Source organism: Erwinia sp. INIA01 (genome assembly GCF_025947915.1).
Taxonomy (GTDB): domain Bacteria; phylum Pseudomonadota; class Gammaproteobacteria; order Enterobacterales; family Enterobacteriaceae; genus Erwinia; species Erwinia coffeiphila.
In genome coordinates this window covers 362,156-419,826 of the sequence record NZ_JAPDNC010000003.1, presented here as the reverse complement: position 1 = coordinate 419,826, position 57,671 = coordinate 362,156, and the positions used below count along the sequence as shown (strand labels likewise).

Genomic DNA, 57,671 nt, shown 5'->3' with positions numbered 1-57,671 from the left:
TCAATAAACAATTCAATCGCGCCGCTCAGGATTCTGGCTCGTAGTTCTTCCGCAGTTTCTTTCATCTGTTATTCCGTGTGACCTCTGTATTTACTTAACGCAGTGAACCGGCCGCAAAACCCGCCGCAGAACCAGCGAAGTCAGCACCAGCAGCGCAGCGGCGCTGCCCAGCACGGCAAGGAAGGCGCGATCGAAAGCACCGTAGGCCAGGCCCGTCAGCTGAGCTGCACGCTCCGCCCCCATTCCGGCGGCAATGCGTAACGCTTCGTCAATGCTATCATAAGCCGCCTCCCCGCTGACCAGCCCTTCCGGCAGAACCAGCCCGTAACTGTAAACCGCCGTCATCATTCCCCCCAGCAGCGTCACGCCCAGCACGCCACCCAGTTCCCAGGAAACATCTTCAATCGCCGCCACCATCCCGGCTTTTTCTTCCGGGGTGTTGAGCATGATGGAGGTAGATGCAGCGGTAAACATCGCCCCCAGGCCGCATCCGGTTACAAACAGGGCCAGCATCTGCCATATCAACGCGCTGCTAAATAATCCCAGCAGGCAGATGATCCCCAGCGCGCTGAGCGTAAAGCTGAACATAATCACCGCCCGCTCACCGTAGCGCGGCAGCAGCACACCTGCCAACGGAGCCGCCAGTACCGACGCCACCGGCAGCGGCAACAGCATCAACGCGGACATCAGCGGCGACAGCCCCAGAACCAGTTGAAGGCGCTGGGTCAGTACCAGTTCCACGCCGGTCAGTGCAATCCCGGAAACGATAGCAATCATCACCCCACCGGAAAAGCCGCCATTACGAAACAGCGAAAAATCGATCATCGGCTGCGCAGCACGCTGCTGGCGACGAACGAACAGAGTCAGGAACAGTGCGCCGACGGCAGCAGAGGCCACAACAGAAAACAGCGATGCATTGATATTGCTCAGTTCTTTCAGAGCAAACACCGCACCAACCAGACCGAACATAATTTGTAGCGATCCCACCAGATCGAAAGGCCGCTGGCGATTGCCGCCGCTGTGTGGGATTAACCAACAGGCGAAAGGCAGCACCACCATGACCACCGGCACGTTGATCAAAAAGACCGATCCCCACCAGAAGTATTCCAGCAGCAGCCCGCCCAGAACCGGCCCCAGCGCCGCCGCACCGGACGCCACCGCGGCCCAAATGCCAATGGCCAGCGCCCGCTCGCGTTCATCGACAAATACATGGCGCACAATCGCCAGCGTGGCGGGCATCATCATGGCCGCGCCCACGGCCAGGAACACGCGGGAAGCAATCAGCAGCCCGGCGGTGGGTGAAAACGCCGCACACCAGGAAGCGAGGGCAAACAGCGGCAGGCCGGTGATAAACAGCCGTTTGTGGCCCAGGCGATCGCTGAGCATCCCTGCCCCCGGCAGCAGACCGGCCACCACCAGCGGATAGGCGTTGATAATCCATAATTTTTCCGCCGCCGTGCCGTTCAGCTCCTGCATGATGCGCGGCAGCGCGGTGTACAGCACCGTCATATCAATGACGATCAAAAATAGCGTACTGGTGACGATCGCCAGCACCAGCCAGCGGTTATTAACGTGCATTGGAAACCCTCTCTGAGCGGCGTTGGTCGTCAGTCCGCACGCCGCATTGCAATTTTGAGCGGTTGCTCAAGAGCGGGAAATTACTTGAGCAACCGCTCAAAATCAAGAGGAGTTTTTACGCCAGCGGCTAATGAGCCGGCTTTCAGACCGGATTCAGAATTGCCGTCACCTGGTCGGGGGTTAGCGATATGCCGAAGAAGTCATGATAAAAATCAAACACTTCCTTATTCATATCAACATCGGTAAAACGTGCAGGATAGAGCGTTTTCGCCAGCCACAGAATTTGCAGCGCGGCTTCGCTGGTTTCCCGGCACCACCAGAACATGCCCTGCGGGTTGGTATACACCCGATGCTGCTGCACCGCCGCCACGCCCTGCCAGGCCGGGGAGTGCATGATCTCTTCCGCATCGCGGTGATTCATCGCCACAATCACCTGCGGATTCGCGGCAACCACCTGCTCCAGCGACACTTCACCGTTGCTGTTTTTGCGCTGCCCGAACCACTGTTCCGCCACGTTGCGCGCCCCGGCCAAATCCATCCAGTCCTGATTAAGCGAAGGCCGACCGCTGCTGGTCAGCGGGCTGCCCATGCTGTGATACAGCGAGACACGTTCGCTCGGCGGCAAATCCTTCAGGCCTTCACGGATCAGCGCCACGTTGCGGTCGAAATACGTCTGGTAGCGCACATCCACCGCCACCGCATCCGGCCCCAGCGCCTGCGCGGTGCGGGTGACCCGTTCGCGCAGCGCAGTAATTGAGTTCGACTTAAGCATCAGCGTGTTAATGCCCGCCGCCGTCAGCGCTTCCGGCTGGGCCAGCCGCATGCTTTCAGGCACGATCAGCAGCTGGGCATCGAGCGCAATGATCTGTTCAGCGCTGATTTCGTGGCCGTTGTTGGCGCTGATAATCGGCACCTTTGCCAGTCCCGGATAGCTTTGCAGCAGCAGCGGGATACGCTTCGCGACCACCGAAGTGCCCACCAGATTCTGGCTGTAGCCGAGCATGGCAATCGTTGCCGTTTGCGCGGGCCAGGGCGTGGCTACGCGGATCGTGGTGTGCCCGGCTGGCTCCGCCGCAGCGACGGCGGCAGGCAGCAGTATGATGGCCAGCAGCCTGAGCGCCCGCCGTTGAAGTCGTGAAATCATCATTATCTGGCGCACCCGCAGGTGCGCCCCTCGGTTATCAGAAGTCAAACGTCACCGACGCGCGAACCTCGCGGGCGGTACCGGCAAAGGCGCTGGCGGAGCTGCCGCTGCCGTCGGTATCGCCAGGGAAGATGGAGGCCCAGTAGCGCTCATTAGTGACGTTATTCACCATCAGGCGCAGCGTAGCAGGAACATTGCCGATGCGGGTGCTGTAGCGCGTGCCCAGATCCAGCGTGGTATAGCTCCCGGCCCAGGTGCTGTTGGTGTTATTGGCGGCGCGCTTGCCGGTGTAGTGCAGATTCGCGCTGTAAACCAGTTCCGGCATGGAAGGCAGGTTGTACTCCACCAGCAGGTTAGATTGCACCTTCGGCACGCCCACCACCCGCTTGTTGCTGGTATCTTCAGAAACGGTATTTTTCAGTTTCGGATCGAGGAAGGTCACGCCGCTGTAAACGTTCAGCCCCTGCCACAGATTGCCGCTGGCGGTCAGCTCCAGCCCTTTATTCAGCTGGTCGCCCTGCTCTTTGTAAACCATATCGTCGGGGTCAACGTAGGCAAACGGACGCTTCAGGCGGAACAGCGCCGCCCCCAGGTTCATGCCGTTCACGTCGGCCTTCAGACCGATTTCATACTGCTCGCTGCGGTACGGATCGAGGGTAGTGCCTTCGTTTTTCACCCCCTGGCCGGTCGGTGCGGTGCCGCCCTGCTCCAGCGAGTCGGCGTAACTGATATAAGCCATCACCGACGGGGTGATTTTATACATCAGCGCCAGATTCGGGCTGAGTCCGTCTTCATTCACCTGGTCGGTTTTCGCCGCCTGGTTATTGTAGCTGCGGGTTTCCAGCCAGCTCTGGCTCAGGTAGGCCATCGCCGACCAGCGCGGGTTAAAGGTCAGCGTATCGCCGATAGTCACGCTCTGCTGGCTGGTCACGCTGGTGCGATAGCGCGCGCCGCTGTTGATGATCCGCCCGTCGCCCGGTTCCTGCATTGCCGACGGATCGTAGTAGTTGCTGGTGCCCAGGCTGTAGCGCTGGCTGCTGCCCTTCGCCGAGTAGATCGACCAGACGTAGCCGCTGGTGGCAAAGGCAAGATCGTGGCCGATGCTGCCGGTATCGACGTGACCGTTCAGCATCAACATATTGCTCAGCACGCGGAAGCGGCCTGCGGCGGCGGAGTCGGTCACCGAGCGGCTGATGGTTCCACTGTTGCTGGTTAAGGTGTTCGACACGGTACGCATCGCGCGGTCGGCCTGCTGATAGCCCACACCGGCGGTCATCGACCAGCTGTTATCGAAGTAGTGGATCAGATGACTGCTGATAGTATCGGTGGTCAGATCGTTACCGGTGGTCGGCAGCGTGTAATTCTTGTTATTCGGGTTCGGGGCTTTTGGCAGGTCGATGCCGGTGCCGTAGCTGAAGCCGCTGACGTAGCCTTTTTGCAGGAATTCATAGTGGCTGGCGTCCAGCTGTAATTGCGTACCCGGGCTGATATTCCAGTCCAGCGCCAGCGACACCAGCTTGCGCCGCAGAGTACTGTCATCGACGTTGCCTTCCCCCTCTTCATCCAGCAGATTCAGGCGATAGCCGAACTTATTCTCATCGTCAAAATGGCCGCCAAGGTCGATATGTCCGCTCCAGGCGTTGCGGCTCTGATAGCCCAGGGTCACGCGGCGCAGGGTCTGCTCCGTCGGGCGTTTGGCGACAAAGTTAAACTGCCCGGCCGGGCTGGCGGGGCCGTAAAGCGCACCGGTCAGGCTGTTCAGCACATCCAGCCGCTCCAGCATTTCCACCGGGAACGCGGTGGTGGAAACAATATTCAGGCCATCAAGACGGCTGTTGGACACCACGCTGCCCTGCATACCGCGGCTTTGCGGGCGGCCGACGTCCATCCCACCGCGCGCCTGCATCTGGGTGCTGGGTGAATACTTCAGCAGCTCGCTGACGCTTTTCGCCTGCTGGTTATCAATCATTTCATGAGTGACGGTGGTGGTGGAATATGGCGTTTCCAGCCGGTCTTTACTGCCCAGCGGACCCAGATCGGTCTCGGCGGTGGTGAAACCGGCTCCGGCCTTACTTTCATCGGTCAAATCGCGGGGGGCGCTGGCGGTGACGAGGATTTGCTGTTCTTTGCTGGGCTTTTCAGTACTGGCAGAGGACGCGGTTGATACCGAATTTTGGGCGGCGAAGCCCGGCAGCGCGACAAAAATCGCGCCGAGAAATATGTTTTTCATTAAGGAGTTAGCTGTCGTTATATAAAATACTATATTACGATCGATAGGGTGGTCATTTAGTGATCGCGATCACATTTTGATGCCCCGTCGTCTCAGAGATAAAGCGGATAAAAAAATGCCGCACGGGAGTGCGGCATCGAATGGCTCATTCAGTACCGCTTACTTTTGGCTGTCAGGCAGTGCGAAGGCAATCAGATAATCGCCCAGTTCCGCCGCGTGCGCAGCGCCACCCGCGGAAATCACCACGTACTGTTTGCCGGTCTGCGGCGACTTGTACACCAGCGGAGACGCAGTCGCGCCAACCGGCAGACGGTATTTCCAAATCTCCTCGCCGGTTTTGCTGTTGAAGGCGCGCATATAGTTATCCTGGGTGCCTGCAAAGAACACGACGCCACCGGCCGTAGCGGTCGGCCCGCCCAGCGTCGGCATGCCGATTGGCATCGGCAGATGGGTTTTCATCCCCAGCGGACCGGTGTCCTCAACGGTGCCGACCGGAACCTGCCACACCAGTTTCTTGGTATTCAGGTCAATCGCGCTCAGTGTACCGAACGGCGGGTTCTGGCAGGGAACGCCCAGCGACGACATAAAGAAGTCCGATTTCAGCCCGACATAAGGTTTGGCCAGCATTGAACGGATCGGCGAGCCTTTATAGGTTTTCGCCTGCTCTTCCGTCTTCAGCGCCATCACTTTGCCCATGCGGATGTCGTTAACGTACATCATACCGTTACGTTCATCGATGGAGATGCCGCCCCAGTTCATTCCGCCCAGCGTACCGGGGAACTGGATATAGTCGGATTCTGCCGACGGGGTATAGATGCCGTTATAGCGTGCGGACTTGAAGGTGATACGGCACTCAAGCTGGTCAAATGGCGTAATCCCCCACATTTCGCTTTCTTTCAGCGTCGACAGGCCCAGGCTTGGCATATTTGTCGAGAACGGCTGGGTCGGCGACATATGATCATCCTGCCCGGTCGGTGTGGTGGTTACCGGCAGTTCTTCCACTTTACTGGCCGGTTTGCCTGTCCGGCGGTCCAGCACGAAGATCTGGCCCATTTTGGTGGTCTGAATCAGTACGGGAACGCGTTCGCCTTCCTCATTCTTCATCTCGTACATCACCGGCTGCGACGGAACGTCATAATCCCAAACGTCGTGGTGGACGGTCTGGAAGATCCATTTCGTCTTACCGGTGGTGGCATCAACGGCGACCACGGCGGAAGAGAACTTCTCGGCCGACGGCGTGCGCTTACCGCCCCAATAGTCAGGCGGCCCCATACCGGTCGGCAGGTAAACCGTATTCAGGTCACGATCGTAGGTCGCAGGCGCCCAGACGTTTGGCGTGCCGCCGGTGTGATTCACCGCATCAGGTGCATCTTCCTCGGCATTCCACGACCAGACCAGCGCGCCGTTACGCACGTCATACGCACGCACGACACCCGAGGCGTCGTTATCCGAGTGATCGTGTATCCAGGTGCCAAACACGGTCAGGTGGCCCATGATCACCGGCGTACCGCTTGGGTGATAAGCCTGGCCGTTCTCGGTTGGGGTCATGCCTGCGCGCAGATCGACGGTGCCCGCATTGCCGAAGCCTGTGCACGCCTGGCCGGTTTGTGCATCCAGCGCCAGCATACGTGCATCAATGGTGGTGGCGATGATGCGACGGCGGCACTCGGCCGGTGCCTGCGCTTTCTCTTCGCTGGACAGCGACGTATCTTTGTCGAGATCGTAATAACCCACGCTGCGGCAGGTAACGTGCGAGGTGGCCGCGGCTTTGGGATCGACCTTCCAGATCGGCTTACCGGTATCGGCATCCACGGCGGCGACGACGTTCTGCGGCGTACAGGTATAGAGCACGTTGCCGATCTGCAGTGGGGTATTTTCGTCAACTCCGGCCACTTTACCTTCGAGAATACGGCCGGTGCGGTACGTCCATGCCACCTGCAGCTTATTCACATTTTCCGGGGTGATCTGATCGACGGCCGCAAAGCGGGTGCCGCTGGCATTGCGGGAAAGATGATCCCAGTCCTGATCTGCCTGCGCTTTATAGTCCCCTTCCAGCGGAGCGGGCTGGGTGGCAACCGCAGCGGGATTGTAGATCTTACCGTGTGGCACAAAGGCACCGGCCAGCACGCCGAGCAGGCAGACGAATACGCCCCAGCCGCTCAGGTGCGCCGCGCGTTTGCGCGAGCTGATTTCCTTCGCCAGCGCGGGGAATACCCACAGGCTGAGCATCAGGATAATTGCCGGAACCACCAGACGGGCCATCAGCGGCCAGTAAGCCACGCCGCCGACCTCAATTAAGGCCCAGATTGCCGTCGCCACGAAAATAACAATCGACAGCGTCAGTCCGGGGCGCTTTTTCAGCACCAATAAAACCAGCAGAAGCAGATAGGCAATACCGGCGATGATATAGTACAGAGACCCACCCAGCGCGGCGAGTTTCCATCCACCAATGAGAAAATAAATCCCGGTGACGGCGGTAAGCAATCCAAATACCAGAACCAGTATTGGGAAAAACTTATTCACGCGCCCCCCTGAATCACCTGTAGATGACATTAGAAGAATCCCTTTTTAATTATTAAAATAATAGAACCACTCTGACCGACACGAATGTGCCGGTCCGCAAGTGAAAGCCATAGATATGGTAAATAATCACCATAATTTCAAAGATACATTTCAAACCAGTGAGATGCACGAAAATATAGCCCTTACTAAATGCAGGAGAATATTTTACTGGATATATTTCACAGATAAAAATAAAGATAGCCATAGAGAAATACAGAGAGTAAATAACGTCCTGTTAGCAACACTCTCCGTTATTACTTCGCAAAAACCCGGTGAAACAGTAAATTAAAAATGAAATACCGAAACAGCACAGTTTGATCGAATATAAAACTGATAGTTTCTTTAAATAATTATCTGCCGTTATAGAAAACTTATGGAATTATATTAAACACCCTCAGAACGTCCGTATTACTCTCTGCATAATGTCGATTGGATTATTGGGATGCGTGGGGGATGCTGGTTTGTGTCTTCTGGTGGCTGCGCGGACGGGGGCGGCTGCTTTATATCGTCTGGTGCCTGGGTGGCTGCGCGGACGGGGGGTACTGCTTTGTATCGTTTGGTGCCTGAGTGGCTGCGCGGACGGGAGGCGCCCCGGCTGGCGGTCCTCGCGCCGCTTCGCGGTGCCTTCACTTTGTTCGTCAGCCGGTCGGACCGGCTCAGACGGCACATCCGTGTGCCGACCGAGCCTTGCGCCCGCGTCCTGCGGGCACATCCTGGCTTCCTCTCTCCGTTCAGCGCTGCGGATTGCCCGTCGTGGCCGCCCCCCGTCCGCGCCGTGACTTTTGAGCTGCCTTCAGATCAGAAAGCGTCTGTTTTGTGAAATCGTGTCTTCAGACCGAAATTGGTGTTGTACAGGCTGTGGAGCCATCCTGATGCCCTTTCTTCAGTCATCGTTATAAATTGCCCGTCGGAGCAACAACCCGTCCGCGCTGTGACTCATGAGCTGTCTTCAGATCGGACAACATCTGTGCCAGTCATCAAATGGAAATTGGCGTTGTGCAAGCGGCGGAGCCACGCTGATGCCCTTTCTTCATTCAGCGTTGTAGATTGCACGCCGTGGCGGCGGTTCGTCCGGGCTATAACTATTGAAACGTATTTAGAGCAGAACATATCCGCTAAATTCTCGTACTGAACCTCGTAACCCGAACTGTTTTCGAAGCAGCGATAACAATGGCCTGAGAGTGCACAGCCTATGTGGGAGATTTTGTACAATCCTTAGTTCCGGGGTGGGGTCAGCTGGTTTGTATCTTCTGGAGCCTTAGTGACTGCACGGACGGTTGAGACGCTTTTATAGAAGAACACCTCCGCCGAATTCCCTTATTGGACGCCATAGCCTGAACTTTTCGCTAAGCAGCGACAACAATACCATGAAGGTACACAGCCTCTGCCGGGGATACCGGGCAATCCGCAGCGCTGAGGTGGAAGCAGCTGGCCAGGAGACACCGACAGGACGTCGGTGTCAGGCGAAGTCGGGTCAGGGACGACACGTCTTCGGCGGTCCGACCGGCCGGGTGCTGTAACCGAAGGCATCACGCTTCGCGTGACGCGAGGACCGACCGGAAGCCCCGGCAGAGGCTGGGAACCGTGCACGATCTTACCGCAACTCCGGCAGAGGCTGGGAACATGGCACCGTTTTATCAGCGACTAGATTTATCGGGCCACCGACGCCTCCCCGACATCACATACCCGGCACAGGTGCAGGCCGTGACCCTTGAGTTGTCTGTGAGAGAAGAACATTTCTGTCGAATTCCCGTGCTGGACGCCATAGCCTGAACTTTTTGCTAAGCAGCGACAACAATGCCATGAAGGTGCACAGCCTCTGCCGGGGATACCGGGCAATCCGCAGCGCTGAGGTGGAAGCAGCTGGCCAGGAGACACCGACAGGACGTCGGTGTCAGGCGAAGTCGGGTCAGGGACGACACGTCTTCGGCGGTCCGACCGGCCGGGTGCTGTAACCGAAGGCATCACGCTTCGCGTGACGCGAGGACCGACCGGAAGCCCCGGCAGAGGCTGGGAACCCGGCGCGGTTTTATCAGCAACATCTGCAAAAATTGAGTACCCGGCGCAGTGTTATCCGCGCCCCGGCTGCACCCTCAAAAACGATCAAACCGATACGGCGCAGGATCGATCAGCGGCGCATCCCCACACACCAGATCCGCCGCCAGCTGCCCTGCCGCCGGTGAAGTGCCAAAACCGTGCCCGGAAAAACCAGTCGCCAGCGTCAGACCGGGCAGCTTCGCCACCGGGCCAATAACCGGATTGGAATCCGGCGTCACGTCGATGGTTCCGGCCCAGGCTTCGGCAATTTCAGCCTGCGAAAACACCGGCCACGCCGCCCTGAGATTGGTTAGCGCCTCCTGATTCAGCCCCGCATTCACCGGCGGGTCCATCGTCCGCACCTGCTCGAACGGCGTGCGCCTGCTGGACCGCCAGCGCCGCGCCAGCATCAGGTCGCGGACAAACGGCGTGCCGATTTTAATCCGCAGAAAATCCCGCTGCGCGCGAAGCTGCTGCAGATAGCGCGTTCCCAACAGAAAATGATCCAGCGTCAGCGAAGCGTCCAGCGCACCGCGCTGAGTAACAATAAAACCACCGTCGATATGCTTACGGAAGGAGAAATCCGGTGCACCCACGGCAATATCCGTCGGCCCATCCATCGGCTTCGTACGCAGTACCGAACACACCAGCGGCAGCACCGATAGCGAAATACCCAGATTGCCCAGCAAACGCCTTGACCAGATACCGCCAGCCAGCAGCACCTGCTCGCAGCGGATCTCACCTCGTTCGGTCACCACGCCGCTGACCCTGCCCGCTGTCGTACTCAGCGTACGCACCGCGCAGTGCTCAACAATAACCGCCCCTTTGGCCATCGCCGCGCGGGCAATAGCGCTGGAGGCCAGCGTCGGCTCCGCCCGCCCGTCGGAGGGGGTGAAAATCCCTCCGGTCCACTGGCTGCTGCCGCCAGGCACCCGGGCGGCGATCTGCTGCGCGCTCAGCAGATGGGAATCCAGATGCAGAGAACTGACCGATTTCAACCAGCCTTCGTACATCGCCATCTGTGCCTCCGTGCGGGCAGCAAACATAATGCCTGCCTGACGATAGCCGACATCACTGCCGACCCGCGCAGGCATCTCCGCCCACAGCCGATCGGCGGCCTGCGCCAGCGGAATATCCTCGGCCAGACGGCTGGTTTTCCGCACCCAGCCGAGGTTACGGGAAGACTGCTCGCCAGCTATGCGGCCTTTTTCCAGTACCACCACCGGAATATTTCGTTCCGCCAACGTCAGCGCCGCCGTCAGGCCAACTATGCCACCGCCAATAATTACCACCGTGGTTTGCGGCGGGAAGTTCGCGGACGTTTGTACCGGCGTTATCGCAGGAGCCATCGCCATCACCTTCTTATGCTGAGTGAATTACTGAGAAACGTTAAGCTTTTCAACGCTGGCCGTAGAGGCTCCACGGTAAGCAGTAACCTCCAGCTCCACTTTGTACACCGTGGAACCCAGCGGCGGGCAGGTAGCCGTTAAGGCAGGGTCGATGCCTCGGAATTTCTCGCCGACGATGGCCATCACCGTATGGATATCGGCAGGGTCCTGAATAAAGAGGCGTGAACAAATCACGTCGGCCAGCGTGGCATCTACCGCCGCCAGCGCCTGCTCAACATTGGCAAACACCTGCTGCGTCTGTTCGGCAATGTCCTCGGGGATCTCTTTGGTCTGCGGGTTGCGCCCGGCGGTATTGGAAACGTAGATCCAGTTATCGACCGCCACCACGCGCGAGTAGCTGGCTTTTTCTTCGAAGATCGATCCGGTTTTTACTTTGATGATTCTGGTCATGTTGTTCTTCCATTCAGGTAAACGTATCAGGGGGAGAAGCGTGCAAACAGGTTCAGCTCAGCGCCGGGCTGTCCCACAGGTTCAGCTTGACGCCGATGTTGTTGGCCAGCGCATTGCGGTAAACCACCGTGCCCCAGGCCACGTCTTCAACCGGCATACCGCCGACCGACATAATGATAATTTCGTCATCGTTCAGGCGGCCCGGCGCGTCCCCGGCGATGATTTTGCCGATGTCTTCCAGCTGTTCCGGGGCCAGCTGTCCGGCGGCCAGCATGTCCATAAAGCGCACGCCGATAACGGGAATGGTGTGGTGGGCTGGTTTGGGCACTTCCTCGAACCAGGCGTGATACAGGCCGGTGTTATCCAGCACCTTGCGCACGTCGGCCCGCTCCATCCCTTCGTCGATATTGCACAGTGCGGGCATCGCCAGGAACGCGCCGGGCTTCACCCACTCGCGCTTCACGATCGGATAGGTCGCCGGATCGCCCACCTCGCCGGAGCTACAGTAGGTAACGATATCGGAACCGCGCACGACCTCTTCGAGGGTATCGACCACCTGCACGGTGGCGATCTGCGGCCAGGTGGCGGTGACCCAGGAGATGAAATTGTCCAGGCTACGCTGCCCGCGGCCTTTCACCTTGATGGTGTCGATCTGCGGGCAGACGGCAAGAAACGCGGCAACGGCGGTTTTGCCCATCACGCCCGGCCCCAGCAGGCCAATCACTCGGGAATCTTTACGCGCCAGATGGCGAGCACCGACCCCCGGCACCGCACCGGTGCGGTAGGCGGACAGCAGATTGGCGGACATATGCGCCAGCGGTGCACCGGTGTCGGCATCGTTAAGGGTGAACATCAGGATCGAGCGCGGTAATCCCTTCTGCCGATTGGCGATATTCGAGCCGTACCACTTCACCCCAGCGGTGCAAAAGCTGCCGCCGAGGTAGGCGGGCATCGCCATCAGACGGCGGTCAGCCGTCGGCTTCGGCATGGTGGGAAACGGCGAGTTTTCAGGGAAGGTGACCATCGCACCGTGGGAGTCGTTATTGGCACCGGCCATACGATAGTCGCCCTGATACAGCAGGCCAAACATCTCCTCCATCGTATCCACACAGCTGGCCATATCGGTCACTCCGGCACGGATCATGTCCTGCTCGGAAAGGTAGAGAAAATCAATTCTGGTGTTGTCGGTCATCTCGGTCGCCTCTGGAAAACGGGTGATAGCGCAGGAATTGCGTTTATCAATATCGTGCGGTTGCCTGGGCTGTATTGAATATTTGCGACACGCGCCGAAACGCGCCAAAACGGAAGTGGCACCCTGATTGCATTGACTGAGCATCATCATTGCTATGCAGGAACCGCCTATGTCACACGATCTTGCCTGCGGCCAGAGTGCCGTCATCCAGCCGGAACAGCCGTGGTTTGTGCTTAGCGCGGCGCATCAGTACTCGCTGATGGCCTCCCGCCATCCGGCGATTGCTCACTTCTACAGTTTTGACGTGGCGCACTCCGCCAGCCTGACGCTGGCCATCCCGGACGGCTGCGTGGATATCGTTTTTGACTGTGATGCGGTAAAGCCGGTAGCGCGGGTGTGCGGCACCACGTTGGAAGCGCGCAGCGCGGAGCTGATCCGCGATCATCGCTACTTCGGCGTACGCTTTGCGCCGGGGGTGGTGCCGGACTTTCTGGACCTGGTGGCGGAGGAGTTAACCGATCGCGAGTTTAACTTTTTGGATGTGGTGCCGGATGCCCGGCTGGCCTGCGAGCAGATCCTGCGCCATTCGCAGTTCTCGCGGCAGATAGAGTTGTTTAATCAGCACTTTACCTCGCGACTGGTGCGCAAAACGTCTGCTGTGACCGGGCTGAGTATTCAGACCATCCTGAGGCAGAAAGGCAATATTCGCATTGAGCAGCTGGAGTCACTAACCGGCTACACCTGCCGGACGATTCAGCGCCAGTTCAGGCAGGATACCGGGATGTCGCCGAAAACCTTCGGCCGCATTATGCGCTGCCAGGCGGCGTTGAACAGCCTGCATCAGCAGGGCGCGGTGTCATTTTCCGACCTCGCGCTGGACCTTGGATTTAGCGATCAATCGCACTTCCTGCGCGAGTTCAAAAAGCTGGTCAGCACCACGCCGCTGGACTATCAGCGCCGCACGCTGCACGAGTCCTACAACGGTCGTATTCGCCATCACTGAACCCCGGTCGTTAGCGCAAGGTTAGCGACCCGTTAGCAGAAAGTAGCACTGAAATGGTGCAGCTGTTGCACCGCCGTGCTGTCCGATTTTTTCTATCGCCGCCCTCACCGCTGAGAAATGATGCATATCAGTTTCCTGCTCAGAAAGCTCACTTCTCTGGGTTCGATTTCACTCTGCAATAAGGCGCTGGCGATGAGTAACTCAAGCGGTTTACGAAAAAATACCCTCGGACTTTCTTCCCTGGTGTTCTTTGTTGTGGCGGCGGCCTCCCCCCTTACCGGGGTAGTCGGCGGGCTGCCGGTGGCGATTTTCACCGGAAACGGCGGCGGTATTCCGGTGGTTTATATTATCGCCTGTCTGATCCTGATGCTGTTTTCCGTCGGCTACCTGACCATGAGCCGCTACGTCACCGATGCCGGAGCGTTCTACACCTATATCTCAAAGGGGCTGGGTGAAAGCTGGGGCGCATCGGCTTCCATGCTCGCACTGCTGGCCTATTTCTCGGTGCAGACGGCAATTATGGCGATGCTCGGTTTCTTCAGCAGCCTGTTTCTGGAACAGCATCTGGCGGCTCATATTCCCTGGTGGGCGCTGAGCATGCTGTTTGCGGTCATCGCCTGGGTGCTGGGCATTAAGCGGGTTGAGGTCGGCGGCAAGTTGCTGGGCGTGCTGATGCTGGCCGAGGTGGCGATTGTGCTGCTGACCGACGTGATGATTCTGTTGAAAAAGAGCGGCCCGCTGAATTTCAGTTCATTTGAGCCATCGGTGTTTATGCACGGTAATCTCGGCATCGCCTTTGTGTTTTCCATCGCTGCGTTTATCGGTTTTGAGTCCACGGCAATCTATGCCGAGGAGTGCCGGGAGCCGAAGAAAACCATTCCGCGCGCCACCATTTGTGCGCTGGTGATTATTACCGCCTTCTTCTGTTTCACCAGCTGGTCATTTGTGCAGGTTTACGGCTTTGAGCAGATTGCGGCGATCGCCAGTAAAGATCCCGGCAACTTCGTGTTTGATATCACCCGGCAGTACGTCGGCCAGTGGGCGGTTGAAACCATGTCGGTGCTGCTGATTACCAGTCTGTTTGCCGCCACGCTGGCCTTCCACAACAATATTTCGCGCTATATCTACAGCATCAGCCGCGACGGGTTGATCTGGAAGGAGCTGTCGGAGACGCATCCGACCAACGGGACGCCGCACAAGGCCAGTCATATGCACAGCGTGATTTTACTGCTGCTGCTGGCGGGGATGGGCAGTACCAATATGGACCCGATGGTGCATATTTTTGCCTTCGGTTCGGCCATTGCCACGCTGGCGATTCTGATGTTGCAGGTGGGGGTTTCGGCGGCGGTTATCGTGTTTTTCCGTTATCGCGTTGAGCATGATAACAGTGCCTGGCAGGTGTTTTGGGCTCCGCTGCTGGCGATTATTTTTATGCTGATAACGATTGTGTTGGTGATTGATAATCTGCAGTTGATTAGCGGCAGTGATTCGGCGCTGATTAAGTTTATTCCGTGGTTTATTGCGGCCTGTGCCTGCGCCGGTTATGTGATGTCGGGGAGACGTCGGGCGGTGCGGGTGGAATGAGTGTTCAGGCTGGGGTCGCGGGTAAGTACGGTGCCGGGTTCCCAGCTTCTGCCGGGATTGCGGCAAGATCGTGCACGGTTCCCAGCCTCTGCCGGGGTTCCCGGTCGGTCCTCGCGTCACGCGCTGCGTGATGCCTTCGGTTACAGCATCCGGCCGGGCGGACCGCCGAAGACGGGTCTTCCCTGACCCGACTTCGCCTGACACCGACGTCCTGTCGGTGTCTCCTGGCCAGCTGCTTCCACCTCAGCGCTGCGGATTGCCCGGTATCCCCGGCAGAGGCTGTGCACCTTCATGGCATTGTTGTCTCTGCTTAATGATCAGTTCAGTCGAAAGTACTCAATATGAATATTGAGCCGGAATGTAGTGAAAGGCAGCAGCAGGCTTTGTTATGCAAATTTATGTACAGGCTCGTTTTGCTCTGAAAGCAACTCAGCAGTCACGGCGTGGACGGGTCGCGGCTACGACGGGTAATCCGCAGCGCTGAACGAAGAGAGAAAGCCAGGATAAGCCCGCAGGACGCGGGCGCAAGGCTCGGTCGGCACACGGATGTGCCGTCTGAGCCGGTCCGACAGGCTGACGAACGCAGTGAGGGCACCACGCCACGCGTGGCGCGAGGACCCGCCAGTCGTGGCAGCCCCCCGTCAGCGCAGTCATCAGGTCACCAAGTCACCAAGAATGATCTCACCCCTCATTCACCGGCGACTGAATCCCAAACCGCTGCATCCGGCGATAAAGCGTCATACGACTGATCCCCATCTGCCGCGCCACCGCACTATGATTCCAGCGCGCCGCACGCAAATACTGCACCAGCAGCTGCGCTTCAGGCGGCAAAGCCGCATCGGCAAAAGCGGCCTGCGTCGGCGCTAATGGCACAACGGCAGAATGCGACAAAGATTCAATATCGATATCATCAGAAGATTGAGGCAACCCCGCCGCCACCTGTAATGATGCAGCAGCAGTTGTCAGCCCCTCCGGCAAATCCCCGGCCTCAATACGACCGCCGTCGCACACCGCCGCGGCATAATCCAGCGCATTATTCAGCTCGCGTAAATTGCCGGGCCAGCTATGCGAATGCAAACGCCGACGTGCAGCTGCGCTCATCTCTACCCTGCCCGCCAGCAGCTTATCGATTAACCAGTCGAGATCGCTACGCTGGCGCAGCGGCGGCAGAGTGATGCGCGCCCCCTGTAAACGGTAAAACAGATCGGTACGGAAACGCCCTTCGGCCACCAGCCGATCCAGCGCGTGATGCGAAGCCGAAATCACCCGCACATCCACCGGCACCGGCCGGGTTGCACCCACCGGCAGCACCTCCTGCTCGGCCAGCACCCGCAGCAGGCGGGTCTGCATCTCCAGCGGCATGTCACCGATTTCATCCAGGAACAGCGTACCGCCGTCGGCCTCCTGAATCAGACCGCGCCGCCCCTTGCTGCCCGCGCCGGAGAAACTGCCAGGCAGATGACCAAACAGTTCGCTTTCAATCAGCGTCGGCGGAATAGCCGCACAGTTCACCGCCACAAACGGCCGCTCGCGACGGTCGCTGGCCTGATGAAACGCGCGGGCGAAGTACTCTTTGCCGCTGCCGGTTTCCCCGTGGATCACCAGATGCAACGAGGCTTGTAGCAGCCGCGAGGCGCGCTGTAACTGCTGTTGCAGCACGGCATCACCGCCGTTGAGAGCCGCCAGCGGAGCGGGTATCGCATCCGGGTTGCTCGGGCGGCGCGGCGGGCGGCGGGTGGGCTGCACGGCGGTGACAAACAGCTTTTCTCCGCTGCGCGCACGCTCCAGCGTGCCCTGCCGCCCGTTGGCGCTGGCCAGCCAGTCCGGCAGGCTGTCAATCGAGGTATTAAACAGCTGCTCGATCGGCATCCCCAGCAGTGCGCTTTTGCTGTGCGGCGGCGGAGCTTCAATACCCAGCTCTTTTTCCAGCATGCGCTGGGCGCGATGGTTATGCCCCACCACGTTTCCACCAGCATCGAACGCAATCAGGAAATCCGGGCTGACCTCGACAAACGGCGACGCCGGGCTGAGCTTCAGCACCCAGTCGTTGCGGTGGCGATGTTCAAACCAGGCATTCTCGATCTGATGGGCGTAAAGCTTGGCGATTTGCAGTGCCAGCTGCTGGCTGGATTTAGGCTGCGGCGAACTGAGCGCCGAAATATCGAGGATCGCGTTCAACTGCCCCTGCGGATCGAACAGCGGTACGGCAGTGCAGGTCAGCGGAATATGGGTGGCATCAAAATGGTCAGCCTGATGCACGGTCAGCGCCTTGCCGGTCGCCAGCGCGGTGCCGACGGCGCAGGTTCCGGCGCAGGCTTCGGTCCACTGCGCACCGAGGAACAACCCCGCCCGCCGCAGGCTGATCTCCGCATCGGCATCGCCCAGATAATCGACGGTAACGCCGCGCGCGTCGGTCAGCAGCAGCACGTATCCCGCAGCGGCAATCTGCTTATACAGCACCGTCAGACCGTGGTGGGCAATATGGCGAAACTCTTCCATCTCCTGACGGTACTCCCGCAGCTCGTGCCACGGAAGAATACGGGCCTCCTGCATACGGCTGGGATCGAGCCCGTGATGTTCCACGCAGCGCTGCCAGGAGTCGCGGATCGCCCTGTCGTGCGGCCTGAAAGGCAACGACGTTGCGCTGTTGCTGATACTGGCCATCACCGTGGCAATATGTTCGCGCTGGCTCTGATTCACGGATGTTTCTCCTGTAGCGGCACAGACGGCCGGGGATAACCGCTGCTGAAGCGACCGATATCATACACTGAATTGCGACGGCGAGGCAGGCCCGGGGGCGGGCCAACCGTCACGGATAAGCAGTGATTTTTTATCAGATTAATGCCCGGGGAGAGTTTTTCACCGCATCAGGCGGCAATCTGTGATCGGCCGCAAAACGCGGCCGATTTATTTGCTCAAAAAGAGAGCTGATACGGGTTCTGTGCTGACTTCAGGGCTGCTGACCTGAGAGACATGCGTACTGGCGATCGTCGGTAAACAGCGTCCAGTTAACCTGACTTGCGCCGATAACGAAAATCGCCGTCGCCAGGGTGTTTTCTTCATCCGGATCGGCCGGGTCCAGCCGAAGAATCGGCAGGTCAGCGTGCTGGTTGTCATTGAGGATGGTCAGGGCCTGGGCCGGATTTAACGGCTGCTCTTCGCTTTCTGTCAGCCACTGCTGGAGGCGCTGCTGTCGGCTGGCGGAGCTGCCGGTGATGGTTTGCGCCACCGCTGACATTTCCGGGTGGATCAGATGGTTCGCATGGCCGTAGCGACGAGGGTTAATCTGCACATGCTGCGCCGTGCCGGTGGCTTCTACGCTGACAATGCGCGCATCGCCGCACTGCGCCAGACTGTGATGGAACGCTCCACCGCGCGGCTGCGAAGTGAGGATTGCGACCGCTTCATCGATCGTGGCCGCATCCAGCGCCGCACGCGCCAGAATCTGCCGTGGCAACCCCAGCGGGCGTTCGGATGCGCGAATATTGTTTACCGTATTCACCAGCCCGCGCTCGTTAACCGCCACGGTATGCCCGCAGATTGAGCCGGGATAGAAGAAGCTGGTAAACGCCAGCCCCTGCTGGGGCCGAACGGTGACGATACCGCAGTGTTCCCGCAGCTGCGGGAAACCGTCTTCGTTGTGCGCAATCAGCGCTTCGCCCGCGTCGGTAAAACCGGTTACGGTGGTGCAGCCGTCGGAGGTTGACGGCAGCAGGTCACCGCGACAGTTCCAGGCAAACACCTCATCAAACGGTGCCTGCAAGCCGTCCGCCAGGCCACGAAGTTCCTGCCACAGCAGAGGAAAACGCTGCTGCACCAGTTGCTGCATGGCCTGCAATCGATCGCTGTTTTTCAACGCGCTGGTGTGGCTCCACAGCGCCGTTGCGCGCACTTCGCGCAGGTAAGCATCGCTGCCCAGTTCGCCAAGCTGATAGCCAATCTGATAGTTGTCGCCGCTAAGGGTGATATGTTTCATGCCGTTTTCTTTTATTGAGTGATGCATCAATCTACTGAATTCGGCTGAGCTTACCAACCGCACTCGCAATAAAAAAGCCGCTGTCTGCAACACAGACAGCGGCCCGAGCGTGCCGTAAAGCGCCCCTTATGCTTCAGGGCAGCGGCTTACCAGCGGTAATCAACCGAGGCGATAATCGTACGACCCACGCCGTAGAAGCAGGCATCTTCGCCGCTGCATGAGGAAACGTATTTCTTATCGCTGAGGTTCTGCACGTTCAGCTGCAGGGTAGTACCGCGCAGGGATGACGTTGCCTGACCGAGGTCATATTTCATCATCGCATCGTACAGCGTGTAGTGCGGAACAGAGTATTCACCGGTCGCATCACCCGGCGCGGTGCCGATGTAGCGCACGCCGGTGCCCACGGTAAAGCCATTCAGCACGCCCTGCTGGAAGCTGTAGGTGCCCCAGGCAGATGCAGCATGGCGCGGGATCGCCGCCGGGCTGTGGCCGATTTCAGCGGCGGTTGGCGAGTCTTTGGTTTCCACATCGGTGTAGGAGTACGCCGCCGTCAGCGCAATTTCCGGGGTTGGCTGCGCGTGAACTTCCGCTTCCACACCCTGAGACTTCACTTTACCGATCTGATCGTAGAAGTAAGTGGTGCGGTTAAACGAGGCCACATTCTTCTGGGTGATATCGAACCAGGAAAGCGTCAGCAGGGTATTACTGTCCGGGATCTGATACTTCACGCCGACTTCGGTCTGTTTGCCGGTAGTTGGCTTCATCGCCGGGCTGCCCGGTTCACCCTGATACAGCGTCGGTTCAAATGAGGTGCTGTAGCTGACGTACGGGGAAATACCGTTGTCGAAGGCGTACAGCAGGCCCGCGCGCCCGGTGAACTGATTGTCGTTGTAGCTGACTTCAGAGCCGCCGGAGGTGTTGTCGCGCGTATTGACCTGCGACCAGTCGTGGCGGCCGGAAAGCAGCAGGTTCCAGTCGTTCCACTCCAGCTGGTCCTGTACGTAAACGCCCACCTGGTTCAGGGTTTTCTGATCGCTGGAGACAATCGACAGCTTGCTGGTATCAATATCGGTATGGCTCGGGTTCGCCCAGTCGATCGGATAGTCGCTGTTGCGGTCGCGATACATCTTCGAATTGATATGGCTGTAGCGGTAGTCCAGCCCGCCCAGTACGGTATGTTTCACCGCGCCGGTATCGAACACGCCTTTCAGCTGGTTATCCACGCCGAATTCGTTAGTCAGCTGCGATTCGTGCTGCGCCATGCGGGTCAGAGTATGGTCGTTCGCCGGGGCAACGACGTTGTACACCAGATACTTGTAATCTTCATCACGGTGGGTGAAGCGCAGATTCTGGGTGAACGACACCGCATCGTTGAAGTTATGGTCGAGGTTATAGCCGATGGAGGCCTGTTCGCGCTTCGACTTATCGTAGTTTGATTCGCTGACGTTGAAGTCGTAAGGCACGTAGCCGACGCTGGTGGAGTACAGCGTACCCGCGCGCGGCAGGAAGTTACGCGAACCGGCTTTCGGATCGTTCTGGTAGCTGGTTAACAGCGTGAAGCTGGTGTCTTCGTTCGGCAGCCAGGTCAGCGCCGGGGCAATGGCCACGCGCTCCTGCTTGTTGTCCTTGACGAATTCGTGTTTGGTGCTGCCGATGCCGTTCAGACGATAGAACAGCGTGTTGTCGTCGTTCAGCTTGCCGCCGAAGTCAAACGCCGCTTCCGCCAGGTGACGATTACCGGTGCTCAGCTTAACTTCGCGGATCTCCTGCGCGGTTGGGCGCTTGCTGGTCATCACCACCACGCCGCCGGGGCTGACCTGGCCGTACAGCACGCCTGCCGGTCCGTGAACCATCTCCACGCGCTCCAGCAGCCAGGGATCAAACTGCCCCGCTCCGCCGTTCTGGCTGGAAAGCCCGAAGTGTAGACCGTCCAGCAGCTTCGGCGCGTAGCGGAAGCCACGGCTGATCACTTCATCATTACGGTTAGAGTTACCGCGATAATCGGTGACCACGCCGCTGGTGTAGGACAGTGCTTCAGCAACCGAGGCCGGTTCCTGCTGATCCATCTGATCGCGGGTGGCAACTGAGATTGACTGCGGAGTTTTGCGCAGCGGGGTATCGGTTTTGGTCCCGGCGGTGCTCTCTTTTGCCACCACGCCTTTTAATGGCGCCGTTACGCTCTCCTGAGTCTGGGCCGTCACGGTCAGCGTATTTTCCGCGGCGGTCGCGGAGTGGGCCATCGGCACCACCAGCAGGCTGGAGGCGAGTAAAAGACGCATTGTGTGTTTATCGGAACGTACTGCAAAGCCTGGTCTTGCTTGTTTTTTTACGGTACTGAACATATCTCTTCATCCATTCAGGAACTGCTTGCCAAAAAAACACCAGTCCGGCCGGGAACTTATCGTTAAAAAAAACATCCCGACCGCTATCACAGATCTCATCAGCCTTGTTCGGCTGTGGTTCTTGTTATGGCGATGGCATGAAAACCCTTACTGCATATCGAGTTAGCGATTTCCATGCAAAAGCTGCGGTGCATATTATTGCAAATGGAAATAATTCTCAATGCCATTATCATTTGCAGCAATTATGGCCAAATCGCGCAGGAAACGATCAAAAATGAATCCAGCAGTAAAAAAAATGCCACCCGAATGGGTGGCAAAGGGATGATTAAAGCGTGCTCTAACGCAGGCTCAGCAGGTCAGCCCGCCCGCCAGAAATTTACCGGACATTTCGCGGAAAACTGGCCGGAAACGTTGACGGAAATGTGTCCGGCACATTAGCGGAGCGACTGCCTGGCGTGCTTACCAGCGGTAGTTCACCGAGGCCACCACAGTACGGTCTGTACCGTAGAAGCAGGCTTCGGTATTGCTGCACGAGGCAACATAGCGTTCGTCGGTCAGGTTCTGCACGTTCAGCTGTACGGTGGTGCCTTCCAGCGAAGAGACGGCGTGGCCCAGCTCGTACTTCACCATCGCATCGTACAGGGTGTAGTGCGGTACTTCGTCGGTGCCGGTCGAGTCCGCAGGCGCATCACCCACGTAACGCACACCCGCGCCGACGGTGAAGCCGCTCAGCGGACCGTTCAGGAAGCTGTAGCTGCCCCAGGCCGATGCCGCGTGGCGCGGAATGCTGGCCGGCGTATGGCCCAGCTGCGAAGCGGTATAGGTTTCTTTAGTCACCGCATCGGTGTAGGTGTAGGCGGCAATCAGCTTCACTTCCGGGATCGGCTGCGCGTGAATTTCCGTTTCCACACCCTGCGAATTCACCTTACCGATCTGCTCGTTGTAGCCGGTGGTGCTGTTATAGGAGGTGATGTTCTTCTGATTGATGTCGAACCAGGAAACGGTCATCACCGTATCGCTGCCGACCGGCTGGAACTTCAGCCCGACTTCCGTCTGTTCGCCGGTGGTGGGCTTAAACGGATCGGTACCCGGCGCGCCGGTGCTCAGGTTCGGTTCAAACGAGGTGCTGTAGCTGATATACGGCGACAGGCCGTTATCAAAGGCGTACAGCAGGCCCGCGCGACCGGTCAGCTTGCTGTCGTTCTGGGTGACGTCCGATCCGCTGATGCGGTTGATGGTGCGGGTCTGCGACCAGTCGTTACGGCCGGACAGCACCAGGTTCCAGTTATCCCACTCCAGCTGATCCTGCAAATACAGCCCAACCTGATGCAGCTGCTTAACGCTGCTGGTGGTCAGCGCAATATCGGCGTTGTTCACCTCAACGCTGGTCGGATTAGCCCAGTCGAGCTGGTACTTATCAGAGGTATGGCGCGACAGCGTGCTGGCCACGCGGCTCCAGCGGTAATCCAGGCCGCCGAGCACGGTATGGCTGACTTCGCCGGTATCGAACACGCCCTTCAGGTGGTTATCCACGCCGAACTCGTTGGTCATCGCCGTTTCCTGCTGCGGACGACGATTGATGGTGTGGTCGTTCACGCTGGAACTGGTGGTGTAGACCATATATTTATAGTCTTCATCACGGTGGGTGTAGCGCAGGTTCTGCTGGAAGGAGAGCGCTTCGTTGAAGTTGTGATCCAGCTCGTAACCAATGGAGGCCTGCTCACGCTTGTTGCCGTAGAAGCTCTGGTCGTTGATGTTGAAATCATACGGCAGGTAGCCCACGCTGGTATTTTTCAGCGTGCCCGCCATCGGCAGGAAGTTGCGCGACCCGGCTTTCGGATCGTTCTGGTAGCTGGTCAGCAGGGTGAAGCTGGTATCGGCATTCGGCAACCAGGTGATCGCCGGCGCAATCGCCCAGCGCTGCTGTTTATTGTGCTTCACCGTTTCATTTTTGGTGCTGGCGATGCCGTTGAGGCGGTAGAACAGCGTGTTGTCATCGTTCAGCTTACCGCCGAAATCAAAGGCCGCTTCGCCCAAGTGATGGTTACCGGTGCTGAGCTTCACTTCGTGAATGCTTTCCGCCGTCGGGCGCTTGCTGGTCATCATCAGCAGGCCGCCGGGGCTGACCTGGCCGTACAGCACGCCCGCCGGGCCGTGAACCATCTCAACGCGCTCTAACAGCCACGGGTCGATCTGCCCTGCTCCACCGCTGGAGCTGGAAAGACCGGAGTGCAGGCCGTCCAGCAGCTTCGGCGCATAACGGAAGCCGCGGCTGATCACTTCGTCGTTGCGGTTAGAGTTACCGCGATAGTTGGTCACCACGCCGCTGGTGTAGCTCAGCGCATCGGCCACCGACTCAAACGCCTGGTCGTCCATCTGCTCGCGGGTAACCACCGAAATCGATTGCGGCGTTTTACGCAAAGGCGTGCCGGTCTTGGTCCCGGCGGCGCTCTCTTTCGCCACTACGCCTTTCAGGGGGGATGTGACGCTTTCACGGTTCTCTGCGGTCACCGTAATGGTGTCCTCTGCGGCGGCATGGGCCAGCGGCAGCATTAACAGAGAAGAAGCCAGTAAAATACGCATGGAAGGTTTTTCAGAGTGTATTGCCAGGCCTGGTCCTGCCTGTTTTATAATCTTTTTGAACATGTTCAGTTCTCTCGTCCGGAACAACTTTTCAGGGGAATCCCCATAAAGCCGCGGCTGTCAGCAAAATTGATAAGCGCGACGAAGAAAGAAAGCCCGTTTGCCACTGCGACTGACGGTACTTTTCCACACTCCTTCCAGGAGAAAACCGTTATCTCTACGTAACTTACCGTCATCCCCTGGAAAGTTGGGCGGCATCTTATTGCAAATGCAAATTGTTCTCAATAATATTTGCATTAGCGTTGTTTAATCTAAGCGTACTTAGAAAGATTAATTTTAAGTAACATAATGTAACCAAAGGAAAACATCCGTGACGAAAAAGATGTGGCCACGCCCCTCACGCCAGCCGTACGGAAGTGCAGCAGCATTGCTAGCAATGGAAAACGTTGGCGAAGAGGCCTGGTGGCAGGAGCTGGCGCATATCGGCACGCCGCTGGTGGAAGCGTATTCCGCTGAGCGGGTCAAAATGAGCTACTTCTGGCGCGATCCCGCCGGTGATGAATCGCAGTCCCCGGTGCGCCAGGTGTATGCCGATATTAACTGCGTCACCGACCACCACAGCCCGCAGCCGCAGAGCCTGCACCGCGTGCCGGGCACCGATGTCTGGCACTGGTCAACCGAGATCGATCCGCAGTGGCGGGGCAGTTACAGCCTGATCCCGGTGGGTGCCGCGCAGCTGCCTCCCGCGTTCAGTAGCGATGTGGAAACCCGCGCCCGCCAGCAGCGCGAGTGGTGGATATCGCTGTTCCCGTTTGCCATTTCCGATCCGCTGAACCACAGCGCACCGCACTTTAACAGCCGCCATCATCCCCTCTCCGCCGCCCATATGCCGGGCGCGCCGGATCAGTCTTCATGGCATCTGCTGGACTCCGGCCATACGCCGCTGGCGGACGCCGGTCGCCTGCAACAGTTCACCTGGCAAAGCGATCTGCTGGGCAATGAACGCCGCATCTGGCTTTACACCACCGGGCAGACCGCCACGCCGGAAACCCGCCCGCTGGTGATCGTCCTCGACGGCCAGAACTGGGCGGAAGGCAGCCCGCTGTTCAGCGCGCTGGACAGCGAAACCGAGAGCAATCATTTCCCGGCGGCGGCCTGGCTGTTTATTGACGTCATTAATATGGAATGGCGCGAGAAAGAGCTGCCGTGCAACCCCGCCTTCTGGCAGGCAGTAGAAGAAGAACTGCTGCCGCTGGCGCGCGGCCGCACGCCGTTCAGCGAGGAGGCCGATCGCACCGTGGTCACCGGCCAGAGCTACGGCGGGCTGGCGGCGACCTATGCCGGGCTGCACCGCCCGCACCGCTTTGGCCGCGTGCTCAGCCAGTCCGGATCGTTCTGGTGGCCGAATATGCAGCTGATCCGCAACTTTGGCGAGCTGAAGCAGCGTGAAATGGGCTGGCTGACCGCGCAGCTGATTCAGCGCGATCTTCCCGCCAGTCGACTGACCATCTTTATGGAAGCCGGCAACCGCGAAGGCGATATGGCCCCGCTCAGCGAGCAGATGCACGAAGCGCTGGTCGCCGCCGGGCACAAAACCTTTTTCCGCATTTTCTCCGGCGGCCACGATTCGCTGTGCTGGCGCGGCGGGCTGATTGACGGCCTGCGCTGGCTGCTGGCCGATTTCGCCGATCCTCAACACCCTGCCGAAACAGGAACCCACCATGACTGAACAACAGAACCCGTTTGACGATGAAAGCCTGAGTTTTCTGGTGCTGCTGAATGCACAGCAGCAGTACAGCCTGTGGCCCGCCTTTGCCGACGTGCCGCCCGGCTGGCAGACCGTGGCCGGGCCGGACAGCCGCGCCGACTGCATCAGCTATATCGAAGCGCACTGGCAGGATATGCGCCCGGCGGCGCTGAAACAGGCAGGCTGATCGGGCCTGCACGCCGCGTTCCACCCTTTTTTTTGTTTTGCTGACAGGAATCGTCACCGTGTCCGAGACTCATATTGCCCCCGAAGTACTGGCAGACTTTGCCGATTATCCGCTGGTCGCCGCGCAGCCGGGGATCTGGATTGCCGACCAGATCGCCCATCGCAGCAACACCTTTACCGTCGCGCACTACAGTGAACTGCATGGCGAGATCGATCGCCACGCGCTGGATCGCGCCATCCGCCAGACGATGGCGGAGGCCGATACCGTGCAGGCCCGTTTTGGCCTGGCGGCGGACGGCACGCCGGTGCAAACCCTGCCGCTGCGCAGTACGCCACAGCAGGTGCAGCCGGTTGAGTGGATTGACTTCAGCCAGCACGCCGACCCGCGCCAGGCGGCGCAGGCGCTTATGCAGGACGATCTGGCCGCTGACCTCGCCGCCGACGGCGAGCGTCCGCTGTACCGGCAGGTGATGATGCGCATCGGTGACGGCGGCTGGATGTGGTATCAGCGCTATCACCATCTGCTGGTGGACGGATTCAGCTTTGAGGCGCTGACGCGGCGCGTGGCCGAGATTTACCGCGCCCTACGGGCGCAGGAAACTCCTGCAGCCTCGCCGTTTATTCCCTTCGGCGAGGTGGTAGCCGAATACCTCGACTATCCGCAATCTCCGGCTTATGAGCGCTCGGCGCTGTTCTGGCAGCAGCACTGCGCCGATTTCCCGGCGGCGATAACCCTGTCAAACGAGTCGTTCAGCGCTGCCGACGCTTCCGGCCCGCTGAAACAGCCGGTCACCCTGCCCGCCGACCTGTTTACCGTCTTCAGTCAGCAACCGCAGACCGCCAGCCTGACGCCCGCCGAGCTGACCAGTGCGCTGTTGGTCAGCTGGCTGGCGCGCATCAGCGGGGAATATCACCTCAGCGTTGGCTTCCCGTTTATGCGCCGTATGGGCTCTGCCGCCCTTGCAGCCACTGGGCCGGTGGTCAACGTGCTGCCGCTGCTGCTGAATCTGCGGCCGGAGATGACGCTGGCGGATGTCAGCCTCGTTATGCAGGGGGAAATTAAGCAGGTTCGCCGCCACCAGCGCTATGAAGCCGAGCAGCTGCGCCGCGATCTGGGCCTGGTGGGCAGCAGCAAGCCGCTGTACGGCCCGGTGATCAACCTGAAGGTGTACCACGATTCGCTGAGCTTCGACGGTATTGCGGCCGTCAGCCACACGCTGGCAATGGGGCCGGTGGACGACATCGAATTTGAAGTCGGCTTCCAGCAGGGCGAACTCCAGCTGACGCTGGTCGCCAGCGCGGAGAAATATGACCGCCAGATGCTGCAATGGCATGCCGAGCGTATCGCCCACGCTGCCCGCCAGTTGGCTGAAAACCCTCAACAGCCGCTGGCCGCGCTGTCGCTTATCGGTGAGCGCGAGCAACAGCAGATTGACGGCTGGTCACGCGGCATCCGCGTTGCGCCGCAGCCCGGCGAAGTGTCGATCCTCGCGATGCTGCAAAAACGCGTGGCGCAGCAGCCCGATGCCGTTGCCGTCACCTGCGGCGCGGTCAGCCTGACCTACGGTGAACTCTCCGCCCGTGCCATGCAGCTGGCGCGCGAGCTGATTGCCCGTGGTCTGGGGGCAGAAGACGTGGTGGCGATCGGCATTCCTCGCTCCGTTGACTCGCTGGTGGCGATCTTCGGCGTGCTGGCCAGCGGCGCGGCCTATATGCCGCTGGACCTCGACTATCCGCGCGACCGCCTGACGCTGATGTGCGACGACGCCCAGCCGAAGCTGCTGTTAACCCACACCGGCACCCTGGCGCAGATGCCGCCGCTGCCCCACCTTTGCATCGACGATGCCGCCGTACTGACGGCCTGTGCAGCGCAACCTGGCGAGGCGGTGCGCGACGACGAGCGCCGTGAAGCCCAGCGCGGCGAGCATCTGGCCTATATGATTTACACCTCAGGCTCCACCGGGCGGCCAAAAGGCGTGATGAGCACCCATCAGGGGCTGCTCAACCTGTTCCTGTCTCACCAGAGCAACCTGTTTGGCCCGGCGATCGACAAGTTCCACCGCACGCAGCCGCGCCGCATGCGCGCCGGGCACACCGCTTCGCTCTCGTTTGACTCCTCGTGGGAGCCGGTTTTCTGCATGATCATGGGCTGCGAGCTGGCGATCTTCGACGAAGAGCTGCGCCGCGATGCCTGGGCGCTGCTGGAAAAAATGAAGCAGGTGCCGGTGGATCTGCTGGATATCACCCCGTCCTTCTTCAGCCAGATGATCGACAGCGGGCTGTTTGAGCCGGAAAGCCATCGCCCGGCGTTTGTGATGATCGGCGGTGAGGCGGCTACCCCAACGCTGTGGAAGCTGATGCAGCAGCACCCGGAAGTCGAGATCCACAACTACTACGGCCCCTCCGAATACACCATTGATACGCTGGGTGCCAGCGTGATGGCCTCCGGCCAGCCGGTGATTGGCCGCCCGGTAGGCAATACCCGCGTCTGGCTGCTGGACAACCAGCTGCGCCAGGTGCCGGTCGGCAGCGTGGGCGAGCTGTACATTTCCGGCACCGGCATCGCCCGCGGCTACCTGCGCCGCCCGGATCTGACCGCCGCTCGCTTCGTGGCTAACCCGTTCCTCGACGGCGAGGTGATGTACCGCAGCGGCGATCTGATGCGCTGGCGCAGCGACGGCCAGCTGGCGTTTATTGGCCGCGTCGATCACCAGATCAAGGTGCGCGGCTTCCGCGTGGAGCTGGGCGAAGTGGAAAACGCGCTGGTGGCGCTGGCCGAAGTCAGCACCGCCGTGGTGATCGCCCAGCCTATCGGGGCCACCCATCGCCTGATCGGCTACTGCTCGGTACAGGACGACAGTCTGCGCGCCGATGAAAATCTCTCCGCGCACCTGCTGGCACAGCTGGCGGTAACGCTGCCGGACTATATGGTCCCGGCGGTGCTGGTGGTGATGGCCGACCTGCCGCTCAACGTTAACGGGAAGATTGACCGCCAGGCGCTGCCTGCCCCGCAGCAGGCGGTGTTTAAGCCTGGTCGTGAGCCACAGACCGAACAGGAAACGCTGATCTGCCAGGCCGTGGCTGAACTGCTGGGCATGGAGCGCACCGGGGCCGATGACGACTTCTTCTCGCTCGGCGGCGACAGTATTTCCGCGATGGGGCTGAGTACCGCCGCGCGCCGCGCCGGATATCTGCTGCGCCCGCGCGATATCTTCGCCCAGCGCACCGCCGCCCGCATGGCACACAGCATGGAGCCGCTGTCGACCGTGGTGAAAGCGCAGCGCGTGGCGCAGCAGGGCGTGATTGACGGCCTGCCGATCCTGCACGCCTTTGCCGCGCACGGCGGCATCACTCAGCGCTTTGCCCACGGCGTGTGGCTACAGGTGCCTGCGGAGCTTCAGCCGCAGCAGCTGGAACAGGCGCTGCGTGCGCTGGCAGGGGCGCATCCCGCGCTTGCTGCCTTTACCCGCGACGAAAAGCTGGTGGTCGGTGAACCGCAGCCTGCCGGTTTCAGCGGCTGGGTGCAGACCGCGCCGATCTATCAGGCGGTGGAGGCCTGCGCGGAAGATGCCTACACCGATGCCGTTCAGCGCCTCGATCCGGCCAGCGGCGTGATGATGCAGGCCACGCTGCTACAGCATCAGCAGCAGACCTTCGGGCTGGTACTGGTTATCCACCATCTGGTGGTTGATGGCGTGTCGTGGCGTGTACTGCTCGACGAGCTGCGCCAGGCCGCCGAGGCGGTAATGGCCGGTCAGCAACCGCAGCTGATAGCGGAAGAGACCTCGCTGCACGACTGGTCCGCCGTCCTGAAGAACACCACACCGGCGCGCGCCACCGAGCTGCCGTTCTGGCAAAGTATGCTGCGATCGCCGGTGCCGCTGCTCGGCCAGCGCGCGCTGACTGGCCGCGATCGCCACGGCGAGCTGAAGGAGAAACGCACCCTGCTCAGCGCCAGCCAGACGCGGGCGCTGCTGACCACGCTGCCGCAGCAGTATCGCGCCAGCACCGAAGAGATGCTGCTCTCCGCGCTGTCACTGGCGCTAATTGCATGCTTTGAGGCCAGCGAGCTGCGCTACACCCTGGAATCGCACGGCCGCGCGGAGCTGGAAGGCGACAGCGATCTGGCCCGCACCGTCGGCTGGCTGACCGCCGAATATCCGCTGCTGATCTCGCTGAACGAGGGCGACACCGGTAATCTGCGCGATGCCGTCCGCTCGGTGAAAAGCGTGATGCGTGCGGTGAGGGATCGCGGTATCGGCTTCGGGCAGCTGTGCTGGCTGAGCGATGAACACGGCCCGCAGCTGCGTGAACTGGCGCAGCGGCACGCGCCGGAAGTGCTGTTTAACTATCTTGGCCGCTTCAGCAGCGGCAGCGCGCTGTGGACCCCGCAGCGCACCCGCCAGCGCTTCCGCGATGCCTTTGCCGTCTGGCAGGACCCGCAGATGCCGCAGCTGCACGCGCTGGAGGTCAATATCTTCGTTGATGAGCAGGCAGCCGAACCGCAGCTGGCGATCAACTGGGGCTGGCTGCGTGAGGTCTTCAGCGAGCAGGATATCGACGCCCTGCACGGCGGTATTGCCGATGCTGCCAACGCGCTGGGCCGCTTCGCCAGCCGCTATCCGCAGCAGGCGGCGGATACGCTGGTGGCGGCCGAAGTGGCGCTGGAGGGCGTAGAACAACCGGATGTGCTGGCGCTGGCAAAACGCCACGGCCCGCTGGCGGCAATCCTGCCGCTGCTGCCGCTGCAAAAAGGGCTGCTGTTCCACGCCCAGACCGCCGGTGACAGCGGCAGCTACAACTCGCTGACCCGGCTGACCTTCAGCGGCCCGGTGGATGAAGATCGCCTGCGCGCGGCGCTGAACGCCGTGGTGCGCCATCATCCTCAGCTGGCGGCACGCTTCGACAGCGAGCTGGCCCTTCAGCCGCTACAGCTGCTCCCGGTGATTGAACCGCAGCAGGGCTGCTGGCAGCTGGACAGCCAGCATCTGCCGGAGATGACGCCGGAAGAGGAGGACGCCGCGCTGCTGGCGCTGGAGAAAATCGAGCTGGCGCGCGATCTGTTCAGCCAGCCCGCCATGCTGCACGCGGTGCTGGTGCGCCACGGCGATACGCCGCGATCCACCCTGCTGCTGAACGCGCATCACCTGGTGGTGGACGGCTGGTCCACGCCAGTGATTCTGACCGATCTGCTGACCGCGCTGTATCACGGACCGCAGGCTCTGACGCCGCACCGGGCCAGCTATGCCGACATCGTCCGGCAGCTGGCCGCGCGGGATGCCGACGCATCGCGCCAGATCTGGCAGTCGGTTTTACAGGACGTGCGCCCTACCCTGCTGTTCGGCGCTGACGCCCCTGCGGGCGAGGTACACGAGCGGCGGCTGCTGCTGAAGCCCGAACTGGAGCAGGGACTGCTGGCGCTGTGCCGCCAGCGCGGCCTGACGCTGAACAGCGTGATGCTGGGGATCTGGGGCATGCTGCTGGCTATTGAAAGCGGGCATCAGGACGTGGTGTTTGGCTCCCCGGTTTCCGGCCGCTTTGGTCAGATTGAAGGCCAGCAGCAGCACGTCGGCCTGTTCAGCAACACCCTGCCGGTACGCATGCGATTTGACGCACAGCGCCCGCTGCTGGCACAGCTGGCCGAACATCAGGCGCAGCAGATCCAGCTGATTGAGCACGACGATCTCGGGTTGGGCGAACTACAGCAGCTGGCGGGCAGCGGAACGCTGTTCGATACCCTGCTGGTAGTGGAAAACTACCCGGATAACGGCGATCTGCACCGCCCACATGAGGGCCTGCGCTGCGAGGCAATTGGCAACCGGGGCTACACCCACTATCCGCTGACGCTGCTGGTGCTGCCGGGCGAACGCTTACAACTGCTGATGGAGTATCGCGATGCGGTCAGCCATCCGCAGCGCCTGGCCGATCGCCTGCTGATGCTGATTGAACAGCTGGTGGCCGAGCCGGATCGGCCGCTGGCACGCTGGGCACTGCAAACGCCGGATGAGCAGGCGCTGATAGCGAAGATCAACGCTACCGCGCATCCGCTCGCCGCCGATACCCTCCAGCAGGCCATTGCACGCCAAGTTACCCGCACGCCGGACGCGCTGGCGCTGCTGGACGTTGAGCATCGTCTGACCTATCGCCAGATGGATGTGCAGGCACGCCTGCTGGCGGATCGCCTGATTGCGGCAGGCGTTAAGCCGGGGGATGTGGTCGCCGTGGCGCTGCCGCGCTCGGTGCGCCTGAGCCTGGCGTTGACCGCGATTGTGCAGGTCGGCGCGGCCTGGCTGCCGCTGGATACCGGCTACCCGGACGATCGCCTGAGCTATATGGTAGAAGATGCCCGTCCGGCGTTAACCATCACCGAAAGCACGCTGGCATCCCGCTTCGCCGCACTGGGCACGCTGCTGACCTTCGACCGGCTGGCCGACGAGGCCGAACCGCAGCATTCGCTGCCTGCGGCCCGCGCGGACAGCCCGGCCTACGTGCTGTATACCTCCGGCTCTACCGGGCGGCCGAAAGGCGTGGTGGTCGGGCATCAGGCGATCGTTAACCGCCTGTGGTGGATGCAGGATGCTTACCCGCTGGCGGCGGATGACGTGGTGCTACAGAAAACGTCGTGCAGCTTTGACGTGTCGGTGTGGGAGTTCTTCTGGCCGCTGATGACCGGGGCGCAGCTGCTGATGGCACCGCCTGATGCGCATCGCGACCCGGACGCGCTGACCCGCTTAATCAACGATTACAGCGTCACCACCCTGCACTTCGTGCCGTCGATGCTGGCCGCGTGGACCGCCACGCTGGAAAGCGGTACGGATGCCCCGCACTGCCGCACGCTGCGCCGGGTATTTTGCAGCGGCGAGGCGCTCTCCTGCGATCTGGCTAATGACTATCAGTCACGGGTTGCCGCACCGCTGCACAATCTGTACGGCCCGACCGAAGCCGCCGTCGATGTCAGCTGGTATCCGGCTTCCGGCGATGCGCTGGCCGCCTGTCAGGGGGCCGGGGTGCCGATCGGCTATCCGGTATGGAACACCGAGCTGCGCATTCTCGATGCCCTGCTGCGGCCGGTGCCGGTGGGCGTGGCGGGCGATCTCTACCTGAGCGGCGTACAGCTGGCCGACGGCTACCTGCACCGCGCCGACCTCACCGCCCAGCGCTTTGTCGCCGATCCGTTTGCCGCAGGTGAACGTATGTACCGCACCGGCGATATCGCCCGCTGGCTGGATAACGGCGCGGTGGAATACCTTGGCCGCAGCGACGATCAGCTGAAGATCCGCGGCCAGCGCATCGAGCTGGGTGAAATCGAACAGGCACTGCTGGCCCTCCCGGGCGTGGCGCAGGCGGTGGTTGCCGCCCGCGAGCTTGGCGGCCAGAGCACCGGCGGTGCCGATGCGCGGCAGCTGGTAGCCTGGCTGATTGCCGAGCCCGGCGCGCAGCCGGACAGCGAGCGACTGCATCAGCAGCTGGCGGAACGACTGCCCGCCCATATGCTGCCGGTCAGCTATGTGTTTACCGATAACTTCCCGCTCAGCGCCAACGGCAAGCTGGACCGTAAGGCCCTGCCGCTGCCGCAGGCCCCGCGATCCGGTGGACGGCGGCCGGAAACGGAGCACGAGCGACTGCTCGCGGATCTGTTCGCCCGTCTGCTGGATCGCGATGAAATTCATGCCGATGATGACTTCTTCGCGCTCGGCGGCCACTCGCTGCTTGCAATGCGCCTGGCGGCAGAGCTGAAACGCCGCACCCGCAGCCCGCTGTCGATCGGTCAGATTATGGCCGCCCGCAGCGTGGAGAAAATAGCGCGCCTGCTGGACGACGGCAGCGCGGACGGTGCGGAAAGCCGCGCCAACGGTGAATGCCTGCCGTTCCGCAGCGGCAGCGGCCCCGCGCTGTTCTGCATCCACCCCGCTTCCGGCTTCGCCTGGCAGTATGCGGGGATGATGCGCTACATCGACGGTGACTTCCCGATTGTCGGCCTACAGTCGCCGCGCCCGGACGGGGTGATTGCCAACTGCGACAGCATTGATGAGATGTGCGATCGCCATCTTGCGACGATCCGCAGCGTGCAGCCGCAGGGGCCGTACCATCTGCTCGGCTACTCGCTGGGCGGCACCCTCGCCCACGGCATGGCGGCGCGCCTGCAACAGCAGGGCGAAGAGGTCGCGTTCCTCGGCCTGCTGGATACCTACCCGCCGGAAGGACAGGACTGGACGCCGCCGTCGGAAGAGGAAACCCGGGCCGAAGTGGCACGGGAGGAGGCTGAGTTTATGGCCGCCAACATCGACGACAGCGACCCGCTGCTACAGGCGGAGAAAGCGGCGATGTTCCGCAGCATCGTGGCAAACTACCGCGATGCGGTGCTACGACTGTCCGCAGCCGCCAGCGATCGGTTCGACGGCGAAGCCACGCTGTTCGTCGCCAGCAAAACGCTGCCGGAAGGCATGGACGTAGCGGCCTGCTGGGCACCATATCTGCGCAAGCTGGCGATCCACCGCCTGCCCTGCGAGCATATGGATATCCTGTCGCCGGAGTCGCTGGTGGCGCTTGGTCCGCTGCTGAATTCGGTGATTGCTGCAACGAGGAATTTGGGGTGAAGGCTGGTTTGAGGTTGAATGAGGTTTGTTTGAAGAGGTTATATTGAATCTCATTGAAGTTATTTGAACCTGAAAAATCCACGCGGTTGCGTGGATTTTTTTTATTTGTGAGAACAGATTACCTATGTTCAGCCAGGTAGGTTATGTATGCATCAACTCAACGATTCCGGGGAACTGTGGTTCCATTTTGCGAAAGGTTACGCAGTTATCTTATCCTAATTCCCAGACGCTTAAATGATGTTGTATGTTGCCGAAAGAACAACTCAATCATCATTTTCCTACAATCCATTTTCAGAAATTTTGCAGAAAGGTGAGAGCTGAGCCGTAAATCAATACACAACGCACGCAATCATGTTGTAAATAATGTGTATGGTGTGTATTTTTAGAAAATCAGTGAGCGAGTGGAACGCCTTGAAGAGTTCGGAACTGATAAAACTGTTAAAAGATCATGGATGGTCACGGGTAAGGATCACTGGCAGTCATCACACCTTTAAACATCCAGATTCAGCTAACTTAGTCACTGTCCCCCATCCTAATAAAGACCTGAAAATCGGCACCGTCCGACAGGTACTGAAAAAAGCGGGGATTGAATGACTTGGTTTAAAATTTCAAACGATAAATGGGAACAGAAAATGCTATACCCGGCATTTATAGAAATTGATACTGACGGTACGGCAAGCGGGTGGTTTCCCGATGTTGACGGCTGTATTTTCGCCGGCAAAGATATCGATGAAGCCTATGCGGATGCAGCAAGCGCAATTCGAGCGCACTTCGAAGCGCTGGTAGAAAATGAGTTGAAAATCCCCGCTCCTAAACCGATGCAAGAGCATATTATCGCTAACGCAGCCGAATATACCGGCGGTCAGTGGGCGGTGATTAATGTCAACATGGATCAGTTCGATGGCCGTGCGGAGCGAATTAACATTACTCTGCCCCATCGTTTACTGCATCAGATCGATCGGGCAGTGATGAACACACCGGAGTACGGCAGCCGCAGTGCGTTTATTGCAGCGGCTACACGCAATGAGCTGCGTAGAGTCAGCTAACCGCTCTCCGCAGGAAAAAGCAATCGATCTCCCCGGCACCCGCCGGGGATTCCCCTTCTTAACTGCGCAGTCGCATCTACTCTCCTGCCACCTGCGCCTGATGGTATCGCCCGCAGGGAACAATCATCGGGGTATGCGACACCGGATCGTCGATAATCACGCTTTCCATGCCGAACACCTGCTGCACCAGATCGCTGCTGATAATCTCGGCAGGTTCGCCCTGGGCGATAATCTCTCCCTGCTTCATCACGATCAGATGATCGGCGTAGCGGCAGGCCTGGTTCAGATCGTGCAGCACCGCGACCATGGTGTGGCCGTGCTCCTGATTGAGCTGGCGGAACAGATCCAGCAGTTCAATCTGATGGGCGATATCCAGCCAGGTGGTCGGTTCGTCCAGCAGTAATAGCGGCGTTTGCTGGGCCAGCACCATCGCCACCCACACCCGTTGGCGCTGACCGCCGGAAAGCTCATCAACGCTGCGCTGCGCCAGCTCGCTGACGTTGGTCGCCTGCATGGCGGCATCCACCGCCTGGCGGTCCGCTTCGCTCCACTGTTTTAGCAGCGTCTGATGCGGGTAGCGCCCGCGTGCCACCAGATCGGCCACGCTGATCCCTTCCGGCACAATCGCATGCTGCGGCAGCAGGCCCAGCTGCCGCGCCAGGGCTTTGGTGCCCATCTGATGGATATCACTGCCGTCGAGCAGCACCTGACCGCTGCGCGGCTTCAGCAGGCGGCACAGTGCCCGCAGCAGCGTCGACTTTCCGCAGGCGTTTGGGCCGATAATTACCGTAAATTTGCGATCCGGTATCTGCACGCTGAGCTGGCTGGCAATCACCTTTTGATCGTAGGCCAGCGTTAAGTCGGCCGCCGCAAGGCGGGAGGATAAAAGCGTATCGGTCATGAGCGACGAGATTCCCTGATAAGTAGCCAGATCAGATACAGGCCGCCGATGCTGACGGTAACGGCACCGACCGGCAGTTGTATCCCGTTAAAGGCGTGCTGGGCGATAACATCGGCCAGCAGCAGCAGCACCGCACCGGTGGTCGCGGCGGAAAACAGCGGCATCGCGCTGGCGGCCGTCATGCGGCGGGCAATCTGCGGTGCCGCCAGTGCGATAAAGGCAATCGGCCCGGCGGTAGCGGTGGCCACGGCGGTAAGAATAATGCCACCGAGCATCAGCCACAGACGGCTTGATTCGGCGTTGATGCCCAGCGCGCGGGCGCTGTCATCGCCCATTTCCATCAGTTGCAGGCGGCGGCCCAGCAGCAGCGTGCCGATAATCGTCAGCGGCACCAGCACCAGCGCTGGCTGGCCTTTGCTCCAGGTAATGCCGTTGAGCGAACCGGCTCCCCACAGGGCGGCGCTCATTGCGCTTTCCAGCGAGGCACTGATAATCAGCCAGCTGTTCAGCGCCGACAGCACCGCGCCAATGCCGATACCAACAATAATCAGCCGGAAGCCGACAATCCCCTGCCGCCAGGCCAGCAGATAGACCAGCGCGGCGGCGGCGATGCCTCCGAACAGCGCGCCACCGGCAATCTGGTAGTAGCTGCCGTTAAGCAGAATGATAACAATCAGCGCACCGGTGAACGCACCGGCGTTGAAGCCGACCACGTCCGGACTGCCGAGCGGGTTGCGGATGGCGGACTGGAAGATGGCACCGCTGACGCCCAGCCCGGCACCGAGCACCAGCGCCATCACCACACGCGGCGCGCGCCACTGGTTAACCACGGTCTGAAATCCGGCCGGACCGTCGCCGAGCAGCGCCTGCCACACCTGACTGGGGGAAATCCGCAGCGTGCCGTAGCAGAGCGCAAACAGCGCCAGCAGCGTGGCCAGCAACAGCAGCGCCACGTTGACCCACAGTACGCGGGCGCTGAGCCGCAGGTTTATCCAGCCGCTGGCGCGGCCAATCAGTAGCGTTCGGGAGTGCATATCGCGGTCCTTAATTCTTACGCTGGCGAACGAGCCAGATCAGCACCGGGGCACCAATCAGCGCGGTAACGATCGATACCCGCAGCTCGCCCTGCACCATCAGTCTGCCCGCAATATCCGCCGTCAGCAGCAGGATTGGGGCCATTAAAAAGGAGTAAATCAGTATCCAGCGCTGGTCCGATCCCACCCACCAGCGGGCCACGTGCGGCACCATCAGTCCGACAAAGCCGATCGGGCCGACCAGCGCGGTGGCCGATCCGCAGAGCAGCATCACCGCCAGCAGCGCCAGCAGGCGAATGGCGACCACTTTAGTGCCCAGCGCCGCCGCCAGATCTTCCCCCATACTGAGGTTGTTCAGCGAACGCGATGCCACCAGCGCCAGCGCGGCACCGCCGAGAATGGCGGGCGCGACCACCGCCAGGTTATGCAGATCGCGGATGTCCAGCGTACCGGCCTGCCAGAAGCGCATCTGATCGAAGGTTTGCGGGTTCAGCAAGGAAAGCGAGGAAGTAAAGCCACCGAGCACCGCGCTGAGCGCCACACCCGCCAGCGTAAGGCGGATCGGATTCACCCGGCCACCGCTCAGGGTGCCAATCAGCCAGACGGCAATACTGGCCGCCAGCGCGCCGCCCCAGGCAAAGCCCAGCCAGCCCGCCATGCTGTTCACCCCGAACAGGGTAATGCCGACGGCCATGGCAAAGCTGGCACCGGAGTTCACGCCGAGGATGCCGGGGTCGGCCAGCGGGTTGCGGGTCAGCGCCTGAATCACCGCGCCAGCTCCGCCGAGCGCCAGCCCGACCAGCAGCCCGGCAAGTGTACGCGGCAGCCGGGCGTTAAAGATAATCGTGCTGTCCGGCCCCTGCATCTGGCCAAACAGGCTCTGCCAGACCACCGAGGGGGCGATCGATCGTGCGCCAATCATCAGGCTGGCAAGGGAAACCAGCAGCAGTAGCGCCAGGCAGATTGCCACACCGCTCAGGCGGGCAGCATAGCGCGCATCCACCGGCTGCGGCGGCGTGGCGGGCTGAGAACGGTGGAGCGACATCCCTGACAATCCTCTCTTAATTTTAGAAATGAATATGATTATTATTATCATTAATGTTATTAACTAATTATGTTACCATGCTGCCCGCCAGAAAAAAATCGGCATCCATCGCGCCTGACCGGACGGAGGCCATCCGCCCATCAGGTAATGGCTCATTTCGAACCTCATGGACACTATGGCTAAGTCATCTATTCTCCTCGATTTCAGTTTGCTCAAGCACAACGCTCACTTCCGCGCCATTTTCTGCGCCCGTATGCTCTCCGTTTTCTCGCTGGGTATGCTGGCGGTGGGCGTACCGATTCAGATCCAGGCAATGACCGGTTCCACCCTGCTGGTGGGCGTGGCGGTGGCGCTGGACGGCGTGGGCATGTTTATTGGCTTAATGCTCGGCGGCATTCTGGCCGACCGGCTGGACCGCCGTAAGCTGATTCTGTTTGCACGCGGCACCTGCGGGCTGGGCTTCGTGGCGCTGAGCCTGAATGCCTTCAGCCCGGCCCCCTCGCTGTGGGCGCTGTATGTGCTGGCGGCGTGGGACGGCTTTTTCGGCGCGCTGGGCATGACCGCTCTGATGGCAGTGATCCCGCTGCTGGTGGGCCGCGAGAACCTCGGCGCGGCCGGGGCGTTAAGCATGATCACCGTACGTCTGGGGGCGATTCTCTCCCCGGCGATTGGCGGGGTGATTATCGTCGCCGGTGGCGTGGGCTGGGCGTTTGCCGTGGCGGCCATCGGCACGCTGGCGACGCTGATCCCGCTGGTTCGCCTGCCGCAGATGAAGCCGGAACCGAGCGAGCCCGAGCATCCCCTGCGCGCGCTGGTCAGCGGCGTGCAGTTTGTCTGTCGGCAGAAGGTCGTGGGTTCCGTGGTGCTGCTGGGCCTGCTGATCAGCATCGTCGGTGCGGTGCGGGTGCTGTTCCCTGCGCTGGCGGAGAGCTACCAGGCGGATGCCTCGGCGATTGGTTTGATGTATTCGGCGGTGCCGCTGGGCGCGATGATCGGCGCACTGACCAGCGGCTGGGTGCCGCGCAGCGCGCGCCCCGGGGTGGTGATGCTAGTGAGTGCCACCTGCGCTTTCGCCGCGATTGCCTCGCTGGGGCTGTACGGTCATATGCTGCCTGCCCTGCTGGCGCTGGTGGTTTACGGTTACTGCAATGCGATTGCTTCGCTGCTGCAATATATGTTGATTCAGCATCATACGCCGGACGCGCTGCTGGGCCGGGTTAACAGTCTGGGGACGGCGCAGGACGTGTGCGGAGACTCGATCGGTGCGCTGGGTCTGGGCGTGCTGGGCCGGGTGCTGGCACCGTTGATGAGCGTGTTTGCGTTTGGCGCAACGGCGGCGGGCGTGGCGCTGTTGCTGGCGGCGTCGGTGAAAACTCTGCGGCGCTGTTCGTTGAGCGAGCCGGATGAAGCGGAATCCTGCGAGAAGTCGGAGCCAATAGCGGGGTGATGTGGTGGCAAAAGTCCGGCGTTGCTTTTACGGCGCGGGAAGTCGGTGACCGGGCGACCGTAATGGGGAATAACGCCGGGTCGCCGTTAACACATCCCTGTGGGCTTAGCTGCGGCCTCCATGCCGCAGATACCCGGCTTATCTTCCCCACCACGTTCACCTTTCAGGCTTTCGAATGGCTGTTTTAAAATCTGGCGCGATTTCCAACCTTCAACGCCGATTTGGCGATCTAAGCCATGATCCACAGCCGATATTTTGAAGAAGTGAAGATAGATGAATCTGAAAACCAGCATTTTTCCAGAAAGAAGAATTTTCGCCACCCGCGACACCTAAGTTAACGGCAATCGGTGCAGGCCGGGTTCACGGACCGTCGGGCGCAGGGATGCGCCCGTCGAGGCTACATGGATGTATTCACGCCGAGTCCGTGAACCCGGCCTGCACCGATAAGCCAATAGCCTGAATTGAAGCGCCGCCTGCGCGATATCTTAGCGTTCACTGGAAAAGCTCAAAGTGAGCACGGCGAACTCACTGTGCCTTAAAATCCCGCTCAATGCTGTTCAGCATATTACTGGCGCTGTAGTAATCCAGACGGAACGTATCCGGCCCCATCGAATACACCCGCTTCGCGCTCACCGGCTCCAGATGCACCAGGAACTGATTCGCCTCCACCTTCTGTACCGTCTCATCATCGGACGAGAACAGAATCATCGTCTTGCCCGTCAGCCCCGCCGCCATATTCTCGCCGGTCAGTTGGATAATGTCGTTGCGCTTGCCCATGCTGGTACCGCCGTGAACATCAGCGGGCGGCATCGCCAGGCTGAAGCCCAGCTCGGTCAGCAGCTTGCCCTGCGCCGATTCCGGCGTCCACAGATTCACGCCGCGCCCGTCTTCATAGTAAACCAGGGCTGACACCGGCTGCGGTGGCAGAGTAATCTCCTGCTTCACCTGCTGCACGCGCTGCTCAAAACGATCAATCACCGCTTTCGCATCGTTCTCGCGCCCGGTGATATCACCCAGCTGAAGCGCCAGCTGCTGCCAGCTTTTATTGCCGTAATCAATCACCAGCGTCGGCGCAATGGTCGACAGCTGATCGTACAGCTTGATCGCCGAATCCCCGCCGGTAGCGGCGATGATAATCAGATCGGGTGCCTCGGCCGCAATTGCTTCCGCATTCGGCTCGGTCACGTACAGTGGTTTCAGCTGGCGTTCTTTCGCGACCGCGCTCCACTGGGTAAAGAAGCCCTGCTCATCCGCCACCGTCGAGTTGCGCCCGGTGGCGCCGGAACCAATCACCGGCGCGTTAATCGCCAGCAGCGTACCGGTCAGGGTGACGCTGGTGGACACAATCCGCTTCGGTGCCTGTTGCAGGGTCAACGCGCCTTTCGGCGTTTGCAGGGTGCGCGGCCAGCTTTGCGGTTCACTTACCGCCGCGTTTTGCCGATCTGAACCAGACGTTTCACCTGGCGCGGAATTTTGCTGCTGTTCACCGTACGCCGCGTCATGATGTTCGGTGCCGTGGTGCTCACCTTCGGCGGCGTTCTGATGGGCAACAGCATCATGCTGCGCCGCTGGCTTAGCATCGTCGGAGGCTTGGTCACAGCCGCTGAGCATCACGCCCAGCGCCAGTGCACCGGCAACCAACATCAGGCGGGTAACGGAAGATTGAGGTTTCATGGTTAGGATTTGGTTGTAAATGAGTCTTATTATCATACATGCAATACCCTTGAAGTTAAACGCTTTAGCCGCAGGCGGGCGGCAATCAGCATGGGGTATCATCCGCATAATTTATGGATACAGCGCATGCGAATTGGATTTATCGGGCTGGAATAAAAAAGGCTGCGTGACGATCGCGTCAGCAGCCTGTTTTACTTAGCGAAATCGCTCTGAATTACACTTTCATCCAGCGGCCTTCCGCAGCGGAAACGGCAATCGCTTCCAGCACTTTCGACACCTGCAGACCTTCCGCGAAGTCCGGCCACATGCGGTCATCGGCGGCGATGCCGTTAATCAGGTCGCGCACTTCAACGGTTTTCTGATCGTTAAAGCCGATACCGTGACCGGCAGAGATGCAGAATGCCGCATAGTCTGGGTGTGCAGGCCCGGTCAGGATGGTTTTGAAGCCCTGACGACCGGCCGGTTCGTCATGGATATACAGCTCAAGCTCGGCCATGCGCTCCTGGGTGTAGCGGATGGTACCTTTGGTGCCGGTGACCACGTAGGTCAGGCCCATTTTGCTGCCGCAGGCAATACGCGAGGTCTCAATCACGCCGTGCGCGCCGTTAGCAAAGCGCAGCAGCGCGCTGGCCTGGTCTTCGTTTTCCACATCGCGCAGCGTAGACGGATCTTTCGGGTCCGGACGCTGTTTGATGACCGTCATCATATCGCCGCTGACTTCGCTGATGTTGCCCACCAGGAAGTGCGCCATATTGACGATATGCGCAGCCAGATCGCCCAGCGCGCCCAGTCCGGCCAGCGCTTTCTGGCAGTGCCAGTCCAGCGGGGTGTTCGGGTTAGCCAGATAGTCTTCGTTGTGGGTGCCGTAGAAATGCACGACTTCACCGATTTCACCGCGAGCGATAATCTCTTTCGCCAGCTGGCTGGTCGGGTTTTTCATGTAGTTGAAGCCCACCAGGGTTTTTACCCCGGCTTTTTCCGCTGCGCGAACCATTTCTTCCGCATCTGCCACATCCAGCGCCAGCGGTTTTTCGGAATAAACGTGCTTTCCGTGGCGAATCGCTTCCAGCGCCATTTCCTTATGCAGGAAGTTTGGCGCGCAGATATCCACCACGTCGATATTCTCGTCCGCCACCAGCTCACGCCAGTCTCCGGTCGATCGGTTAAAGCCCAGCGCGGCGGCCTGAGCGCGCGCTACGTCCGGGTTAACCTCGGCAACCATCTCACGTACCAGTTCGCCTTTCAGCTTAAAGACTGTAGAAGCCTGAGAGTAAGCGATAGCGTGGCAGCGTCCGATGTAGCCGGTGCCGATCAGTCCGATTCTGACTTTTTGCATGACAAATCCTTGGGTGTAGGGGTGGCAAAATGGAACGAAATGAAAAATTAACTGGAATATATATTTCAAAAATACGCAACTCAATATGAAAATGAAATAAACGTGATCGCGCTTGCATAAAGAGATGTAACCGTCAGTGCAACGCAGATCCAACCTGCAAAGCGGTACGCAAAAGATAAAAAAATGCGGGTTACAGCACAAAATACGCATCAACTGCCGATTTAATCAGCAGTTAAACCAGAAACATCAAATCAGCCTTTGACATCCCCTCCCCCACTCGATACTATGCGCCCCGTTCAAACGATTCCTCTGTAGTTCAGTCGGTAGAACGGCGGACTGTTAATCCGTATGTCACTGGTTCGAGTCCAGTCAGAGGAGCCATATTTAGAGAAGCCCGCTTAAGGAAACTTAAGCGGGCTTTTTGCTTTTGCGTTAAACGGTCAGGCGATCGGCATTATGGCCCGCGCGAAATGCCCCTTTATGCGGCCGACCATCATCGATGAACGAGTGAGCTATCTGCCTCAGCGGCCGACTAGCCATCAGTTGAACAGGTTAGTTTGTCCCATTCGTCTATTTCCTGACCTAATGCCGCGAGCTTTTGCCGCACTAAGCCCAGTGCATCACTGCCTAACAATAAATGCGTGGGTGGGTTCCGGCTCTCCATGATTGCCAGCATAGCGCGTGCGGCTTTAACGGGATCGCCGAGCTGCTTACCGCTTTTTTCCTCACGAGACTGACGGATGGGATCGAACAAAGCATCATAGTCCGGGATGCTACGCGCGCTGCGTACCATTGAGCGCCCGGCCCAGTCGGTGCGAAACGAACCGGGTGCCACGGCGGTCACGCAGATGTTGAACGGGTTAAGTTCTTTGCTTAACGTTTCTGATATCCCTTCCAGGGCAAATTTGCTGCCGCAGTAATAGCTGATGCCGGGCAAGGTAATGAAACTGCCCATCGAGGTGATATTGATAATATGGCCGCGACGGCGCTGACGCATGCCCGGCAGCACGGCTTTGATCATCGCCACGGCACCAAACACATTCACGTCAAACTGGCGGCGCATCTCAGCGAGCGAAGATTCTTCCATGATGCCTTCATGGCCGTAACCGGCATTGTTCACCAGCACATCAATCGGACCGAGGGTGGACTCAATTTCCGCAACGACTTCATCAATTCGCTCAAAGTCAGTTACATCAAGAAGGCGTCCAAAAGCCCGCTGCGCATCGAGCACCTCAAAAGCGTTGAGCGCTTCGTGGTTACGCACCGTACCAATGACGCGATGGCCTGCGGCGAGGGCTTCCTGCGCCAGCGCGCGGCCAAAGCCGCTGCTGACGCCGGTGATTAAAATCGTTTTTGCCGATGTCATAACATAACTCCCATAAACAGTGAAGATTGCATGGTATTCTCTGCCCCGGCGCATTTTGAGGCCTGATGTTCTCTTTTTATTGCCTGATTTTATGAGGCTCTGATATGTCTGAATTGATTGCTCAGGTAAAAGCACTCGCTGCGCAGGAGGGATACAACCTCACTGCGTTGCCCGATGTGCGAATTTTGCGTGCCGATCGCCCACTTGCCAGAACGCCTGTGCTTTATGACCCGGGTATGGTGATCGTCTGCCAGGGTAGCAAACGGGGCTATTTCGGTCAGCAGACCTATTTATATGATGAACAGCACTACCTGGCGGTTTCGGTGCCTGTGCCGTTTGTGATGGAAACCGACGCCTCGGCTGAACATCCGTTGCTGGCGATTTATATGCATCTGGATTTCCAGCTGGCCACTGAACTGATGTTGCAGATTGAACAGCACGGCACCCCGCATCCTCCCGCTGCGCCGCAAAGCATGATGTCGAGCCCGATGGATGACGCAGTAAAAACGTCCGTGCTGAATTTGCTTGAAGCCCTGAATAATCCGCTTGAGGCGCCCATCCTCGGCCCCGGGCGGGTACGTGAACTTTATTACCGCGTGTTGACGGGTGCACAGGGCAATGCAATGCGCGCCGCGCTGGCTTTGCAGGGGCAGTTCGGCAAAATCGGTAAAGTGCTGGAGCGCATCCATGCGACCTATGCGGAACCGTTAACGCTGCCGCAGCTGGCGCTGGAAGCCGGAATGAGCGTGCCGACGTTTCATCACCATTTCAAAGCGATAACCCGGATGCCGCCGATGCAGTATGTCAAATCGGTACGCCTGCACCAGGCGCGGATGTTGATGGTGCGTCAGCAGCTCACCGCCGCTGCCGCGAGCTACGCCGTCGGCTATGAAAGCCCATCGCAGTTTAATCGTGAGTTCAAACGTCTGTTTGGTCTGCCACCGGCAGAGGAGATAAAACGCATGCAGCAGCACTTCGCCGTTCCGCCTGTGCAGCCCGCGTCAGTATTCGTTTCATCACATTAAGGTGGCATGGCCGAATCTGGTGGCATATTAAGTGAAAGGCCATCATGTGAGCTATGAGTGAAAAGAAGAAAGCAACTTAGAAGAGTGAAGATTTTCGCGACTATAAAACTTGCGAAATACAGTCACCCTAATTAATATCCATCCGGATGGTTAAATATGAGGTGAGCATGGGACGTAAAAAAGAGATTAGTACTGACAGTATTCTGGATGCGGCTGAGCAAGTGATCGGGCAGATTGGAGTGGCAAAGCTAACAATCGATGCGGTCGCTGCACAGGCAAAAATCAGCAAAGCAAGTGTTCTGTATGTTCACAAAACTAAACAGGTACTGCTTGAAGCAGTAGTCACTCGCGCTATGGAACGTGACGATTTGATGCATCATGAGATGGAACTTACGTTAGACACAAATGACAGTGTTGCTTTGAGAGGCCGTATTGAAGTAGCCAAAACGCCACCGCCCGAAGAGTTTCGCCCTATTGCTCTTAGCCTCAGTTCCGCGCTCATTCTGAATGAAGATCTTCGTAAAACAATGCAACAACATCAGACTGAAGTGATTGAACGGATCACGACGACATCTTCAAACCCTCGTGGCGCCATGCTGGCATATCTGGCCTTAGAAGGATTCAAATTCCTGGACCATCTGGATTTTCACAAATGGACAGCTGACGAACGAGCGCAAATACTCGCTGAACTTAACTGGCTGGCAGATCAGGACGTTCCCGCAATGAAGGTTAAAGGTGATTAAAATGTCTAAAAGCCAGGAAGACCTGCAGAAATTAATGGCTAATCGTCGTGTTTTCATCACTGGTGGAAGTGGCTTTGTTGGGCGAAATCTGATCCGCTATTATCGTCGTTCCGGTGCGGAAGTGCGGGTTCTGACCAGAAGTGATATCGCAGACCGAAAGGTGTCAGAAGCGGGAGGCATTCCTGTTCGTGGTGATATGTTTGCTGCAGACTTGCATCTTTCTATGCTGGATTGTGATCTGTTGATACATGCAGCTGCGGATACGGCACATGCCTATCACTCTGCAGAACAATGGCATGTCAATGTGAATGGCACCGATCAGGTATTTGCAGCAGCACAGAGAGCAGGATTAAAAAAGGCAGTGTATATCAGTACTGAGTCAGTATTGCTCACCGGTGCTCCGCTCATCATGGCTGATGAGACATCACATATACCGGAAAAATCTGTCGGCGCTTATTCACGTTCAAAAGCGGCAGGTGAACATAGAGCTCTCGCATATCAAAACGAGGCTATGAGTGTCACTATTGTACGGCCCAGGTTTGTCTGGGGTAATGGGGATACCACTGCCTTGCCACAGCTTACTGAAGCAGTAAATAAGGGAAAATTCGCCTGGATTAGCAACGGAAACTATTTAACCTCAACAACTCATATTGAAAATCTATGCCAGGGAATAAGCCGTGCCGCTGAGTATGGACGTAATGGTGAGATTTATTTTATTACCGACGATACACCTAATAATTTCAGAGAGTTTGTCAGTGCGTTACTGGCGACTCAAGGAATAAATGCGCCCTCCAAAAGTGTTCCCCGTACGCTGATCCGTATACTTGCGCAGTTAGGTGACGGATTGAATCGATTAACCGCGGGAAGAATAAAAAGCCCATTAAATATGCAGGTTTTCGCCACATCGGCAGTGGAAGTATCACTGGATATCACCAAAGCCAGGAATGAGCTCGGCTATCAACCGCTGATATCTCTGGAACGTGGACTGGAATTAATGACAAGGTAAATCTTTTATCATAAAACCTGCGGTATTCGGCAGTGTCACCGTTTACAGCAGGTCCAGTTGAGTTGACGATCCTGGTGGGTAGACACCCTTGCACCCTGAGTATTCGTCAACAGATGTAGAGCACTGACTGATTCGAAAAGAAAAGCGGTGATCGTCCTGTGATTCTCGCTCAATATTTGTAACCAGTAAGTGCCTTGCCTGAATCACTGCAAAGTCTCATTCTGAGGGTGAACCCCGTTGGTAATACGCGTCTTCATACCTTTCCGGAAAAGGGTCTCTTACCCGGCTGCAGAATACAAACTAAATTGCGCTACCCTGAATCTGTTCCGCCAGTTCGTTTAGTTCTGCCATTTCATTAATTGACAAGGTCATTGACGCAGCAGCCAGATTTTCTGCCAACCGTTGTCTATTTCTTGTCCCTGGGATGGGGATCGCTGATATCTGCATCTCTCTGGCTTTGGTATAGAGCCACGCCAGAGCGACCTGTGCCGTGCTCATATTTTTCGCTTCCGCAATAGCGCTTACCTTTGCGACAATTAAAGCATTGGCGGCCAGATTCTCACGTGTAAAGCGTGGAAAATGGTGGCGAGCGTCATTTTCCGCAAGCACTGTGTTAATAGTGCTATTCGTCAACAGCCCACGGCCCAGGGGAGCATAGGGAACCAGCGTAATACCCAGCTCTGCAGCAACGGGAATAACATCCTGCTCAATGTCTCGGCTGAAGAGTGACCATTCTGACTGCAGTGCCGATATGGGATGAATCGCACTGGCTTCACGTAACTCATCGCCATTGACAGCAGAAAGACCTACTGCGCCGATTTTTCCTTCCACGACTAAATCAGCAAGTGTTCCGATTGAGTCGCTCAGAGGCACTGCGGGATCGCGCCGGTGCATATAATAAAGATCAATACAGTCAATCTGCATCCTCTGCAAAGAGCGGTTTACCGCTGTCCGGATATATTCCGGCCGATTATCTATACTCCAGTCGTAAGGATTTTCAGGCGTGCGCGTATAGCCGAATTTGGTGCAGATAAACATTTTATCTCTGTAGCGGCGCACCCAGGGGGAAAGAAATCGCTCATTTTCGCCCAAACCGTACATGTCTGCGGTATCAAACATATTGACCCCCTGTTCAATAGCCGTTTCAATTACCGCCTCCACATTTTGTATGTCGGTGGGTCCATAAAATTCACTGATCCCCATACAGCCGAGCCCCTGGATACCTATTTCACGGCCATGGTTGCCCAATCTGAGGGTGGGAATTTTGTTTACAGGGCTGGTCATATTTATTACTCCAGTGGTTGGTATGGCTGTGTTATAACTGTGGAGTTAACCCCATAGTCAAGGAGAAATCAGTGCTGATTTCAGAATTTGCCAAAGCTACCGGAATGACTGTCGATACAATACGTTTTTATATCGCGAAAGGTCTTCTCACTCCGCACGTCGGGCGCAAAGGAGGCTCACGACCCTATCAGATATTTTCACAGGTGGATGTCACAACGGCACTGATGATTAAACTACAAAAGTCGCTGGGCTATTCAATTCGCGAAATTGTTGATATCAATGCCGGTTATCACGTGCAGCCGGTTTCTCCACAAGCGACCATTAGGGCGTTAAAGCAACAGATAGATAAACTGGAAGAAAAGCAAAAAAACCTTCAGTCTGCATTGTTATTTCTGCGTGATAAATTGCAGTGGGTTGAGAGTGGCATGCCCGAGGATGCCCCGCATGCAGAAAAGTATCTTTGTCAGCAACGGTGATACCCGGCAGCGGTAAGAGATGACAGAGGACTCATTTCTCTTATCACCTCACTGTTCTTTTTTTCGGGATTAACGGCTCCCAGCTTAATGTAAACTGACCACTACCGACATACCTGGCCTGAGGTTCTCAGCTGCAGAATGATCGGGAGTGATTGCCACTGCAAATTTTTGTGATATTTTGATGAAATTGCCCGCAGCATTACTGGCGTTCAGGGCGCGTGTTTCACCTAATGAAATGGGGGAAATTTGCTGTATCGTACCCGTAAATTTTTTACCAGGAAGGGCATCAACTTCATAAAATACTTTCTCACCAATTCTGAGCAGATCCAGTTTACTTTCTTTAAAGTTAGCGATTATCCAGGGGCTTCCGGTTGACAAAACGGTGAGTGAGTCACCAATAGCAACTTTATCGCCGGGATTTACATAAACCTCACCTACATTGCCATCGTCGAACGCCCTGATCTTAGTATAATTTAAATCCAACTGTGCACGCGCAATGCTGTTATCTGCAATTTCCAATTGTGCTCTCAGGGATTCTTTACTTTTTATGGTATAATCGAGATTTGCTTCAGCACGGAATATCGCAGTAGTGGCACTCTGTACTTTAACATTACTTACATTATATTCGCTTTTAATCGTATCAAAATCGGCACGGCTAACAATCCCTTTTTCTGCCAAGGGTGAATAGCGTTGGTATTTGTTTTTTTCATTAACAAATTCAAATTCTGCTGACTTTTTATCATTCTCTGCACTTTTGATATCTGCTGTTGCGATGGAAATAGCGTTATCACTGTTTTTTAGCTCAGATAAAATACGTTTACGTTCAGCTACCGCTTTTGCCAGCACGATTTTATATTCACTATCATCAATATTAAATAATAAGTCCCCTTTCTTCACATGCTGAAAATCTTTGATATAAACTTCCCGTATCTGACCTTGTACCTGAGGTACGACATAAGTAATATTTCCGCGCACACTGGCATTGTCCGTGGTCGCCCTGTCACCTAAAAAAGATAACCAACCACCAGAATAGAAAATCAATAGTATTGCACTAACCAGTAGCAATACTGACACCCTAAAAATTGCGCTGGGTTTTAGTCCCAATGTTTTCATATTAGCCTCGATAAGTGACACATAGACTACGTACAAGAAAAAGTGTAACCAATGAAAAAAGTGACAACATCATCAACACTATCATGTTGTCATGCCAGGCTAAGCTATCTGCTAATTGTGTTAGTTTCTTTATGCCTTCATCAGCAGAGAACTGAGGCGATAAATCTTCTGAACGCCTGACGGTACCGGGTGTTATTTTATCGCCTAATAATGCAATATATTCCGCTGAAAATATTTTATGCATGGCGGTGATTACTGCATTTGATATCAGGGTCCCCATTGACTGTGCCCCCAGAAAAATAAGCAGGAAGCTCATAAACTGCGACTTGCCCAGTATTAGCGCTCTTGTATATCCGTAGTATATTGCCCCCGAAATATATAAGGCTGAAGCAACCCCCATAACAAACTGCCCCATAATGAATTCTTCCGGTGCCGGGGTATCACCTGACAGATAGTCAGAAATCAGGGCAAAAAGACATAACCACAAGGTTATATACTGAAACGCCACCACGTTCTTTTCACTTATAAAACGCAATGCCATTATTGTACCGAAAACCAGCCCTGCACTGAAAGCCAGATAAATAGAGGGAAAATCTGCTTTACCTGCAGTGCCATTATTCATCAGTAGTGGAACAACAATGCTGTTTGTTTCACTCATTATGATCCTGAAGACAAAGAGCGAACAAAAAAACAAAAACATTTCCGGCTTTGTGATCCATGAAAAAACAACAATTGGATTTTTACGATGTCGCTCATTAGCAAAAAGAAGAGCTAAACTTAATCCACTGATAACAAGTAGAAACGAGAGCGAATCACCATCATCACCGAAATAAACCACAATACTGATAAGGTATAATGACAGTGACGATGTAAAAATAAATAAACTGATATAACTCACTATATCTCTGCACTCAAACATATTCTCTTTTACCGTCTGAGTTAGTGGTATAAAGATAATAACCACCAAACTCAATAGCGCCATAAAAATATCAATAACAAAAACACCGGTCCAATAGCGCTCATCGATAATCCAATTAGTCACTATGCTGGAGAATGAAACAGCCAGTTGACTTCCAAACATACCTAGCGTTAATCCAATGAGAATCTTCCTGTGAGATTTTATTTTTTCATTGACATAAAATACAGCAAGCGTGTTGAGAGGAGCACTGGATATCCCCATCAAAAAACGGGTAATAAAGGCCATTATCGAGTTATGACTATACAACTGCAGTACGGAGCAGATTAAAAACATCACCAGGCCCAGCTCAGCAAACAGCTTTAGGCCAACAAATGCACGAAATTTATATAAAAGCATTATCGCAGTCAGGTTAGACATATAAAATACTGAGTTAAGCAATAACATGTCATCCTGGGTAAGGCCGACATACCCCTGGATAGATGCAATATTAGATGCGAAAAGATTAATCGAAAATCCCTGGCTAAGGCCAAGAATCAGAGCCGCTGTGATATATAGAAAAACTTCACATTTCGGATGCTGTGACAAAAAATGGCCAAACTGTATGGCTAAAGATTCTTTATTATGAATTATTTTAAGTTTGGTTATCATGTTTTCACTGAATGCTCTTTTATTATTTTTCTGAACTCAGACCACATTTATGCGGTGAGTTCAGGCCGAACCCAGCTGACAGGCAACTAATACCGGACTGATCGTAATGTTGACCAAGTTTCGGGATAATTAATTAAGTACTAATGTTTTTAGGCGGTTTTATTTGCCTACAGATAGTGCCCTTTCAGCAACAGGGGAAAATTTACATCACGTGTTGAAACCGCTTTTGACCTGCCAACGATGATAAATGTATCGCTTACAGTCGATCATAGAGTTCGCCCAATTGGGTAAATATTGTCACGACCGCTGTCAGTTCCTTCTCTGAATAGCTGGCAAGCGAAGTCTGTAACCACTCGTGTATCATCGCTTCCCGTTGCCTGCTGCGCTGCTGGCCGATGCTGGTTAGCGTCACCTCAACTCGGCGACGGTCGTCATCGGCAACATGTTTTTCAACATATCCGGCAGTAACCAAGCCTTTCAAAAGCTGCGTTACTGCTCCGCTGGAGGTTTCCGTACCCTCAGCTAATTCCGTGACAGACAATGAACCACGTTCATCCAGCAGTTTCAGAATGCGCGCGTGGGTCATCGATAATGCGCCCAGTTCCCGGGTCGCACGGCCACGCAGACGCGCATCCGCAGCACTTAACTGATACGCAGCCCTGACGAGCATCGTGAACGTTGGTGTTTCCTGAGTCATAAGGGCTCTACCCGGTCTAAGTTTTGATTAAGATAGCGAAAGTCTAAACGTGCGTCAATTTAATTTAGTACTTAACTAAATGAATTACACATGCGGAAAATTTATGAAGACAAAGCATTTTGTTACTCTGTAAGACATTTCCATAATGGCATGATGTTTACTAAAACCATTCTCTCTAATGAAAATATGGAGGGGTATTCAATGCCCACATTTGGCACATAGCAAACTGAAGCCCGCTCTGAGCAAGTATCAGCTTTCTCCCCCCAAAACATCACCCAAGAATCGCCTCCAGCCGTGCCAGCACCTCATTGACAATAACCTCGCCCTCCATGGCAGCCCTTCACTATCAGGCAACGCTGTTCTTCGCCGTCGCCGGCAGCAGCGTTTTACTGCCTTTAAGGGTGAAGATAGAAATCACCGTAAAGCTCAGCGTAATACACCCCAGGGTCAGATACGCCTGATGGAAGCCGACGGTATCGTACATCCGCCCTACCCACGCTGAGAGCACCACGCCCGATAGCTGTTTCGATAAGTTAAAGCCGATCAGGAATAGAGTGGCGGAAAGCTTGGGGTTAAACGCCGAGGAGATGTACTTAAAGGTGCCGACCAGTAGAAACGGCAGCTCAAACATATGCAGCATCTTGAGGATCACCACTTCCACCGCCGAGCTGGCAAAGGACGACCCCAGAATACGCATGGACATAATCAGTCCGGCAATTAACAGGGCATTTTTGGCACCGATGCGGTTAATAATAAACGGCGCGCAGAACATGATCATCGCATTGAGCAGCTCCCCGCCGGTGGTGACAAAGCCAAACACTTCGGTGCCGCGCTGCGGGCTGGAGAAAAAGCCTTTAAAGAAGTTGGCGAACTGCTGGTCGAACACGTCATACACGCTGGCCACGCCCACCACGTAAACAATAAAGCCCCAGAAGCGCGGCATCCGCAGCAGTTCGGCGGCGGTGCGCATTGAGAACGCACGGCGGTTGGCGCCCAGCGCGTCGATGACTTCGGCGCTGTTGCTGCTCTCGGGTTTGGATACCCACAGGAGCACGCCGAGGATCAGCGCAAATCCGGAGGCGATCCAGAAGGTAATATTCGGGTCGATGCTGAACAGAATGCCGGTGATTGAGGCACACAGCGCCCAGCCGATGCAGCCGGAAACGCGGACCTTGCCGTATTCAAAGCGGTTGGCGCGGCTGACGCGTTCAATATACGCCTCCACCGCACCGGAACCGCTGGAGAACACCATCCCCAGGTAGATCCCGCCCACCAGTGCACCGGCGATGATGTTCATCTGCAACAACGGTGAGAACACGAAGATAAAGAACGGCGCAAAGAGGATTAACAGCCCCGTAATGGTCCACAGCAGGTGCTTGCGCAGCCCGAGCTTATCGGAAATCAGGCCGAACACCGGCTGGAAGACAATGGAAAACAGGGAAATCGAGGAGAAAACAATCCCGGTTTCGGTTTTGGTCAGGTGGTTAACTTCCGCCAGCCACACGGGGAAAAACGGGAAGTAGGCCGACATAATGAAGTAGTAGAAGAAAAAGAACAGCATGAAATAGATAAAGTTGTGCCGTTCACGTGGGGCAAGTTCAGAAAGTTTCATGGTGATGTCCCGTATTATTCCTGTAGGGTTGGGGGCTTCTGCCACCGATTATTATTGGAAGTACATCGTTAACCGTTATTGTCATCCCGTCTCAGTCAGCAGCCGCTTTTAAACTAAAATGTCGCCCGCCAGACATGAATGATTTCGTTATCAGATATTTTCGTTAATGCCGCAATAACGGCGAAAATGAAACCCGCCCGCCGTCACGAAACGCCGGGAAAACGGCTGCTTTTTGTCGTTCGTTAAACATAAAATGTTAGCGCACGACATTCACCTTTACCGCAATAAGGAGCGCCGCATGCAGCGCCATTTGGCAACGTTAGAAGATGTCGCCCGCGAGGCCGGCGTTTCCCAGCAGACGGTTTCCCGGGTGCTGAATAATCCGGCGGTGGTGGCCGAACGCACGCGTGACAAAGTGATCCGCGCGATGCAGGCGCTGCACTATGTCCCGAACCGCTCCGCACAGCTGCTGGCGGGGAAATCCGCGCCGTCGATTGGGCTGATTACCGCCTCGCTGACGCTGCACGCGCCGTCGCAAATTGCCGCCGCGGTGAAAAGCTACGCCGGATCGCACCAGCTGGAAGTGTCGATTGCGATGCCGGTTCAGGCCGATTTTTCGTCGCTACAGGACCGCCTGAACGAGTTCCGCGCTCAGCATATTCGCGGGGCGATTATCAGCCTGCCGCTGGAAAGCAGCGTGGCGGAACGGCTGGCGGCGGAAAACAGCGATATTGCCTGCCTGTTTCTGGATGTCTCGCCGGAGAGCGACGTCTGCTGCGTGCGTTTCGATCACCGCGACGGCTGCGGGGCCTGCGTGCAGCACCTGTGGGATGCCGGGCATCGGGAGTTCGGCCTGCTGGCCGGGCCGGAAAGTTCCGTCTCCGCCCGTATGCGCCTGAGCAGCTGGCGCGAAGCGCTGCACCGGCTGGGGATCGCCAACGCGGTGACGGTATTTGGCGACTGGAGCGCCGCCAGCGGCTGGCAGAAAACCTTTGAGCTGCTGCACCAGCATCCGCGGATCAGCGCGATGGTGGTGGCCAACGATCAGATGGCGCTCGGAGTGCTTAGCGCGCTGGCACAGCTCAATCGCACCGGCAGCCGGGCCGTCTCGGTCACCGGCTATGACGATACGGCGGACAGCCTCTACTTCCAGCCGCCGTTAACCACCGTGGCTCAGGATTTCAATGTGTTGGGGAAACGCGCGGTGGAAAGGCTGATCCAGCTAATGGCCGCACCGCAGATCAAGATCCGCGAGCTGCTGCCGACGCGGTTGATCATCCGCCAGTCAACCCGCCCTTACAGCGGGGAAACTGACGATGAAAAAGAGAAGGTGATTACGCAGTTAAAAACGCTGGTGGAGAAGCTGTGAACATCGCAAACGGATCATCGCGCGATGTCGATCCCACAGAGAAACAGCCCCTCACACCAGCGACATCAGTTAAAAGCGGAACGCGCCGCCCACGGTGTACTGGGTTTGCGCACCGTCAGAATTGGCGAACCGGCTGCTGACATCGGTATACAGCGACAGGTTATCGCCCATCAGCCACTGCACGCCCACGCCGCCCCGGCCAAAGCTCTTGTCCGGCGCTCCGATGCTCACGCTGCGCACAGCCCCTTCCGCCCGGTCGCGAACGTTGAACTGGTCATTCACGCCGTCGCTGAGTTCACGCACCCAGGACAGATGCGCGTACGGCAGTAAGGTCTGATGCTGCGTAACGCTGAATGATGAGGAAATTTTCCAGCCCAGCGAGGCTTCCAGCGAGTTGAAATCCTGCTTCTGGTAGTCCACGGCGGTGCGCAGATCTTCACGGTCGCTGAAACCTTCAACCGAATAGTGCGTGTAGTCCAGTCCGGCAAACGGCCCGGTGCGCAGCTGAGCAAAGGTGAAGTCATAGCCGCCGTTCACCCGGCCACCGTAGAAGTTGGCGTTGGTATGGCCGTTAAGCGTGTGGTCCAGCAGCGCCAGGCCATCGCCTGATTCGATATACACCGAGCGGCGGGTATCGAGGCTGGCCCGTCCGGCAGACAGGTCACCGGTCAGCCACAGCGGGTTATCGAAGGTCAGCTGGCCATAAACCCCCAGTTGCCAGGTGTCCCCTTTCACCGATCCGTCACGCTCCAGTTTATCTTTATTACGCTGATAGCTCAGGCTCGATCCCAGCACGGCACGATCGTTGAACTGGTAGTCAACCAGGGCATAGGCCATGGTATTTTGCGCACGCCCCTGCGGCACGGTATCAAAACCATCCGCCGGGGTAGACTGGCCTTCAATACCGACGGCACCTCCCCATGTGCCCGCTTCACGAGGCTGCAGGCTGAGCAGCTGACGGCGACTATCGTGCAGATCGTTGAGGCTCTGATGCTGACGGCGCAGGCTCTCTTCCACCACGCGCTCAAGCTGTCCCGCGGAAGATGCGGAGTACAGCAGGTCGGTATTGGACCACTCAAGCAGCAGCCGGGTGAGGATTAACGACACGTCGTGCAGGCGCTGGGTAATTCTTTCCTGACCAAACACGCTGGTCAGGAATTCTTCGTTATCCGTGGCCGGGCTGTGCCAGGTTGCCCCGCCCGGTACTGCCGGATTGGTGGTCTGGGTATAGCCGTCTTTATCACCGATATCCCAGTTGGTCGCTTCCAGATACAGCACCGGAATGTCGAGAATGTTAAAGCTGTCGCCGTCGCTACAGCAGCCGGTCCCGGCCGGATACTGCGGATCGAGCCCCGGGTTGGTATACAGCTTCACGCCCAGCTCTTCGGAAATGCGAAACAGCTGGTCGCGCAGGCTGGTCAACGCCGGGTTGCTGACGCTGTTATCCCCGGCGTGGGCATAAAGCATATCCCCGGTGATCATACTGTCCATGTTGATCATCCCTTTCAGGTTGCCGGTCAGGTTGTTGGCCTCCAGCTCTTTAACCATCGCCGCCGAACCGCGCAGCCCCTCCTCTTCCGCACCGAATGCCGCAAAAACCAGCGTGCGCTCGGTCTGAATGCCGCTCAGATTATGCGCAATTTCGGTCAGCAGAGACGCGCCCGAGGCGTTATCGTCCAGCGCTTCCAGCGTCGGTCTGCCGTAGTAGGAGTCGAAGTGCGCGCCGGTAACAATATAGTCATCCTGCAAACCTTTATTGTAAGCAATCACGTTCTGCGAGGCGCGAGTCTGGCCCCGCACGGTCCAGGTAAAATCCTGGCGGAGAACATTGTAACCCGGAGACATGCGGTCCTCCATCCACTGTGCCGCGCCGACAAAGTTATCGGTGTCTCGATATCGACCGGGATAATCGTGGATTAAAGTATCGAGGGTTTCTTTGGCGTAGTCGCCATATTCAACGGCAGCACCGGCCTGTTGAGCCGAGAGGAGAGCTAAAGCCACGGCGAGTTTCTTAAACATTCCTTTACCCTATGAGTTATTGTCATTAATAAAAGCAAGTATTTCAGCCAGCGAGATAAAGCACCGATCGTGCCAGGGAGTGCATAAAGGGGATGGACCGAGGTTTTTTTGCGAGAAATCAACAGATTGAAATGAATAACTATGCAATCCCTATGCAAACCGCGTCCAGCACAGCCACGTTGTAACGTTAGTGTAAAAAAAAGCGGTGGGTGAATATTCATTTACTATTTTTACAATATTCTTACGAAAAGTGTGCTCAAACCTGCAATTTATCCTCTCCGATCCGCCGGATGCACCACTGACGAACAGCGTTGCACGGTGATGAATCAGTGAGATGCCGGGGTGATTAAG

39 protein-coding genes and 1 tRNA gene (1 of these 40 cut by a window edge) are annotated in these 57,671 nt (G+C 57.6%); 15 read left to right on the top strand and 25 right to left on the bottom strand.

Features of this window, described 5'->3' with window-relative positions:
- The 8 genes from OMR58_RS07420 to OMR58_RS07385 form a co-directional block, all read right to left on the bottom strand.
- On the bottom strand, positions 1–65 hold the beginning of the coding sequence (locus OMR58_RS07420) for a TetR/AcrR family transcriptional regulator (RefSeq protein ID WP_105594123.1). It extends 523 nt beyond the left edge of the window; 65 of the gene's 588 nt are visible here — the first part of the coding sequence; the start codon lies at positions 63–65; the stop codon falls past the left edge of the window.
- Positions 66–90: 25 nt separating this feature from the next.
- A complete protein-coding gene (locus OMR58_RS07415; RefSeq protein ID WP_264545601.1) occupies positions 91–1,578 on the bottom strand; it encodes an MFS transporter in 1,488 nt (495 codons plus the stop codon).
- A 142-nt stretch (positions 1,579–1,720) separates the two neighbouring features.
- Complete coding sequence (locus OMR58_RS07410; protein ID WP_444861303.1) at positions 1,721–2,722, bottom strand: ABC transporter substrate-binding protein; 1,002 nt, start codon at positions 2,720–2,722, stop codon at positions 1,721–1,723.
- Between the two features lie 37 nt (positions 2,723–2,759).
- A complete protein-coding gene (locus OMR58_RS07405; protein WP_264545599.1) occupies positions 2,760–4,952 on the bottom strand; it encodes a TonB-dependent siderophore receptor in 2,193 nt (730 codons plus the stop codon).
- 159 nt (positions 4,953–5,111) lie between these two features.
- Positions 5,112–7,505, bottom strand: a complete 2,394-nt coding sequence (locus OMR58_RS07400) for a membrane-bound PQQ-dependent dehydrogenase, glucose/quinate/shikimate family (RefSeq protein WP_264545598.1) — start codon at positions 7,503–7,505, stop codon at positions 5,112–5,114.
- Between the two features lie 2,102 nt (positions 7,506–9,607).
- Entirely contained in the window at positions 9,608–10,900 is a 1,293-nt protein-coding gene (locus tag OMR58_RS07395; RefSeq protein WP_264545597.1) for an NAD(P)/FAD-dependent oxidoreductase, read from the bottom strand.
- Between the two features lie 27 nt (positions 10,901–10,927).
- Positions 10,928–11,350, bottom strand: a complete 423-nt coding sequence (locus OMR58_RS07390; protein ID WP_105594129.1) for a RidA family protein — start codon at positions 11,348–11,350, stop codon at positions 10,928–10,930.
- A gap of 52 nt (positions 11,351–11,402) precedes the next feature.
- On the bottom strand, positions 11,403–12,542 hold the full coding sequence (locus tag OMR58_RS07385) for a tyramine oxidase subunit B (RefSeq protein WP_105594138.1): 1,140 nt from the start codon (positions 12,540–12,542) through the stop codon (positions 11,403–11,405).
- A 169-nt stretch (positions 12,543–12,711) separates the two neighbouring features.
- On the opposite strand from OMR58_RS07385, the gene OMR58_RS07380 reads away from it, so the two are divergent.
- Entirely contained in the window at positions 12,712–13,545 is an 834-nt protein-coding gene (locus tag OMR58_RS07380; RefSeq protein WP_264545596.1) for an AraC family transcriptional regulator, read from the top strand.
- A gap of 192 nt (positions 13,546–13,737) precedes the next feature.
- On the top strand, positions 13,738–15,129 hold the full coding sequence (locus tag OMR58_RS07375) for an APC family permease (RefSeq protein ID WP_264545595.1): 1,392 nt from the start codon (positions 13,738–13,740) through the stop codon (positions 15,127–15,129).
- Positions 15,130–15,810: 681 nt separating this feature from the next.
- Here the strand turns inward: OMR58_RS07375 and OMR58_RS07370 are convergent.
- The 3 genes from OMR58_RS07370 to OMR58_RS07360 form a co-directional block, all read right to left on the bottom strand.
- Positions 15,811–17,829 carry a sigma-54-dependent Fis family transcriptional regulator gene (locus tag OMR58_RS07370; RefSeq protein ID WP_264545594.1) on the bottom strand — a complete coding sequence of 673 codons (2,019 nt, stop codon included), beginning with the start codon at positions 17,827–17,829 and terminating at the stop codon, positions 15,811–15,813.
- Positions 17,830–18,079: 250 nt separating this feature from the next.
- Entirely contained in the window at positions 18,080–19,105 is a 1,026-nt protein-coding gene (locus tag OMR58_RS07365; RefSeq protein WP_264545593.1) for a C45 family autoproteolytic acyltransferase/hydolase, read from the bottom strand.
- Positions 19,106–19,251: 146 nt separating this feature from the next.
- Positions 19,252–21,447, bottom strand: a complete 2,196-nt coding sequence (locus OMR58_RS07360; protein ID WP_444861300.1) for a TonB-dependent siderophore receptor — start codon at positions 21,445–21,447, stop codon at positions 19,252–19,254.
- Positions 21,448–21,584: 137 nt separating this feature from the next.
- Between OMR58_RS07360 and OMR58_RS07355 the strand changes: the two genes are divergently transcribed.
- Positions 21,585–21,725, top strand: a complete 141-nt coding sequence (locus OMR58_RS07355; RefSeq protein ID WP_264545591.1) for a hypothetical protein — start codon at positions 21,585–21,587, stop codon at positions 21,723–21,725.
- A 181-nt stretch (positions 21,726–21,906) separates the two neighbouring features.
- Here the strand turns inward: OMR58_RS07355 and OMR58_RS07350 are convergent, their stop codons facing one another.
- Positions 21,907–24,030 (bottom strand): TonB-dependent siderophore receptor, encoded by a 2,124-nt coding sequence (locus OMR58_RS07350; RefSeq protein WP_264545590.1) that lies wholly within the window; start codon positions 24,028–24,030, stop codon positions 21,907–21,909.
- 370 nt (positions 24,031–24,400) lie between these two features.
- On the opposite strand from OMR58_RS07350, the gene fes reads away from it, so the two are divergent.
- The 5 genes from fes to OMR58_RS07325 all read left to right on the top strand — a co-directional run bounded on the left by fes (position 24,401) and on the right by OMR58_RS07325 (position 35,606).
- Entirely contained in the window at positions 24,401–25,759 is a 1,359-nt protein-coding gene (gene fes, locus OMR58_RS07345; RefSeq protein ID WP_264545589.1) for an enterochelin esterase, read from the top strand.
- On the top strand, positions 25,752–25,964 hold the full coding sequence (locus tag OMR58_RS07340) for an MbtH family protein (RefSeq protein WP_105591534.1): 213 nt from the start codon (positions 25,752–25,754) through the stop codon (positions 25,962–25,964). Before fes ends, OMR58_RS07340 begins: the two co-directional genes overlap by 8 nt.
- Before the next feature lie 58 nt (positions 25,965–26,022).
- A complete protein-coding gene (locus tag OMR58_RS07335) occupies positions 26,023–34,560 on the top strand; it encodes a non-ribosomal peptide synthetase (RefSeq protein ID WP_264545588.1) in 8,538 nt (2,845 codons plus the stop codon).
- Positions 34,561–34,923: 363 nt separating this feature from the next.
- The gene (locus tag OMR58_RS07330) at positions 34,924–35,154 is read left to right on the top strand and encodes a type II toxin-antitoxin system HicA family toxin (RefSeq protein WP_370569539.1); all 231 of its coding nucleotides are present in this window, start codon (positions 34,924–34,926) and stop codon (positions 35,152–35,154) included.
- A gap of 38 nt (positions 35,155–35,192) precedes the next feature.
- Positions 35,193–35,606, top strand: coding sequence for a type II toxin-antitoxin system HicB family antitoxin (locus OMR58_RS07325; protein ID WP_200548026.1), 414 nt, complete (start codon positions 35,193–35,195; stop codon positions 35,604–35,606).
- Positions 35,607–35,682: 76 nt separating this feature from the next.
- On the opposite strand, the gene OMR58_RS07320 is transcribed toward OMR58_RS07325, so the two are convergent.
- From OMR58_RS07320 to fepD, 3 genes are read right to left on the bottom strand one after another with little or no spacing between them, the layout of a single operon-like run.
- On the bottom strand, positions 35,683–36,507 hold the full coding sequence (locus OMR58_RS07320) for an ABC transporter ATP-binding protein (protein WP_264545587.1): 825 nt from the start codon (positions 36,505–36,507) through the stop codon (positions 35,683–35,685).
- Positions 36,504–37,541 (bottom strand): iron-enterobactin ABC transporter permease, encoded by a 1,038-nt coding sequence (fepG, locus tag OMR58_RS07315; protein ID WP_264545586.1) that lies wholly within the window; start codon positions 37,539–37,541, stop codon positions 36,504–36,506. The genes OMR58_RS07320 and fepG overlap by 4 nt, the downstream gene beginning before the upstream one ends.
- 10 nt (positions 37,542–37,551) lie before the next feature.
- Positions 37,552–38,586, bottom strand: coding sequence for a Fe(3+)-siderophore ABC transporter permease (gene fepD, locus OMR58_RS07310; protein WP_264545585.1), 1,035 nt, complete (start codon positions 38,584–38,586; stop codon positions 37,552–37,554).
- A 175-nt stretch (positions 38,587–38,761) separates the two neighbouring features.
- Here fepD and entS point away from each other — a divergent pair, with 175 nt between their 5' ends.
- The gene (entS, locus tag OMR58_RS07305; RefSeq protein ID WP_200564035.1) at positions 38,762–40,033 is read left to right on the top strand and encodes an enterobactin transporter EntS; all 1,272 of its coding nucleotides are present in this window, start codon (positions 38,762–38,764) and stop codon (positions 40,031–40,033) included.
- Between the two features lie 86 nt (positions 40,034–40,119).
- Here the strand turns inward: entS and OMR58_RS07300 are convergent, their stop codons facing one another.
- From OMR58_RS07300 to OMR58_RS07290, 3 genes are all read right to left on the bottom strand, one after another.
- Positions 40,120–40,353 (bottom strand): hypothetical protein, encoded by a 234-nt coding sequence (locus OMR58_RS07300; protein WP_264545584.1) that lies wholly within the window; start codon positions 40,351–40,353, stop codon positions 40,120–40,122.
- A gap of 205 nt (positions 40,354–40,558) precedes the next feature.
- Complete coding sequence (gene fepB / locus OMR58_RS07295) at positions 40,559–41,707, bottom strand: Fe2+-enterobactin ABC transporter substrate-binding protein (protein WP_234471914.1); 1,149 nt, start codon at positions 41,705–41,707, stop codon at positions 40,559–40,561.
- 214 nt (positions 41,708–41,921) lie between these two features.
- Entirely contained in the window at positions 41,922–43,043 is a 1,122-nt protein-coding gene (locus tag OMR58_RS07290; protein WP_105591523.1) for a Gfo/Idh/MocA family protein, read from the bottom strand.
- 305 nt (positions 43,044–43,348) lie between these two features.
- Between OMR58_RS07290 and OMR58_RS07285 the strand changes: the two genes are divergently transcribed.
- A tRNA-Asn gene (locus tag OMR58_RS07285) sits at positions 43,349–43,424 on the top strand.
- Between the two features lie 151 nt (positions 43,425–43,575).
- On the opposite strand, the gene OMR58_RS07280 is transcribed toward OMR58_RS07285, so the two are convergent.
- The gene (locus OMR58_RS07280) at positions 43,576–44,409 is read right to left on the bottom strand and encodes an oxidoreductase (RefSeq protein ID WP_264545583.1); all 834 of its coding nucleotides are present in this window, start codon (positions 44,407–44,409) and stop codon (positions 43,576–43,578) included.
- Positions 44,410–44,513: 104 nt separating this feature from the next.
- Between OMR58_RS07280 and OMR58_RS07275 the strand changes: the two genes are divergently transcribed.
- The 3 genes from OMR58_RS07275 (at position 44,514) to OMR58_RS07265 (ending at position 47,183) form a co-directional block, all read left to right on the top strand.
- The gene (locus tag OMR58_RS07275) at positions 44,514–45,434 is read left to right on the top strand and encodes an AraC family transcriptional regulator (RefSeq protein ID WP_264545582.1); all 921 of its coding nucleotides are present in this window, start codon (positions 44,514–44,516) and stop codon (positions 45,432–45,434) included.
- A gap of 167 nt (positions 45,435–45,601) precedes the next feature.
- Entirely contained in the window at positions 45,602–46,177 is a 576-nt protein-coding gene (locus OMR58_RS07270) for a TetR/AcrR family transcriptional regulator (RefSeq protein WP_200561165.1), read from the top strand.
- Position 46,178: 1 nt separating this feature from the next.
- Complete coding sequence (locus tag OMR58_RS07265; protein ID WP_264545581.1) at positions 46,179–47,183, top strand: NAD-dependent epimerase/dehydratase family protein; 1,005 nt, start codon at positions 46,179–46,181, stop codon at positions 47,181–47,183.
- Positions 47,184–47,483: 300 nt separating this feature from the next.
- Here OMR58_RS07265 and OMR58_RS07260 read toward each other — a convergent pair whose 3' ends face one another.
- On the bottom strand, positions 47,484–48,467 hold the full coding sequence (locus tag OMR58_RS07260) for an aldo/keto reductase (protein ID WP_264545580.1): 984 nt from the start codon (positions 48,465–48,467) through the stop codon (positions 47,484–47,486).
- A gap of 71 nt (positions 48,468–48,538) precedes the next feature.
- Between OMR58_RS07260 and OMR58_RS07255 the strand changes: the two genes are divergently transcribed.
- On the top strand, positions 48,539–48,943 hold the full coding sequence (locus OMR58_RS07255) for a helix-turn-helix domain-containing protein (protein WP_264545579.1): 405 nt from the start codon (positions 48,539–48,541) through the stop codon (positions 48,941–48,943).
- Positions 48,944–49,027: 84 nt separating this feature from the next.
- Here the strand turns inward: OMR58_RS07255 and OMR58_RS07250 are convergent, their stop codons facing one another.
- From OMR58_RS07250 to OMR58_RS07235, 4 genes are all read right to left on the bottom strand, one after another.
- Positions 49,028–50,056 (bottom strand): HlyD family secretion protein, encoded by a 1,029-nt coding sequence (locus tag OMR58_RS07250; RefSeq protein WP_264545578.1) that lies wholly within the window; start codon positions 50,054–50,056, stop codon positions 49,028–49,030.
- Between the two features lies 1 nt (position 50,057).
- Positions 50,058–51,623: an MFS transporter gene (locus tag OMR58_RS07245; RefSeq protein ID WP_264545577.1), complete on the bottom strand. Its 1,566-nt coding sequence runs from the start codon at positions 51,621–51,623 to the stop codon at positions 50,058–50,060.
- Positions 51,624–51,879: 256 nt separating this feature from the next.
- Positions 51,880–52,320: a MarR family winged helix-turn-helix transcriptional regulator gene (locus tag OMR58_RS07240; protein ID WP_200561153.1), complete on the bottom strand. Its 441-nt coding sequence runs from the start codon at positions 52,318–52,320 to the stop codon at positions 51,880–51,882.
- Between the two features lie 346 nt (positions 52,321–52,666).
- A complete protein-coding gene (locus OMR58_RS07235) occupies positions 52,667–53,932 on the bottom strand; it encodes an MFS transporter (RefSeq protein WP_105591504.1) in 1,266 nt (421 codons plus the stop codon).
- Between the two features lie 298 nt (positions 53,933–54,230).
- On the opposite strand from OMR58_RS07235, the gene OMR58_RS07230 reads away from it, so the two are divergent.
- A complete protein-coding gene (locus OMR58_RS07230) occupies positions 54,231–55,301 on the top strand; it encodes a LacI family DNA-binding transcriptional regulator (RefSeq protein WP_264545576.1) in 1,071 nt (356 codons plus the stop codon).
- A 69-nt stretch (positions 55,302–55,370) separates the two neighbouring features.
- Here the strand turns inward: OMR58_RS07230 and OMR58_RS07225 are convergent, their stop codons facing one another.
- A complete protein-coding gene (locus OMR58_RS07225; RefSeq protein ID WP_264545575.1) occupies positions 55,371–57,320 on the bottom strand; it encodes an autotransporter outer membrane beta-barrel domain-containing protein in 1,950 nt (649 codons plus the stop codon).
- Between the last annotated feature and the right edge of the window lie 351 nt (positions 57,321–57,671).

Bases quoted from the DNA above. Each gene is read 5' to 3' on its own strand.
- OMR58_RS07415 (WP_264545601.1), bottom strand. From the start codon at position 1,578: ATGCACGTTAATAACCGCTGGCTGGTGCTGGCGATCGTCACCAGTACG.
- OMR58_RS07410 (WP_444861303.1), bottom strand. From the start codon at position 2,722: ATGATTTCACGACTTCAACGGCGGGCGCTCAGGCTGCTGGCCATCATA.
- OMR58_RS07405 (WP_264545599.1), bottom strand. From the start codon at position 4,952: ATGAAAAACATATTTCTCGGCGCGATTTTTGTCGCGCTGCCGGGCTTC.
- OMR58_RS07400 (WP_264545598.1), bottom strand. From the start codon at position 7,505: ATGTCATCTACAGGTGATTCAGGGGGGCGCGTGAATAAGTTTTTCCCA.
- OMR58_RS07395 (WP_264545597.1), bottom strand. From the start codon at position 10,900: ATGGCTCCTGCGATAACGCCGGTACAAACGTCCGCGAACTTCCCGCCG.
- OMR58_RS07390 (WP_105594129.1), bottom strand. From the start codon at position 11,350: ATGACCAGAATCATCAAAGTAAAAACCGGATCGATCTTCGAAGAAAAA.
- OMR58_RS07385 (WP_105594138.1), bottom strand. From the start codon at position 12,542: ATGACCGACAACACCAGAATTGATTTTCTCTACCTTTCCGAGCAGGAC.
- OMR58_RS07380 (WP_264545596.1), top strand. From the start codon at position 12,712: ATGTCACACGATCTTGCCTGCGGCCAGAGTGCCGTCATCCAGCCGGAA.
- OMR58_RS07375 (WP_264545595.1), top strand. From the start codon at position 13,738: ATGAGTAACTCAAGCGGTTTACGAAAAAATACCCTCGGACTTTCTTCC.
- OMR58_RS07365 (WP_264545593.1), bottom strand. From the start codon at position 19,105: ATGAAACATATCACCCTTAGCGGCGACAACTATCAGATTGGCTATCAG.
- OMR58_RS07360 (WP_444861300.1), bottom strand. From the start codon at position 21,447: ATGTTCAGTACCGTAAAAAAACAAGCAAGACCAGGCTTTGCAGTACGT.
- OMR58_RS07355 (WP_264545591.1), top strand. From the start codon at position 21,585: ATGAAAACCCTTACTGCATATCGAGTTAGCGATTTCCATGCAAAAGCT.
- OMR58_RS07350 (WP_264545590.1), bottom strand. From the start codon at position 24,030: ATGCGTATTTTACTGGCTTCTTCTCTGTTAATGCTGCCGCTGGCCCAT.
- OMR58_RS07340 (WP_105591534.1), top strand. From the start codon at position 25,752: ATGACTGAACAACAGAACCCGTTTGACGATGAAAGCCTGAGTTTTCTG.
- OMR58_RS07330 (WP_370569539.1), top strand. From the start codon at position 34,924: ATGTGTATGGTGTGTATTTTTAGAAAATCAGTGAGCGAGTGGAACGCC.
- OMR58_RS07325 (WP_200548026.1), top strand. From the start codon at position 35,193: ATGCTATACCCGGCATTTATAGAAATTGATACTGACGGTACGGCAAGC.
- OMR58_RS07320 (WP_264545587.1), bottom strand. From the start codon at position 36,507: ATGACCGATACGCTTTTATCCTCCCGCCTTGCGGCGGCCGACTTAACG.
- fepG (WP_264545586.1), bottom strand. From the start codon at position 37,541: ATGCACTCCCGAACGCTACTGATTGGCCGCGCCAGCGGCTGGATAAAC.
- fepD (WP_264545585.1), bottom strand. From the start codon at position 38,586: ATGTCGCTCCACCGTTCTCAGCCCGCCACGCCGCCGCAGCCGGTGGAT.
- entS (WP_200564035.1), top strand. From the start codon at position 38,762: ATGGCTAAGTCATCTATTCTCCTCGATTTCAGTTTGCTCAAGCACAAC.
- fepB (WP_234471914.1), bottom strand. From the start codon at position 41,707: ATGAAACCTCAATCTTCCGTTACCCGCCTGATGTTGGTTGCCGGTGCA.
- OMR58_RS07290 (WP_105591523.1), bottom strand. From the start codon at position 43,043: ATGCAAAAAGTCAGAATCGGACTGATCGGCACCGGCTACATCGGACGC.
- OMR58_RS07280 (WP_264545583.1), bottom strand. From the start codon at position 44,409: ATGACATCGGCAAAAACGATTTTAATCACCGGCGTCAGCAGCGGCTTT.
- OMR58_RS07275 (WP_264545582.1), top strand. From the start codon at position 44,514: ATGTCTGAATTGATTGCTCAGGTAAAAGCACTCGCTGCGCAGGAGGGA.
- OMR58_RS07270 (WP_200561165.1), top strand. From the start codon at position 45,602: ATGGGACGTAAAAAAGAGATTAGTACTGACAGTATTCTGGATGCGGCT.
- OMR58_RS07265 (WP_264545581.1), top strand. From the start codon at position 46,179: ATGTCTAAAAGCCAGGAAGACCTGCAGAAATTAATGGCTAATCGTCGT.
- OMR58_RS07260 (WP_264545580.1), bottom strand. From the start codon at position 48,467: ATGACCAGCCCTGTAAACAAAATTCCCACCCTCAGATTGGGCAACCAT.
- OMR58_RS07250 (WP_264545578.1), bottom strand. From the start codon at position 50,056: ATGAAAACATTGGGACTAAAACCCAGCGCAATTTTTAGGGTGTCAGTA.
- OMR58_RS07245 (WP_264545577.1), bottom strand. From the start codon at position 51,623: ATGATAACCAAACTTAAAATAATTCATAATAAAGAATCTTTAGCCATA.
- OMR58_RS07240 (WP_200561153.1), bottom strand. From the start codon at position 52,320: ATGACTCAGGAAACACCAACGTTCACGATGCTCGTCAGGGCTGCGTAT.
- OMR58_RS07235 (WP_105591504.1), bottom strand. From the start codon at position 53,932: ATGAAACTTTCTGAACTTGCCCCACGTGAACGGCACAACTTTATCTAT.
- OMR58_RS07230 (WP_264545576.1), top strand. From the start codon at position 54,231: ATGCAGCGCCATTTGGCAACGTTAGAAGATGTCGCCCGCGAGGCCGGC.
- OMR58_RS07225 (WP_264545575.1), bottom strand. From the start codon at position 57,320: ATGTTTAAGAAACTCGCCGTGGCTTTAGCTCTCCTCTCGGCTCAACAG.